General features: G+C 71.0%; 50 protein-coding genes and 1 pseudogene (1 of these 51 only partly in view). 15 read left to right on the top strand and 36 right to left on the bottom strand.

Annotated features, from left to right (window positions below; genetic code table 11):
• Window positions 1-164 precede the first annotated feature (164 nt).
• Window positions 165-1,526, bottom strand: a pseudogene (locus EAO75_RS13275) (protein kinase); the annotation flags it as partial.
• 187 nt (window positions 1,527-1,713) lie between these two features.
• Window positions 1,714-3,855 carry a serine/threonine-protein kinase gene (locus tag EAO75_RS13270; RefSeq protein WP_147995214.1) on the bottom strand — a complete coding sequence of 714 codons (2,142 nt, stop codon included), beginning with the start codon at window positions 3,853-3,855 and terminating at the stop codon, window positions 1,714-1,716.
• A 207-nt stretch (window positions 3,856-4,062) separates the two neighbouring features.
• On the opposite strand from EAO75_RS13270, the gene EAO75_RS13265 reads away from it, so the two are divergent.
• Window positions 4,063-5,148, top strand: a complete 1,086-nt coding sequence (locus tag EAO75_RS13265) for a serine hydrolase domain-containing protein (RefSeq protein ID WP_147995277.1) — start codon at window positions 4,063-4,065, stop codon at window positions 5,146-5,148.
• A 506-nt stretch (window positions 5,149-5,654) separates the two neighbouring features.
• Here EAO75_RS13265 and EAO75_RS13255 read toward each other — a convergent pair.
• Window positions 5,655-7,361: a glycerol-3-phosphate dehydrogenase/oxidase gene (locus EAO75_RS13255; protein WP_147995212.1), complete on the bottom strand. Its 1,707-nt coding sequence runs from the start codon at window positions 7,359-7,361 to the stop codon at window positions 5,655-5,657.
• 263 nt (window positions 7,362-7,624) lie between these two features.
• Here EAO75_RS13255 and EAO75_RS13250 point away from each other — a divergent pair, with 263 nt between their 5' ends.
• Window positions 7,625-8,833: a nucleotide sugar dehydrogenase gene (locus tag EAO75_RS13250; RefSeq protein ID WP_147995211.1), complete on the top strand. Its 1,209-nt coding sequence runs from the start codon at window positions 7,625-7,627 to the stop codon at window positions 8,831-8,833.
• A 578-nt stretch (window positions 8,834-9,411) separates the two neighbouring features.
• Here EAO75_RS13250 and EAO75_RS13245 read toward each other — a convergent pair.
• From EAO75_RS13245 to EAO75_RS13230, 4 genes are all read right to left on the bottom strand, one after another.
• Window positions 9,412-10,536: a GuaB3 family IMP dehydrogenase-related protein gene (locus EAO75_RS13245; protein ID WP_147995210.1), complete on the bottom strand. Its 1,125-nt coding sequence runs from the start codon at window positions 10,534-10,536 to the stop codon at window positions 9,412-9,414.
• A gap of 105 nt (window positions 10,537-10,641) precedes the next feature.
• Window positions 10,642-12,150 (bottom strand): IMP dehydrogenase, encoded by a 1,509-nt coding sequence (gene guaB / locus EAO75_RS13240; RefSeq protein ID WP_147995209.1) that lies wholly within the window; start codon window positions 12,148-12,150, stop codon window positions 10,642-10,644.
• Between the two features lie 165 nt (window positions 12,151-12,315).
• Window positions 12,316-12,903: a sigma-70 family RNA polymerase sigma factor gene (locus EAO75_RS13235; protein ID WP_030946246.1), complete on the bottom strand. Its 588-nt coding sequence runs from the start codon at window positions 12,901-12,903 to the stop codon at window positions 12,316-12,318.
• A 317-nt stretch (window positions 12,904-13,220) separates the two neighbouring features.
• On the bottom strand, window positions 13,221-13,832 hold the full coding sequence (locus EAO75_RS13230; protein WP_003948568.1) for a response regulator transcription factor: 612 nt from the start codon (window positions 13,830-13,832) through the stop codon (window positions 13,221-13,223).
• 381 nt (window positions 13,833-14,213) lie between these two features.
• Between EAO75_RS13230 and EAO75_RS13225 the strand changes: the two genes are divergently transcribed.
• The gene (locus tag EAO75_RS13225) at window positions 14,214-14,543 is read left to right on the top strand and encodes a WhiB family transcriptional regulator (protein WP_147995208.1); all 330 of its coding nucleotides are present in this window, start codon (window positions 14,214-14,216) and stop codon (window positions 14,541-14,543) included.
• A 57-nt stretch (window positions 14,544-14,600) separates the two neighbouring features.
• On the opposite strand, the gene EAO75_RS13220 is transcribed toward EAO75_RS13225, so the two are convergent.
• Window positions 14,601-15,497, bottom strand: a complete 897-nt coding sequence (locus EAO75_RS13220) for a LysR family transcriptional regulator (protein WP_147995207.1) — start codon at window positions 15,495-15,497, stop codon at window positions 14,601-14,603.
• An 81-nt stretch (window positions 15,498-15,578) separates the two neighbouring features.
• On the opposite strand from EAO75_RS13220, the gene EAO75_RS13215 reads away from it, so the two are divergent.
• The 3 genes from EAO75_RS13215 to EAO75_RS13205 all read left to right on the top strand — a co-directional run bounded on the left by EAO75_RS13215 (window position 15,579) and on the right by EAO75_RS13205 (window position 18,003).
• A complete protein-coding gene (locus tag EAO75_RS13215; RefSeq protein WP_147995206.1) occupies window positions 15,579-16,247 on the top strand; it encodes an MOSC domain-containing protein in 669 nt (222 codons plus the stop codon).
• Window positions 16,248-16,404: 157 nt separating this feature from the next.
• Window positions 16,405-17,178, top strand: coding sequence for an SDR family NAD(P)-dependent oxidoreductase (locus EAO75_RS13210; protein ID WP_147995205.1), 774 nt, complete (start codon window positions 16,405-16,407; stop codon window positions 17,176-17,178).
• A 132-nt stretch (window positions 17,179-17,310) separates the two neighbouring features.
• Window positions 17,311-18,003: an ester cyclase gene (locus tag EAO75_RS13205; RefSeq protein ID WP_147995204.1), complete on the top strand. Its 693-nt coding sequence runs from the start codon at window positions 17,311-17,313 to the stop codon at window positions 18,001-18,003.
• Between the two features lie 78 nt (window positions 18,004-18,081).
• Here the strand turns inward: EAO75_RS13205 and groL are convergent, their stop codons facing one another.
• From groL to EAO75_RS13185, 4 genes are all read right to left on the bottom strand, one after another.
• Window positions 18,082-19,704 (bottom strand): chaperonin GroEL, encoded by a 1,623-nt coding sequence (gene groL, locus EAO75_RS13200; RefSeq protein ID WP_147995203.1) that lies wholly within the window; start codon window positions 19,702-19,704, stop codon window positions 18,082-18,084.
• 115 nt (window positions 19,705-19,819) lie between these two features.
• Window positions 19,820-20,128 carry a co-chaperone GroES gene (groES, locus tag EAO75_RS13195; protein ID WP_003998759.1) on the bottom strand — a complete coding sequence of 103 codons (309 nt, stop codon included), beginning with the start codon at window positions 20,126-20,128 and terminating at the stop codon, window positions 19,820-19,822.
• Window positions 20,129-20,330: 202 nt separating this feature from the next.
• The gene (locus EAO75_RS13190; protein ID WP_147995202.1) at window positions 20,331-21,155 is read right to left on the bottom strand and encodes a polysaccharide deacetylase family protein; all 825 of its coding nucleotides are present in this window, start codon (window positions 21,153-21,155) and stop codon (window positions 20,331-20,333) included.
• Window positions 21,152-22,171: a polysaccharide deacetylase family protein gene (locus tag EAO75_RS13185; RefSeq protein WP_147995201.1), complete on the bottom strand. Its 1,020-nt coding sequence runs from the start codon at window positions 22,169-22,171 to the stop codon at window positions 21,152-21,154. The genes EAO75_RS13190 and EAO75_RS13185 overlap by 4 nt, the downstream gene beginning before the upstream one ends.
• Before the next feature lie 131 nt (window positions 22,172-22,302).
• Between EAO75_RS13185 and EAO75_RS13180 the strand changes: the two genes are divergently transcribed.
• A complete protein-coding gene (locus EAO75_RS13180; protein WP_147995200.1) occupies window positions 22,303-23,475 on the top strand; it encodes a class I SAM-dependent methyltransferase in 1,173 nt (390 codons plus the stop codon).
• On the opposite strand, the gene EAO75_RS13175 is transcribed toward EAO75_RS13180, so the two are convergent.
• The 4 genes from EAO75_RS13175 to EAO75_RS13160 all read right to left on the bottom strand — a co-directional run bounded on the left by EAO75_RS13175 (window position 23,476) and on the right by EAO75_RS13160 (window position 27,601).
• Window positions 23,476-24,765: an RNA polymerase sigma factor gene (locus tag EAO75_RS13175; protein ID WP_147995199.1), complete on the bottom strand. Its 1,290-nt coding sequence runs from the start codon at window positions 24,763-24,765 to the stop codon at window positions 23,476-23,478. It abuts the gene before it with no gap.
• A 46-nt stretch (window positions 24,766-24,811) separates the two neighbouring features.
• The gene (locus EAO75_RS13170) at window positions 24,812-25,168 is read right to left on the bottom strand and encodes a YciI family protein (protein ID WP_147995198.1); all 357 of its coding nucleotides are present in this window, start codon (window positions 25,166-25,168) and stop codon (window positions 24,812-24,814) included.
• A 143-nt stretch (window positions 25,169-25,311) separates the two neighbouring features.
• Window positions 25,312-26,298 carry an LCP family protein gene (locus EAO75_RS13165; protein ID WP_261989257.1) on the bottom strand — a complete coding sequence of 329 codons (987 nt, stop codon included), beginning with the start codon at window positions 26,296-26,298 and terminating at the stop codon, window positions 25,312-25,314.
• A gap of 217 nt (window positions 26,299-26,515) precedes the next feature.
• Window positions 26,516-27,601: a LacI family DNA-binding transcriptional regulator gene (locus EAO75_RS13160; protein ID WP_147995196.1), complete on the bottom strand. Its 1,086-nt coding sequence runs from the start codon at window positions 27,599-27,601 to the stop codon at window positions 26,516-26,518.
• Between the two features lie 155 nt (window positions 27,602-27,756).
• Between EAO75_RS13160 and EAO75_RS13155 the strand changes: the two genes are divergently transcribed.
• Window positions 27,757-30,186, top strand: coding sequence for a glycoside hydrolase family 3 N-terminal domain-containing protein (locus EAO75_RS13155; RefSeq protein ID WP_147995195.1), 2,430 nt, complete (start codon window positions 27,757-27,759; stop codon window positions 30,184-30,186).
• On the opposite strand, the gene EAO75_RS47245 is transcribed toward EAO75_RS13155, so the two are convergent.
• The 4 genes from EAO75_RS47245 to tsaB are packed head-to-tail and all read right to left on the bottom strand — an operon-like array spanning window position 30,087 to window position 32,623.
• A complete protein-coding gene (locus EAO75_RS47245; RefSeq protein ID WP_147995194.1) occupies window positions 30,087-30,347 on the bottom strand; it encodes a hypothetical protein in 261 nt (86 codons plus the stop codon). The genes EAO75_RS13155 and EAO75_RS47245 overlap by 100 nt on opposite strands.
• Window positions 30,344-31,450 carry a tRNA (adenosine(37)-N6)-threonylcarbamoyltransferase complex transferase subunit TsaD gene (gene tsaD, locus EAO75_RS13145; protein ID WP_147995193.1) on the bottom strand — a complete coding sequence of 369 codons (1,107 nt, stop codon included), beginning with the start codon at window positions 31,448-31,450 and terminating at the stop codon, window positions 30,344-30,346. Before tsaD ends, EAO75_RS47245 begins: the two co-directional genes overlap by 4 nt.
• A complete protein-coding gene (gene rimI, locus EAO75_RS13140) occupies window positions 31,443-31,916 on the bottom strand; it encodes a ribosomal protein S18-alanine N-acetyltransferase (protein ID WP_147995276.1) in 474 nt (157 codons plus the stop codon). The genes tsaD and rimI overlap by 8 nt, the downstream gene beginning before the upstream one ends.
• 50 nt (window positions 31,917-31,966) lie before the next feature.
• A complete protein-coding gene (gene tsaB, locus EAO75_RS13135) occupies window positions 31,967-32,623 on the bottom strand; it encodes a tRNA (adenosine(37)-N6)-threonylcarbamoyltransferase complex dimerization subunit type 1 TsaB (RefSeq protein ID WP_147995192.1) in 657 nt (218 codons plus the stop codon).
• A gap of 114 nt (window positions 32,624-32,737) precedes the next feature.
• Here tsaB and EAO75_RS13130 point away from each other — a divergent pair, with 114 nt between their 5' ends.
• Complete coding sequence (locus EAO75_RS13130; RefSeq protein WP_147995191.1) at window positions 32,738-33,292, top strand: hypothetical protein; 555 nt, start codon at window positions 32,738-32,740, stop codon at window positions 33,290-33,292.
• Between the two features lie 30 nt (window positions 33,293-33,322).
• Here the strand turns inward: EAO75_RS13130 and EAO75_RS45775 are convergent, their stop codons facing one another.
• The 5 genes from EAO75_RS45775 to EAO75_RS13110 form a co-directional block, all read right to left on the bottom strand.
• Window positions 33,323-33,499 (bottom strand): hypothetical protein, encoded by a 177-nt coding sequence (locus EAO75_RS45775; RefSeq protein ID WP_187284413.1) that lies wholly within the window; start codon window positions 33,497-33,499, stop codon window positions 33,323-33,325.
• A 165-nt stretch (window positions 33,500-33,664) separates the two neighbouring features.
• On the bottom strand, window positions 33,665-34,177 hold the full coding sequence (gene tsaE / locus EAO75_RS13125) for a tRNA (adenosine(37)-N6)-threonylcarbamoyltransferase complex ATPase subunit type 1 TsaE (RefSeq protein ID WP_147995190.1): 513 nt from the start codon (window positions 34,175-34,177) through the stop codon (window positions 33,665-33,667).
• Window positions 34,143-35,384, bottom strand: a complete 1,242-nt coding sequence (locus EAO75_RS13120) for an alpha/beta fold hydrolase (protein ID WP_147995189.1) — start codon at window positions 35,382-35,384, stop codon at window positions 34,143-34,145. The genes tsaE and EAO75_RS13120 overlap by 35 nt, the downstream gene beginning before the upstream one ends.
• A 164-nt stretch (window positions 35,385-35,548) precedes the next feature.
• Window positions 35,549-36,715, bottom strand: a complete 1,167-nt coding sequence (gene alr, locus EAO75_RS13115) for an alanine racemase (RefSeq protein ID WP_147995188.1) — start codon at window positions 36,713-36,715, stop codon at window positions 35,549-35,551.
• 70 nt (window positions 36,716-36,785) lie between these two features.
• A complete protein-coding gene (locus EAO75_RS13110; RefSeq protein ID WP_147995187.1) occupies window positions 36,786-37,688 on the bottom strand; it encodes a L,D-transpeptidase family protein in 903 nt (300 codons plus the stop codon).
• Between the two features lie 99 nt (window positions 37,689-37,787).
• Between EAO75_RS13110 and EAO75_RS13105 the strand changes: the two genes are divergently transcribed.
• The 3 genes from EAO75_RS13105 (at window position 37,788) to EAO75_RS13095 (ending at window position 41,509) form a co-directional block, all read left to right on the top strand.
• Window positions 37,788-38,159: a holo-ACP synthase gene (locus tag EAO75_RS13105; protein ID WP_147995186.1), complete on the top strand. Its 372-nt coding sequence runs from the start codon at window positions 37,788-37,790 to the stop codon at window positions 38,157-38,159.
• A gap of 66 nt (window positions 38,160-38,225) precedes the next feature.
• Entirely contained in the window at window positions 38,226-39,662 is a 1,437-nt protein-coding gene (locus tag EAO75_RS13100) for an NAD(P)H-hydrate dehydratase (RefSeq protein ID WP_147995185.1), read from the top strand.
• Between the two features lie 665 nt (window positions 39,663-40,327).
• Entirely contained in the window at window positions 40,328-41,509 is a 1,182-nt protein-coding gene (locus EAO75_RS13095; RefSeq protein WP_147995184.1) for an FAD-dependent monooxygenase, read from the top strand.
• A gap of 6 nt (window positions 41,510-41,515) precedes the next feature.
• Here the strand turns inward: EAO75_RS13095 and glmS are convergent, their stop codons facing one another.
• The 3 genes from glmS to EAO75_RS13080 all read right to left on the bottom strand — a co-directional run bounded on the left by glmS (window position 41,516) and on the right by EAO75_RS13080 (window position 45,279).
• The gene (gene glmS / locus EAO75_RS13090; protein ID WP_147995183.1) at window positions 41,516-43,363 is read right to left on the bottom strand and encodes a glutamine--fructose-6-phosphate transaminase (isomerizing); all 1,848 of its coding nucleotides are present in this window, start codon (window positions 43,361-43,363) and stop codon (window positions 41,516-41,518) included.
• Window positions 43,364-43,456: 93 nt separating this feature from the next.
• On the bottom strand, window positions 43,457-44,266 hold the full coding sequence (locus EAO75_RS13085) for an ABC transporter permease (protein ID WP_147995182.1): 810 nt from the start codon (window positions 44,264-44,266) through the stop codon (window positions 43,457-43,459).
• A complete protein-coding gene (locus EAO75_RS13080; protein ID WP_147995181.1) occupies window positions 44,263-45,279 on the bottom strand; it encodes an ATP-binding cassette domain-containing protein in 1,017 nt (338 codons plus the stop codon). The genes EAO75_RS13085 and EAO75_RS13080 overlap by 4 nt, the downstream gene beginning before the upstream one ends.
• A 168-nt stretch (window positions 45,280-45,447) precedes the next feature.
• Between EAO75_RS13080 and coaA the strand changes: the two genes are divergently transcribed.
• Together coaA and EAO75_RS13070 are read left to right on the top strand one after the other, a co-directional pair.
• Window positions 45,448-46,437 carry a type I pantothenate kinase gene (coaA, locus tag EAO75_RS13075; protein WP_147995180.1) on the top strand — a complete coding sequence of 330 codons (990 nt, stop codon included), beginning with the start codon at window positions 45,448-45,450 and terminating at the stop codon, window positions 46,435-46,437.
• Window positions 46,438-46,453: 16 nt separating this feature from the next.
• A complete protein-coding gene (locus tag EAO75_RS13070) occupies window positions 46,454-47,401 on the top strand; it encodes a DUF389 domain-containing protein (protein ID WP_147995179.1) in 948 nt (315 codons plus the stop codon).
• Here EAO75_RS13070 and EAO75_RS45770 read toward each other — a convergent pair.
• The 4 genes from EAO75_RS45770 to rplM form a co-directional block, all read right to left on the bottom strand.
• On the bottom strand, window positions 47,398-47,913 hold the full coding sequence (locus EAO75_RS45770) for a hypothetical protein (RefSeq protein WP_187284412.1): 516 nt from the start codon (window positions 47,911-47,913) through the stop codon (window positions 47,398-47,400). The genes EAO75_RS13070 and EAO75_RS45770 overlap by 4 nt on opposite strands.
• Window positions 47,914-48,049: 136 nt before the next feature.
• Window positions 48,050-49,408 (bottom strand): phosphoglucosamine mutase, encoded by a 1,359-nt coding sequence (gene glmM, locus EAO75_RS13060; RefSeq protein WP_147995178.1) that lies wholly within the window; start codon window positions 49,406-49,408, stop codon window positions 48,050-48,052.
• A 235-nt stretch (window positions 49,409-49,643) separates the two neighbouring features.
• Window positions 49,644-50,168, bottom strand: a complete 525-nt coding sequence (rpsI, locus tag EAO75_RS13055; protein WP_147995177.1) for a 30S ribosomal protein S9 — start codon at window positions 50,166-50,168, stop codon at window positions 49,644-49,646.
• Window positions 50,169-50,210: 42 nt separating this feature from the next.
• Window positions 50,211-50,654, bottom strand: a complete 444-nt coding sequence (rplM, locus tag EAO75_RS13050) for a 50S ribosomal protein L13 (protein ID WP_147995176.1) — start codon at window positions 50,652-50,654, stop codon at window positions 50,211-50,213.
• A gap of 655 nt (window positions 50,655-51,309) precedes the next feature.
• Between rplM and EAO75_RS13040 the strand changes: the two genes are divergently transcribed.
• On the top strand, window positions 51,310-52,194 hold the full coding sequence (locus EAO75_RS13040; protein WP_147995175.1) for a hypothetical protein: 885 nt from the start codon (window positions 51,310-51,312) through the stop codon (window positions 52,192-52,194).
• Between the two features lie 24 nt (window positions 52,195-52,218).
• Here the strand turns inward: EAO75_RS13040 and EAO75_RS13035 are convergent, their stop codons facing one another.
• From EAO75_RS13035 to EAO75_RS13020, 4 genes are all read right to left on the bottom strand, one after another.
• On the bottom strand, window positions 52,219-53,295 hold the full coding sequence (locus tag EAO75_RS13035) for a C40 family peptidase (protein WP_147995174.1): 1,077 nt from the start codon (window positions 53,293-53,295) through the stop codon (window positions 52,219-52,221).
• Window positions 53,296-53,312: 17 nt separating this feature from the next.
• Window positions 53,313-53,795, bottom strand: coding sequence for a poly-gamma-glutamate biosynthesis protein PgsC/CapC (locus EAO75_RS13030; RefSeq protein WP_147995173.1), 483 nt, complete (start codon window positions 53,793-53,795; stop codon window positions 53,313-53,315).
• 118 nt (window positions 53,796-53,913) lie between these two features.
• Window positions 53,914-55,584, bottom strand: a complete 1,671-nt coding sequence (pgsB, locus tag EAO75_RS13025; protein ID WP_147995172.1) for a poly-gamma-glutamate synthase PgsB — start codon at window positions 55,582-55,584, stop codon at window positions 53,914-53,916.
• Between the two features lie 6 nt (window positions 55,585-55,590).
• Window positions 55,591-56,423: the final stretch of a HAMP domain-containing protein gene (locus tag EAO75_RS13020; RefSeq protein ID WP_147995275.1), read on the bottom strand. 1,435 nt of this gene lie beyond the right edge of the window; only the last 833 of its 2,268 coding nucleotides appear in the window; the start codon falls outside the window, past its right edge; its stop codon occupies window positions 55,591-55,593.

Below are 56,423 nucleotides of genomic sequence, written 5' to 3'. Positions count from 1 at the left end.
GCCCTTGACGCCGTACCGGGCGGCCGAGGTCGCCTCCGATGTCCTCATGGCGCTGCGGGTGCTGCACGCGCATGGCTGGGTCCACCGGAACATCACCGCCCGCACGGTGCTCGTCTGCGACGACGGCCGGGTCATGCTGACCGGGCTCGCGGTCGGGGCCGCGGAGGAGGCGCTGTGCGGGTACGACCCGGTGCCGTGCCGTGGACGGGGGCGGTGCCGTATGCAGATGTGGCGGTGCCGGGCGATGGGCCGAGGCCGGGCTCGACGCCTTGGCCCGCCGGGGGCAGCGCCGCACGCTCGCGGCCCGCCTCCGTCGGTGTGCCGGCGGCCCCGCCACGAGGTGCGGCGCCAGGCCAGGGCGTGGTCTGCACGCCGTACGGGTCGGCGATCTGTCCCGAGGGAGTCGTGGCGCCGTCGCCGACGTACGGCTGTGGCGCCGCGCCGTTGGCGTGGGACGCGGGGCCGCCTTCGGGCGCCGGACGGGCACCCGGCAGCGCGACACGTCCGTTCTGCCCGCCTTCCTGCACCCGGGCCGCGGCACGGGCGCCCGCCCGATACGCGGCGATCGCCCCGGCCCGCGCGGCCCTGATGTCCCCGCCGGTCTCCAGAGCACCGCGCGGTGCCGCTCCCGGTGCCCCTGTGCCATGGCCGGCGTCGGCCGCGGGCACCGGCAGCCCACCTGCTGCTCGTGCCTCTATGGCGGCGCGCCGAGCAGCCTCGGGATCCGTACCACCGTCGCCGGGGCCACCGGCCGACCCAGGGCCACCCGCAAGCTGTCCGGGAGCTCCGAGGCCCCCCGTACCACCGGCACCGCCATCCGGAGTCGTCCCGCCACCGAAGCCGCCACTCGGAGTCGACGGCCCACCGCCGAACGTCGCCAGCCCACCGCCCCCGTCACCGTCCTCGGCCGGCACCGGGTCGTACCCGCACAGCGCCTCCTCCGCGGCCCCGACCGCGAGCCCGGTCAGCATGACCCGGCCGTCGTCGCAGACGAGCACCGTGCGGGCGGTGATGTTCCGGTGGACCCAGCCATGCGCGTGCAGCACCCGCAGCGCCATGAGGACATCGGAGGCGACCTCGGCCGCCCGGTACGGCGTCAAGGGCTGCTCGGCGAGCAGCGCGGCGAGCGGGCGCGCGGCCACGAACTCGCTCACTATCCACAACGAGCCGCCCTCGGCGAACACGTCGAAGACCTGGTCCAGCCGCGGATGGTCGGGGATCCGCGCCGCGGCCTGCGCCGCCTCGACCGCCCGTCGCACGGCGGGGTCACTGGGCCGGCGGGTACTCGAACGCGCCGACGCCCGGCGCCCCGCCCCGCGCTCGTCCCGCGCGGTGAAACCGTCGGGCAGCCCCTCGGCGTCGAGCACCTCCGCCTCGACGACCTCCGGCAACGGCACCTGCCGGACGAGGACTTCCTGCCCGCTGTAGGTGTCGAAGGCCCGGGTCTCGGTGAGTTCGTACTCGTCGGAGGGTGGCAGCGGCAGGCGGTAGCGGTCGGCGAGCACCCGACCCGCGTAGTCGTCCACGTTGCGCCTCCCCCAGCCGCCCGGTTGGTCAATTCCGCTCGCCTTGCGTTGCGTTCCGGACGCACGACTGGATGCGCACGGTCCGCAAGCTTTCACGATACGTGCCGGAGGCAACCCGCAAAGAGGGGTTGCCGTATCTCACGGCTCAAACCCGGTCTTCGCGAACCCTTGCCGAGAGCCGCTCACCTCATGACTTCGGCTGGAACGAACCGGTCAATGTCTTCCAGGTGTCCTTACGGAGATCACCGTCCCAATCGGCGGCCTTCGCGGTGTACATCAGCGCATAGCCGCGACGGTCGTCCAAGACGAACCCACGGTCGATCGTCCGGTACTTCGTCCCGCCCTCGGTATAGGTGAACTCCCAGTCGGCCGCGTTCCATCCGCGGTAGTCGACCTTCTCTATGCGGATCCGGTCGTACTGAGAGCGGCCCATGTACTGCTCCTGGTTCTCCCAGTCCGCCACCGGGTCGTCCTGCGGCGTCGAGGTCCAGGCGACGAGCAGCTTCTGCCCGTCGGGCCCGGCGAACCGGTCCCCCGCCGACCCCGTGGACTGGAACTTCCACCCCTTGGGCAGCCCGATCGAATACCCCTGGCTCCCCTTGTGAGTCGTGGCGGCCCCACTGCCGCTGCCGGACCCCGCCTCGGCGTCACTCCCACCGGTCGCGCTCGCCCCGGCACCCGGCGTCTCCCAGGTCTCCCCTGCGGAACCCGAACCCGACCCGTCCGTCCCGGACGACTTCTCACCGTCCGTACGAGTCCCCTTGTCCCCGTCCCGCTTGGTGTCGGCGCTCGCGCTCGCCTCGGCGGAGGCCTTGGCCCCGCCACCGCTCGCCGCGTCGTCCGAGTCACCGCCGCCGCGGAGCACCACCGCCAGCACCACGCCGAGCACGGCGAGCGCCACGACCACCGCGATGATCACCAACGTCCGCTTGGGCACCACATCGGTGAGCGGCGCCCTCGGCGCGGGCCGCGACGGCAGATCCGGCGGCGGCATGACCGGCCACCCCGAACTCCGGCCCCCGCTCTGCCCGTTCCCGCCCGCTGCCTCCCGCTCACCGGCACCGGCCTTGGCCTCCGCCTCGGCACCGGCACTCGCTCCGGACCCGGCAGCCACGCCACCGCCCGCCGAAGCGGAACCCCGACCCGAACTCCCGGCCTCCGACGAAGCCCCGGCTCCACTCACCACCGTGGCCGACCCACCGGCCGCCGCAGCGCCGGAACCGGAACCGGAATCGGCCTTCTCGCCGGCGGACTTGCCACGCGTGGCAGCCCCGGCCGCCCCCGCGCTCACGGCGGCCTTCCGCACGGAACGCAACGCCCCGCGCAACCGCTCCCCGGCCTCCTCGCCCCGCTTGCCCCCGGTCCTGGCACCCGAACGCCCCTTGCCCTCCGGCGCGTCGGGCTGCGGCGGCAGGGGCACGACCTTGGTCGCGTCGGCCGGCTCCGGGTCGTCCTTGGGCGCGGGCGCGTGGATGACGGCGTTGAGCAGCGCCCGCGCACCGGCGTCGTCGAGCCGCTTCTCGGGGTCCTTCGTGAGCAGGCCGTAGATGACGTCCTTCAGCGGCCCCGCGTTCTTCGGCTCCTCCATCGGCTCGGTCATCACCGCTGTGAGCGTGGCGATCGCGGAGCCCTTGTCGTACGGCGGCACACCCTCGACCGAGGCGTACAACAGCCCGCCCAGCGACCACAGGTCGGCCGCGGGGCCCGGCTTGTGGCCGCGGGCGCGCTCCGGGGAGATGTAGGAGGGCGCGCCGACGAGCATGCCGGTCGAGGTGATGGACGGGTCGCCCTCGACCTGGGCGATGCCGAAGTCGGTGAGCACGACCCGGTCGGTGTCGGACTCCAGCAGGACGTTCGACGGCTTCACGTCGCGGTGCAGGATGCCCTCGCGGTGCGCGGACCGCAGCACGTCGAGCACCGCGAGTCCCACCTCGGCCGCCCGCTTGGGCTCCAGCAGGCCGTCCTCCCGGATGACCTCGGCGAGCGACTTGCCCTCGACGAGCTCCATCACGATCCAGGGGCGGTCGTCCTCTTCGACCACGTCGAACACCGTCACCGCGCTGTTGTTGCGGATCCGCGCGATCGCCTTGGCCTCACGCAGGGTGCGCGTGATCAGGCGCCGCTTCTCCTCCTCGTCGATGTTCGACGGGAACCTCAGCTCCTTGACGGCGACGGTGCGCCCCAGCGTCTCGTCGACGGCACGCCACACCGTGCCCATGCCGCCCCGGCCGAGGACTCCGCCCAGCCGGTATCGCCCCGCGAGGAGACGCTCACGGTCGTCCTGACGAGTGTCCTGACGAGATGTCCCCGCCCGCTCCGCCTCCGACATGCGTCCCCTCATACAACCCGCCCTGAAAGAGCCTCCATTGTCTCTCACCCGACAAGTGCCCAACGCCCAGGGTGCCCGTCGCACCACCATCCGGCCGCGCGGCGCGGGCGTCCGGGTCCCTTCTCGGCCAAGGCCCCGTGAACCATGCGCTCTGCTGCCCGGCATGATGAGCCGCGGTGAGGAGGACCTCGTATGGCGCGACCGGCGATGCCACTGCTTCGGACACTACTGGCCTTCCCCGTGCTTGTGACCCTCCTCGGCCTCGTGTCCCCGGCGTTCCTCGGCCTGTATCCCGCCGGCCTGCCGGCTCTCACCGTCTCGTCGACATCCCGGGCACCGGCGACGGACGCCCTCCTCGCACGGCTGGTCACCCGGGGCAAGGCCCCCGCAGCGGCCCTGCTGGCCCGCGAGGAGACCGGCGTCCGTTACACCCTGGCCGGCCAGGGCATCTCCCGCACCGACCACTTCCGCGCCGGCAGCATGACGAAGAGCCTCATCGCGACGGTCGTCCTGCAACTGGCCGCCGAGCGACGGCTGTCCCTGTCCAACACGGTGGAGCGGCACCTGCCGGGTCTGGTGCGCGGAGCGGGCAACGACGGGCGCGCGCTGACCCTTCGTTCCCTGCTGACCCACACCAGCGGCCTGTACGACTTCACCGCCGCGACCGGGGGCGCCGTCCCCGTGACACCGCTTCAGGCCGTCCGCATCTCACTCACCCACCCCCCTGCCGCCCGCGGCGGCTTCGCCTACTCGAACACCAACTACGTGTTGCTCGGCCTGGTCGTCGAACAGGTCACCGGCCGCTCCTACGCCGCCGAGGCCGAGCGGCGCATCATCGCTCCGCTGGCTCTGACCGGCACCTCCTTCCCCGGATCCCGCACCTCGCTGCCCTCCCCGCACGGCCGTGCCTACGCCACCGACGGGACCGATGTCACCGAACTCGACCCACAGGTCGCAGGCGCCGCCGGTGAGCTGGTGACCACGCTCGCCGACCTCGACCGCTTCTACGCCGCGCTGCTCGGCGGCCGTCTGCTGCCCCCGCGCTGGCTGCGCGAGATGCTCGACACCCGTGCCGCACACGGCTCGTACGGCATGGGGCTCTTCCCCGTGAAACTGCGCTGCGGCACCGTCGTATGGGGGCACAGCGGGCGCATCTCCGGCAGCTACGTGCGCTCCGCGGCCACCATCGACGGGCGTCGTGTCATGACATTCCGGGTGAACACGACGGCGATGGCAGAACCCCGCCTCGAATCCCGGCTGCTCGCTGCCGAGTTCTGCCCTCGCACCAGTTAGAACGGCCGAGATTCGAGCAGAGATCCCGACTCCGATCGCCCATTCGAGTGACGTTCTCCCGGGTCGGCGCGGTCTGCGACCACGGCGACCACGGCGGCCGGCCGGGCGACAGCAGCGACGAGAGCAGCACCGTGCAGCGGCAGCCCGGCGCAGGCGCCGCCGCAGACCACCGCAGACTCTGTGTAGTCCCGACCCGGCAGACCACCGCAGACTCCGTGCAGCCCCGACCCGGCAGACCACCGCAGACTCCGCGCAGCCCCGACCCGGCAGACCACCGCAGACTCCGTGCGGCCCCAACCCGGCAGACCACCGCACACTCCGTGCAGCCCCCACCCGGCAGACCACCGCACACTCCGCGCAGCCGCAGCCGCAGCCGCAGCCGCAGCCGCAGCCGCAGCCCGGCATGCCCGCCGGCCCGGCATGCCCGCCGCAGACCGCACGCAAGCAGCGTCCGACCGACGTGCCGGCCCCGGCCCCCTCCACACACAAACCGTCGCCCGACAGACCTACAACGGCACGATGTCCGGCGCCCCCAACCGCGCCGCGTCCGCCGTCAGGTCGTCCGGCTGGCGCTGCGACTCCCGTTCGGCCTCCACCCGCTTCTGATAGTGCTCGATCTCGCGGTCGATGTGGTCCTTGTCCCAGCCCAGCACCGGCGCCATCAGCTCGGCCGCCTCACGCGCGCACCGCGTGCCCCGGTCGAACGTCTCGATGGAGATGCGGGTACGCCGCGTCAGCGCGTCGTCCAGGTGGCGTGCCGCCTCGTGCGAGGCGGCGTACACGATCTCGGCGCGCAGATAGTCGTCGGCGGACTGCAGGGGCTCGCCCAGTGTGGAGTCCGCGGCGATGAGTTCGAGGACCTCCTCCGCGAGCGACCCGTACCGGTTCAACAGGTGCTCCACGCGGACCACGTGAATCCCCGTGCGCGCCGCGATCCGCGCCCGCGCGTTCCACAGCGCCCGGTACCCCTCCGCGCCCAGCAGTGGAATGTCCTCCGTGACGCACTCGGCGACCCGCATCTCGAGCCCGTGCACCGCCGCGTCCACCGCGTCCTTGGCCATCACCCGGTACGTCGTGTACTTGCCGCCGGCCACCACGACGAGCCCGGGCACGGGGTGCGCCACGGTGTGCTCGCGCGAGAGCTTGCTTGTGGCATCGGACTCGCCGGCGAGCAGGGGCCTCAGCCCTGCGAACACGCCCTCCACGTCGTCCCTGGTCAGCGGCACGGCCAGTACCGAGTTCACGTGTTCCAGCAGGTAGTCGATGTCCGCGCTGGACGCCGCCGGGTGGGCCTTGTCGAGGTCCCAGTCGGTGTCGGTGGTGCCGACGATCCAGTGCCGGCCCCAGGGGATGACGAACAGCACGGACTTCTCGGTGCGCAGGATCAGCCCCGTCGAGGAGTGGATGCGGTCCTTGGGCACGACCAGGTGGATGCCCTTGGAGGCACGGACGTGGAACTGTCCGCGCTCGCCCACCATCGACTGGGTGTCGTCGGTCCAGACGCCGGTCGCGTTGACGACCTGCTTGGCGCGGACCTCGTACTCCCCGCCCCCCTCGACGTCCTGCACCCGGGCCCCGACGACGCGCTCGCCCTCGCGCAGGAACGAGGTCACCCGCGCGCGGTTGGCGACCTTGGCACCGTAGGCCGCCGCCGTGCGCACGAGGGTGGCGACATAGCGGGCGTCGTCCATCTGGGCGTCGTAGTACTGCAGGGCACCGACCAGTGCGTCCTTCCGCAGCGCGGGGGCGACACGAAGGGCGTGACGACGGCTCAGGTGGCGGTGCAGGGGCAGGCCGCGCCCGTGGCCACGGGCCATCGACATGGCGTCGTAGAGCGCGACGCCCGAGCCGGCGTACAGGCGCTCCCAGCCCTTGTGCTGGAGCGGATACAGGAACGGCACCGGCTTCACCAGATGCGGTGCGAGCCGCTCCAACAGCAGCCCGCGCTCCTTGAGAGCTTCCCTTACGAGCACGAAGTCGAGCATTTCCAGATAGCGCAATCCGCCATGGATCAGCTTGCTGGACCTGCTGGAGGTGCCCGACGCCCAGTCGCGGGCCTCGACCAGTCCGGTGGACAGTCCGCGGGTCACCGCGTCGAGCGCTGTGCCCGCGCCCACGACGCCACCGCCCACGACCAGTAGGTCCAGCTCGCGCTCGGCCATTGCCGCCAGTGACTCGGCGCGCTCGGCCGGCCCCAGTGTCGCTGTCCTCACCGCTGCCTCCCGCTCATCGGTCGCGTAGGCCGCACCCGTCGGGCGAAGCCCGCTTCGTACCCCCTATGCCCAAAATTCTGACCGGGTTGCCCGACTTCAGCCACCACTCGCCCCCAGCCTGTGGACAACACTCACGGAAACGCGATCATTCAATGCCGCATATCGGTCATATTTACTCCTAGTCTGACATTGCGCTCCCTCGTCCTGTCCACAGGGGTTGCGCACCTGCCCTGCTTCGGTTATCGGGAAGGACGGCCCACGCCATGCCCGCAGATCTCGCCGTCATCGGACTAGGCCCGTACGGCCTGCCCCTGGCCAAGGCCGCCGTCGCCGCCGGCATCGCCACGCTCGGTTACCGGACCGGGCCCGAGTCCGGCTCCCTCAGTCCCGCCGAGCTGCGTCGGATGCTCTCGGGCGGCTTCCGGCACGCCACCAACCCCGCCGAGCTCGGCCGCGTACGCACCGCCGTGATCTGCCCGCCCACCCCACGCGGCGCGGACGGCGGGCTCGACCTCAGCCAGCTGGAGGCGGCCGCCCGCACCCTGGCCGCAGAGCTGCGCCAGCACACCACCGTCATCCTGGAGTCGCCCGTCCCCCCGGGCACCACCGAGAACGTCCTGCGCCCCCTCCTCGAAGAGGGCTCCGGAATGCGCGCCGGCCGCGACTTCCACCTGGCCTACTCCCCGAGCCGCGTCGACCCCGGCAACCGCCACTTCACGCCCGCCAACACCCCCAAGGTGATCGGCGGCCTCACCCCCGCGTGCACCGAGTCGGCGGCCGCCTTCTACGGCCGTCTCACCGACAAGGTGGTACGCGCGCGTGGACTGCGCGAGGCGGAGACCGTGCAGGTCCTCGAGACCAACTTCCGGCACGTCAACATCGCCCTCGTCAACGAAATGGCCGTCCTCTGCCACGACTTGGGCGTCGACCTGTGGGACGTCATCCGCTGCGCGGAGACCAAGCCGTTCGGCTTCCAGGCCTTCCGCCCCGGCCCCGGCGTCGGCGGCCACGCCGTCCCCCAGGACCTCACCGGCCCCGCGGGGCGCACCCTGCGTATGGTCGAGCTCGCCCAGCAGGTCAACGGCCAGATGCCCCGATACGTCGTCCAGCGCGCCGCCGCCCTTCTCAACGAGCACGGCAAATCCGCGCGCGGCGCCCGCATCCTCCTGCTCGGCGTCACCTACAAGCCCGACCTCGCCGACCAGCAGTCCACCCCCGCCCATGAGGTCGCGATCCGCCTGCTGGAACTGGGCGCCTCCATCAGCTTCCACGACCCCTACGTCGCCTCCTGGAACGTCCTGGACCGCCCGGTACCGCGCGCGGACGCCCTGTACGAGGCGGTCGCGGAGGCCGACCTCACGATCCTGCTTCAGCAGCATCGGACGTACGACCTTCAGGGGCTGTCGGTGAAGGCGCAGCTGTTGCTGGACACGCGGGGGGCGGCGCCTACGGGGGCGGCGCATCGGTTGTGAAGGGGGGCGCGTGGGGTGCGTGAGCCTCAGGGGTTGGTGGCGTGGGGCAATCGGCGCCGGTACCGTATGGAGCAGGTGGAGCCCACCGCAGCGGTCACTGCAGCGGGCTCCTAGCTGATTTACGGGTGTCCGCCCCTATTGTCTGGAGGGGCGGCCGCTCACCAGCTGTTAAGCCACAAGACACACCTCCTCCGGAACTTCACCAGCCGAAGCCAAGTGCGATCCCAGCGGGTGGGCTTGCGGTGACGGCCCATGGGCGCGCCCCCTTCCACGATGCCGCCCATTGACCCGGTAGGCGGTCCGTCTGGAGCTCGGGCCGGGCCCCGAGGGCCGGGGTCCGGAACATCTCCTTGGAAGGGGGCGCCCCCAGACAACTGGGACGCCGATCACCGGCACTACCGCCCCCCTTCGCCCGTTCAGCCCACATTCGCCCCAAACGCAACCACGCGCCCCCTGCCCCACAACACGCCCCCGCTAAGCCCCACTTGGGCACGCAAAAGGGCCGATCACCCCACCCGGAGTGACCGGCCCTTCCCTGACGTGGACGCCGCATACGGAGCGGCGTAACCGCGTGACGGCTACCGCATGTGCTGCGAGTCCGCGACCGTCACCTCGACGCGCTGGAACTCCTTCAGCTCGCTGTACCCGGTCGTGGCCATCGCCCGCCGCAGCGCACCGAAGAAGTTCATCGAGCCGTCGGGAGTGTGCGACGGACCCGTCAGCACCTCCTCGATCGTGCCGACGGTGCCCAGGTCGACCTTCTTGCCGCGCGGCAGCTCCTCGTTCACGGCCTCCATGCCCCAGTGGTGGCCCTTGCCCGGCGCGTCCGTGGCGCGGGCGAGCGGGGAGCCCATCATCACGGCGTCCGCGCCGCAGGCGACCGCCTTGGGCAGGTCGCCGGACCAGCCGACGCCGCCGTCCGCGATCACGTGCACGTACCGGCCGCCGGACTCGTCCATGTAGTCCCGGCGGGCCGCCGCCACGTCCGCGACCGCCGTGGCCATGGGGACGCGGATGCCCAGCACGTTGCGCGTGGTGTGCGCCGCGCCGCCGCCGAAGCCGACCAGGACGCCCGCCGCGCCGGTGCGCATCAGGTGCAGGGCCGCGGTGTACGTGGCGCAGCCGCCGACGATCACCGGGACGTCGAGCTCGTAGATGAACTGCTTCAGGTTCAGCGGCTCGTGCGAGGACGAGACGTGCTCCGCCGAGACCGTCGTGCCGCGGATGACGAAGATGTCCACGCCCGCGTCGACGACCGCCTTGGAGAACTGGGCCGTGCGCTGCGGGGAGAGCGCGGCGGCCGTGACCACGCCCGAGTCGCGCACCTCCTTGATGCGCTGCCCGATCAGCTCCTCCTTGATGGGAGCGGCGTAGATCTCCTGGAGGCGGCGCGTGGCGGCCTCGGTGGGCAGCCCGGCGATCTCGTCGAGCAGCGGCTGCGGGTCCTCGTAGCGCGTCCACAGGCCCTCGAGGTTCAGCACGCCGAGGCCGCCGAGCTCGCCGATGCGGATCGCGGTGGCCGGGGAGACGACCGAGTCCATGGGGGCGGCCAGGAAGGGCAGCTCGAAGCGGTAGGCGTCGATCTGCCAGGCGATCGAGACCTCCTTCGGGTCCCGCGTACGGCGGCTGGGGACGACGGCGATGTCGTCGAAGGCGTACGCCCTGCGCCCGCGCTTGCCGCGCCCGATCTCGATCTCAGTCACGTCTGTGGCCTTTCCCTGATGCGTTCAGCGTCTTCCAGTATCGCCGACGGGTACGACAAGGGCGGCCCCGGTGCTTCCGGAGCCGCCCCTGTCGATGCCTGGTGACTACTTGTTACGGCTGTAGTTCGGTGCCTCGACCGTCATCTGGATGTCGTGCGGGTGGCTCTCCTTGAGGCCCGCCGAGGTGATCCGCACGAACTGGCCCTTGTCCTGCAGATCGGAGACCGTCCGGCCGCCGACGTAGAACATCGACTGGCGCAGACCGCCGACCAGCTGGTGGACGACGGAGGACAGCGGGCCGCGGTAGGGCACCTGACCCTCGATGCCCTCGGGGACCAGCTGCTCGTCGGAGGCGACGCCCTCCTGGAAGTAGCGGTCCTTGGAGAACGACTTGCGGTCGCCGCGGGTCTGCATGGCGCCGAGCGAGCCCATGCCGCGGTACGACTTGAACTGCTTGCCGTTGATGAACAGCAGCTCGCCCGGGGACTCCTCGCAGCCCGCGAGCAGCGAGCCCAGCATCACGGTGTCGGCGCCCGCGACCAGGGCCTTGGCGATGTCGCCGGAGTACTGCAGGCCACCGTCGCCGATGACCGGGATCCCGGCCTCCTTGGCGGCCAGCGCGGCCTCGTAGATCGCGGTGACCTGCGGGACGCCGATGCCGGCGACGACACGGGTCGTACAGATGGAGCCGGGGCCGACGCCGACCTTGATGCCGTCCACGCCGGAGTCGATGAGGGCCTGGGCGCCGTCCCTGGTGGCGATGTTGCCGCCGATGACGTCGACACCCGACGAGTTCGACTTGATCTTGGCGACCATGTCGCCGACCAGGCGGGAGTGGCCGTGCGCGGTGTCCACGACGATGAAGTCGACGCCTGCCTCGATGAGCGCCTGGGCGCGCTCGAAGGAGTCGCCGGCGACGCCCACCGCGGCGCCGACGAGCAGCCGGCCCGTGGCGTCCTTGGCGGCGTGCGGGTACTTCTCCGCCTTGACGAAGTCCTTGACCGTGATCAGGCCCTTGAGGACGCCCTGGTCGTCGACCAGCGGCAGCTTCTCGATCTTGTGGCGGCGCAGCAGCTCCATGGCGTCGGTCCCGGAGATGCCGACCTTGCCGGTGACCAGCGGCATCGGCGTCATGACCTCGCGCACCCGGCGGGCGCGGTCGCTCTCGAAGGCCATGTCGCGGTTGGTGACGATGCCGAGCAGCTTGCCGGCGGGGTCGGTGACCGGGATGCCGCTGATGCGGAACTTGCCGCACATGGCATCGGCCTCGGCGAGCGTGGCGTCCGGGTGGATGGTGATGGGGTTGGCCACCATGCCGGACTCGGAGCGCTTCACCAGGTCGACCTGGTTGGCCTGGTCCTCGATGGAGAGATTGCGGTGCAGTACGCCGACGCCGCCCTGGCGGGCCATCGCGATCGCCATGCGCGACTCGGTGACCTTGTCCATGGCGGCGGACAGGAGCGGGATGTTGACCCGTACGTTCTTGGAGACGTACGAGGCGGTGTCGATCTCGTCGGGTGCCATGTCGGACGCGCCAGGCAGCAGCAGCACGTCGTCGTAGGTCAGCCCGAGGGTTGCGAATTTGCCGGGCACTCCGTCGACGTTGGCAGTCATGACACCTTCCCCAAATGGCCTTGATCGGTGCGGATGTCCATGCTAACGGGAAGCATGGGCTGCAAATTCCACGGTTACGGCCGACCCCGGGCTTCGTATGTTCGTACGGAACCGGAGAGAAGCCTGTTCATTTGGGGGCGCACTCAAGGGAGCACTGACGGAGCACTACTGCTCGGCCAGCGCGCGCAGCCTGCTCAGCGCCCTGTGCTGGGCCACTCGGACGGCGCCGGGTGACATTCCCAACATCTGACCCGTCTCCTCCGCGGTCAACCCCACCGCGATCCTCAGCAGCAACAGCTCCCGCTGGTTCTCGGGCAGGTTGGCCAGCAGCTTCTTGGCCCACTCGGCGTCGCTGCTGAGCAGCGCGCGCTCCTCCGGGCCGAGGGAGTCGTCCGGGCGCTCGGGCATCTCGTCCGAGGGCACCGCGGTGGAACCCGGGTGCCGCATCGCCGCCCGCTGGAGGTCCGCGACCTTGTGCGCGGCGATGGCGAAGACGAACGCCTCGAAGGGGCGGCCGGTGTCCTTGTAGCGCGGCAGCGCGAGGAGGACGGCGACGCAGACCTCCTGGGCGAGGTCCTCGACGAAGTGCCGGGCGTCGCCCGGCAGGCGGGACAGCCTGGTGCGGCAGTAGCGCAGCGCCAGGGGGTGGACATGCGCGAGCAGATCGTGCGTGGCCTGCTCGTCCCCGTCCACGGCGCGATGGACGAGTGCACCGATCGCCCCTGCGGCTTTGGCCGCCTCGTCGTCGCGCATCGGTCCATGGTGCCTTGCGGCCGAAGTGTCCGTTGCATCGCGTCCGATGTTGTGCACCGAAGCGTTATGAGCAGGTGCGCCGGCACTCATCTCCTGCGCCCTTCCCTTCCGCTCGACCGACTCGTCCCCGAGAGACTCCACATCTCAAGGATGCGGCATCCGCCGCGAAACGAGCAGCGGGCACCGAAAGGACCGGTTGACCGACCCCGCAGCCGCGCCCCCGAAGGGGCGCGGGACTGCACCGCCGCGCGGGCGCGACCAGCCACGACGAACCCGCGGCCGCCGGACGACACAACGCGGCACCCACGGTGGGGCGCCTAACGAACCAGGCCCCACCGGAAGCCGAGCGCCACCGCGTGCGCGCGGTCCGAGGCGCCGAGCTTCTTGAACAGCCGCCGAGCATGTGTCTTGACGGTGTCCTCCGAGAGAAACAGCTCACGACCGATCTCGGCGTTGGAGCGGCCGTGACTCATGCCTTCCAGCACCTGGATCTCACGTGCGGTGAGAGTCGGCGCCGCACCCATCTCGGCGGAGCGCAGTCGACGCGGGGCAAGACGCCAGGTCGGGTCTGCCAGCGCCTGCGTCACCGTGGCGCGCAACTCGGCGCGCGAGGCGTCCTTGTGCAGATAGCCGCGCGCACCGGCGGCGACCGCGAGGGCCACGCCGTCCAGGTCCTCGGCGACGGTGAGCATGATGATGCGCGCTCCGGGGTCGGCGGACAGCAGCCGCCGAACGGTCTCTACGCCGCCCAGACCGGGCATGCGTACGTCCATCAGAATCAGGTCCGAGCGGTCGGCGCCCCAGCGGCGGAGGACTTCCTCGCCGTTGGCCGCCGTCGTCACGCGCTCGACGCCGGGCACGGTCGCGACCGCGCGGCGGAGCGCCTCTCGGGCAAGCGGGGAGTCGTCGCAGACGAGGACGGATGTCATGGCCGCCCTCCGCAGCTGATGCACGTCACCTTGAGCCTCCAGGCTGGTACGAAATCGTCACCTGTGCGGTCGACCGTCTCGGACGCTTGCCCGAGCGCTTGTTCCTTCAACCGCCTCCGCCCTCTCAACGACGGTCACTCGAAAGAGTTACGGGGGCATGTGCCGTCTTCGGCACTCTACGTGAGGGGACGGACACGGGGCAGACATGCACGACGGACCCTCAATCTTTCATCACAACCCATGCCCCATTCAGCCCTTTTTCTTCCCGTTTCTTGGCGTTTGGGGCTAGATTCGCAATGAGTCATATTTTCATCTCCTTAGATCGTAGATGTACGGTCGTAGACACCGTATCCGCCCAGAACGGCTACAAGGGGTCACGCAATGGCAGATTTCTCCCGCCTTCCCGGACCGAACGCGGACCTGTGGGACTGGCAGCTGCTGGCTGCATGTCGCGGGGTGGACAGCTCGCTCTTCTTTCATCCGGAGGGCGAACGCGGTGCGGCTCGGAGCGCTCGAGAGAACTCGGCCAAAGAGGTCTGCATGAGGTGCCCGGTACGCGCGCAGTGCGCGGCGCACGCGCTGGCGGTGCGCGAGCCGTACGGCGTCTGGGGCGGCTTGACCGAGGACGAGCGCGAAGAGCTCATGGGGCGGGCGCGCAACCGGCTGGTGTCGGCATCGACGACCAGTGGTGAGACCGGTCCGAACACCTGAAGGAACGTTTCTGCAACCGGGGCACGCGCAGGCGTGCCCTTCCTTCTGTTCGCTTCGCTAACGGGCGGCGGCCCAGGTCAGCTGCTCCAGCGTCGCGGCCACGGCCGGCACCTGCGCGAGGTCGCTCAGCGTGAGCGCGACGATCTCCCGGCGGACGGCCGGTTCCAGCGTCAGCATGCGCGCACCTCGTGGCCGTACCGACTCCACGGCCAGCTGAGGCAGGACGGCCACTCCGAGGCCTGCGCCCACCAGGCCGACGACCGCCGGGTAGTCGTCGGTGGCGAAGTCGATGCGGGGCGTGAACCCGGCGCTCTCGCACACCTCGATCAACTGCCCTCGGCAGCGCGGGCACCCGGCGATCCAGGGCTCGGCCGCGAGTTCGCCGATGCCGACGGAGCCCGAGCGCGCCAGCCGGTGCCGTTCCGGTACGAGGCCGACGAGACGGTCCGTCAGCAGGGGACGTACGACGAGGTCGTCCCACTCCCCTTCCTGGGGCGCGCCCTCGTAGCGGAACGCGAGGGCCACGTCGCAGTCGCCCTCGCGCAGCAACTCGACGGACTTCGGCGGCTCGGCCTCCTCCAGGGAGACGCGGGTGCCGGGGTGCGCGGCGCGCAGGGCGGCGAGGGCGGTGGGGACGAGGGTGGAGCTGCCGCTGGGGAAGGAGACGAGGCGTACGCGCCCGGCGCGCAGTCCGGCGATCGCCGCGACCTCCTCCTCGGCCGCGGTGAGGCCCGCGAGGATCCCCGCGGCGTGCCGGACGAGGGCCTCCCCCGCCTGGGTCAGGCGCATCTCGCGTCCGCTGCGGACCAGCAGGGGCGTGCCCACGGACGACTCCAGCGCCTTCATCTGCTGGCTGACGGCGGGCTGGGTGCAGCCCAGTTCACGCCCCGCCGCGGAGAAGGAACCGGTGGCGGCGACGGCGCGCAGCACACGGAGATGACGAGCCTCGATCACAGGTATGAGCATAAGCGAACCTTGGATACCGTGCCGAATAGTGCGTGGACGCTTTGACTGCCGGTCGCTTAATGTGCCGTTATGAAGCTTCTGTCTGTGAACCTGGGCCGCCGGCAGTACGTGTCGTACACGGATCACCCGGAGGGTGTGACCGGGATCGACAAGCAGCCGGTGGAGGGGCCGGTGCGGGTGGCGGCGCCCGGGCCCAAGGGGGTCGCGGGCAGCGGCGTGGCCGGGGACGAGGTGTGCAGCCTGCGCTACCACGGCGGCGACGAACAGGCCGTGTACGCGGTGGCGCGTGAGGACCTCGACGACTGGGAGCGCGAACTGGGGCGCCCGCTGGCGAACGGCGGCTTCGGCGAGAACCTCACGACGTCGGGCCTGGACGTGTCCGGCGCGCTGATCGGCGAGCGCTGGCGGATCGGGTCCGAGGTGGTGGTGGAGGTGACGTCCGGCCGGATTCCGTGCCGGACCTTCCAGAGCCATGTGGGTGAGAAGCAGTGGGTGAAGCGGTTCACGGCGAAGGGTGCGCCGGGCGCGTATCTGAGGGTGATCGAGCCGGGCGAGATCCGGGCGGGCGACACGATGGAGATCATTCACCGGCCGGACCATGACGTGACGGTGGCGCTTCAGTTCCGCGCGGTGACCACGGACCGGACGCTGCTGCCGCGACTGCTCGCCGCGGGCGAGGCGCTGCACTCGGAGTCGCTGGAGGCCGCGCGTAAGTACGTGGAGCGGCAAGGGTCCTGACGAGCTGTCATGGCCGGCGTCGCGACACCGGTCGGCGAACGCGCGCAGGGCGAGTGCCGGCGGGCTCTCACGGCCGCGGTCTTCGCCCGGGCTTCACCGATCGGGAGGGCCTGTGCAGTAAACGGATGCACCCGGTCCGGGTCACTAATCTTGGGCCATGACAACGGCATTGATTACGGGATCGACCGCGGGTATCGGCGCCGCGTTCGCACGGCGGCTGGCCGCTGACGGGCACGACCTCGTCCTGGTGGCCCGGGACACCAAGCGGCTGCGGGAGCAGGCGACCGAGCTGCACGACCGGCACGGCATCGAGGCGGAGGTGCTGACCGCCGACCTCGCCGAGGCCACCGGCATCGAGGCGGTCGCCGCCCGCCTCGGCGACCGCAGGAACCCGGTCGACCTGCTGATCAACAACGCCGGCTTCGGCAACAAGGGCCGCTACCTCGACGTCTCCATGGCCGACGAGCTGACGATGCTCAAGGTGCACTGCGAGGCCGTACTGCGGCTGACGTCGGCGGCTGCGGAGGCGATGCGGGAGCGGGGGCGCGGCGGCGTCGTCAACGTCGCGTCGGTCGCGGCCTTCGTGCCGCGGGGGACGTACGGCGCGTCCAAGGCGTGGGTCGTGCAGTTCACGCAGGGGGCGGCGCGGGATCTGGCCGGGAGCGGGGTGCGGCTGATGGCGCTGTGCCCGGGGTTCGTGCGGACCGAGTTCCATGAGCGGGCCGGAATGGGGACGGACAACATCCCGGGGTGGATGTGGCTGGACGCGGACAAGCTGGTGGCGGCGGCGCTCAACGATCTGGCACGGGGGAAGTCGCTGTCGATTCCGGACCCTCGGTACAAGGCGATGATGGGGGCGGTGAAGCTGCTGCCTCGGGGGATGCTCGGGGCGGTCAGTTCGAGGACGGGGCGGAAGTACGGGCCGCAGTAGGCAGATGCCGCAGGGCCGCTACGAGGACCGGCATGGCGGCGGTGTTCCGCGACTCGACAGGCACACCGCTCCTGCGGCGAGGACAATGGTGGTGTTCGGCCGCACCCAGCGCCACCGGGAGGCGACGGCGCCATGACCTTCGTGCAGCTCATCGATTGCAGGACCAGCCGCTTCGACGAGATGAACCGGCTGATGGACAGGTGGGTCGAGCAGACCGAGGGGAAACGGACGGCGACCCACGACATCATCGGCAAGGACCGGTCCGACTCGGGGCACTTCATCGAGATCGTGGAGTTCGCGTCGTACGAGGACGCGATGCGCAACTCCAACCTTCCCGAGACCGATCGGATCTTCCGGGAGATGGTCGCGCTCTGCGACGAGACGCCGACGTTCACCGATCTGGACGTCGTCCGGGACGAGCAGCTGAACGTCCTGGCCGCGCGGGCCTTCTTCGAGAACATGGGGAAGATGGCGCCGGAAGACATCGGCGAGCACCTCACCGACGACTACGTGGATCACGATCCGTCGTATCCGCAGCCCGTGCAGGGTGTCGACGGCATACGTGAGCAGTACGCGGGGTGGCGGGCCGCGTTCGACTTCACCTTCCGGATCGACGACCAGATGGCACAGGACGACCAGGTGTGCACTCGGTGGATGTGGACGGCGCGGCACAAGGGTGACTTCCTGGGGATCCCGCCGACCGGGCAGGACGTGACCATGCGGGGCGTGACCTGGCAACGGTTCCGGGACGGCAGGATCTGCGAGAGCCACTGGCTGTACGACCGGGCCGGGCTGCTGGAGCAGCTGGGGGTACTCGGTCGGTGAAGCCCGCGAAGGGGAAGGCCCCGGTCCCGCACGTGAGTGCGGGACCGGGGCCTTTTACGAGCGTTCGAGCGACTGGGCTCAGTGCGCGTGGCCGTGGCCACCGGCGGCAGCCGGCTCTTCCTCTTCCTTCTTCTCGACGACCAGGGTCTCGGTCGTCAGGAGGAGGGAGGCGATGGAGGCGGCGTTCTCCAGGGCGGAGCGGGTGACCTTGACCGGGTCGATGACGCCGGCCTTGACCAGGTCGCCGTACTCGCCGGTCGCGGCGTTGAAGCCCTGGCCCTTGTCGAGCTCGGCGACCTTGGAGGTGATGACGTAGCCCTCCAGGCCGGCGTTCTCGGCGATCCAGCGCAGCGGCTCGACGACCGCGCGGCGGACGACGGCGACACCGGTGGCCTCGTCGCCGGTCTTGCCCAGACCGCCTTCGAGCACCTTCGCGGCGTGGACCAGCGCGGAGCCACCACCGGAGACGATGCCCTCCTCGACCGCGGCGCGGGTCGCGGAGATGGCGTCCTCCAGACGGTGCTTCTTCTCCTTCAGCTCCACCTCGGTGGCGGCGCCGACCTTGATCACGCACACGCCGCCGGCCAGCTTCGCGAGGCGCTCCTGGAGCTTCTCGCGGTCCCAGTCGGAGTCGGTGTTCTCGATCTCGGCCTTGATCTGGGCGACGCGGCCCGTGACGTCCGCGGAGTCGCCGGCGCCGTCGACGACCGTGGTGTCGTCCTTGGTGACGGTGACGCGGCGGGCGCTGCCCAGCACGTCCAGGTCGGCCTGGTCGAGCTTGAGGCCGACCTCCTCGGAGATGACCGTGGCGCCGGTGAGGACCGCGAGGTCCTGCAGCATCGCCTTGCGGCGGTCACCGAAGCCGGGGGCCTTGACCGCGACCGCGTTGAAGGTGCCGCGGATCTTGTTGACGACCAGGGTCGACAGGGCCTCGCCGTCGACGTCCTCGGCGATGATCAGCAGCGGCTTGGAGGCACCCGACTGGATGACCTTCTCGAGCAGCGGCAGCAGGTCCTGGATGGAGGAGATCTTGCCCTGGTTGATGAGGATGTAGGGGTCCTCCAGGACGGCCTCCATGCGCTCCTGGTCCGTCACGAAGTACGGCGACAGGTAGCCCTTGTCGAAGGCCATGCCCTCGGTGAAGTCCAGCTCCAGACCGAAGGTGTTGGACTCCTCGACGGTGATGACACCGTCCTTGCCGACCTTGTCCATCGCCTCGGCGATGAGCTCGCCGACCTGGCTGTCCTGGGCGGACAGACCGGCGACGGCCGCGATGTCGGACTTCTCGTCGATCGGGCGCGCGGTCGCGAGGAGCTCGTCGGAGATGGCCTTGACCGCGGCGTCGATGCCCTTCTTCAGGGCAGCCGGGGAAGCACCCGCGGCGACGTTGCGCAGGCCCTCGCGCACGAGCGCCTGGGCCAGCACGGTGGCGGTGGTGGTGCCGTCACCAGCGATGTCGTTGGTCTTGGTCGCCACCTCCTTCACCAGCTGGGCGCCGAGGTTCTCGTACGGGTCCTCGATCTCGACCTCACGGGCGATCGTGACACCGTCGTTGGTGATGGTGGGCGCGCCGAACTTCTTGTCGATGACGACGTTGCGGCCCTTGGGGCCGATCGTCACCTTGACCGTGTCGGCCAGCTTGTTGACGCCGCGCTCGAGGGCGCGACGGGCGTCCTCGTCGAACTTCAGGATCTTCGCCATGGGAGCGGTTCAGCCCTCTCGGAAAACGTGGGTGAAACGAACCGCGCCCCTGACGCCCGGCTTCATAAGGTCGCGGGGGCCAGGGGCGCAGCTCAAAGCAGATGCTTCGGGTGAACTACTTCTCGATGATCGCGAGCACGTCGCGAGCCGAGAGGACGAGGTACTCCTCGCCGTTGTACTTCACCTCGGTGCCGCCGTACTTGCTGTACAGCACGATGTCGCCGGTCTTGACGTCGAGCGGGAGACGCTCGCCGTTCTCGAAGCGGCCCGGGCCCACGGCCAGGACGACGCCCTCCTGGGGCTTCTCCTTGGCGGTGTCCGGGATGACCAGGCCAGAGGCGGTGGTCTGCTCGGCGTCGAGCGGCTGGACCACAATGCGGTCCTCAAGCGGCTTGATGGCAACCTTGGAGCTGGTGGTCGTCACGATCCGACCTCCCCCTTCGGAGATCTCACGGGGTTAACTGTCTGAGGTGGCGACCAGGTGGATCCGTCGTCGCGGGTGCCGGACCTGCCCGTCGCGTTGTTGGCACTCTCCAGTGGGGAGTGCCAGACCTGAGACTATGACCGCGATTAGCACTCGGTCAAGCGGAGTGCCAATCACGTCGGCGGGACCCGGGCTGTATGGCCTACAGGTAGTCCTCCAGGCGGCCCACCGTCAGCCCCCGCTGCCGGACCTCCCGCAGCAGCCTCGTCGTGCGCTCCCGCAGGGACAGGCCGGCCGGCTCACCCGAAGGGACCGACACGATGTCGCCGGCCCGCAGCCGTTCGGGGCCGTGCGCGTACGTCAGTTCGCCGTCACCCTCCAGCGCCGCACGCCACAGCACGACCGCCGTCACTCCGCAGTCGGCCGCCGCGCGCAGTGTGGTGGTGTCGTACGTGCCGTAGGGCGGGCGGAAGAGGCGGGGGCGGATGCCGAAGCGGGCGCGGAGCTTGTTCTGCTGGCCGCAGATCTCGGCACGCTGGCCGGCGTACGGCAGACCGCGCAGGGCGGCGTGGTCGAGGGTGTGGTTCTGGATCGACGCGCCGACCGAGCGCAGGCGGGCGAAGTGGCCGTAGCCCGGGCCGACCACGCTGTCGGTGAGGAACATGCTGACGGGCAGCCGCAGTTCGCGGACCATGTCGACGAAGCGGGGGTCCTTCTCGGCACCGTCGTCGTAGGTGAGGAAGACGACCTTGTCGCGGGTGCGGACGCGGTGCACGACGGGCAGCGCGTCGCCGGCCGGGTGCGGGAGCCGCCGGGCGGGCGGGGGCGGCGGCGCGGGCAGCGGGGCGCTCAGGCCCCAGCGGCGGTACGGCTGGGCCGTGTGCGCCGGGTTCTTCGCCGACCGTGCCGCCCGCTCGCCGGGTTCTCCGCGCGGGTCGGCAGGACCGGCCGACCCGGCGCAGCCGGCGAGCAGGGCGGACGTCAGGACCAGGGCGGCGAGGGCCCGCGCCCCGGAGACCGACCTCACAGGTAGTCCTCCAGCCGGGCCACCGCGTATCCCTCGGCCGTCACCTTGTTCAGGAACCGGCGGATCATGTCGGGCATTGTGCCCTTCCAGTCCTCCCGGCCCCGGAAATGACTGAGCACGATGTCACCCGGACGGATCTTCCGGTCCCACTCGCGGTACTCCCAGTGGTCGACGAACACCTCCTCGTTCCACAGGGGGACGTACCTGACGCCGCAGGACTTCGCCGCGCGCAGCGTGTTGCGGTTGTAGTTGCCGAAGGGCGGTCGGAAGAGCAGCGGGCGCTTGCCGTAGCGCTCCTCGATGACGTCCTGCATGCTGCAGATCTCGTGCTGCTGACGGCGATAGGAAAGGGACGGCAGGTAGAGGTGGTGGAGGGTGTGGTTGTTCAGGACCACGCCCCTGCGCTGCATTTTCCTGAAGTAGCCGTAGTCGTCCTCGATCAGGTAGTCGCTGAGGAAGGCGGTGTACGGCACCTTCAGATCGCTCATCATCCGCAGGAAAACCGGGTCCTTCTCGGCGCCGTCGTCGATGGTGAGGAAGACGACCCGCTCTGTGGTCGGGACGGTCGTGAAGACCGGCGGGAGGCCGAGCTCCTCGTGCCCGTCGACCTCGAAGCCGTCACGGGTGGTGATCTCCGGCTTCTTGGCCGGGGGCGCCGGGGGCGTGAGCGGGACTCGTTCCAGGCGCCAGCGTCTGGCGGCGGCGACACGGGCGGCGTGCGCGGACCGGGCGGACCGGAACTTCTTGGGGTGCGGGGTCGATGTCGCGGCCGGGGGCGGCGCCTTGTGCGGTTGCCCCCGGCCGGCGGTGGCGTCCGGGGCCTCGATCCCGCTGCCACGTCCACCGCCCACGCCGCCGCCCTGCGCGCAGCCGGACGCGATGGCGGCGACGGCGAGCACGGCGACGACTCCCCGGACACGTGCACGCCGGGCCGCCTTCGCCGCCCTGGCCCCACGACGACGACCTGCGGCGATCCCTTTTCGGAGCCTTTTGTCATTTTGTACTACTAGTCGCATGGAGCCGGATCCTGGCAGGCGCCCGCCCCGAAGCCGGGCCGACACCGCCGCAGGCGGCGGACCATCCACCGACTGGCCCACAGCGAACCGGCGATGCGCGGGCGGTACGCCGCCTGGCCGACAATGACCCGGTGAACGACCACCTCGCCTCCTTCGACTCCCTCCTCACCCCCGAGGGCCGCGCCCTCCTCGACACCGTCCGCGACACCGACCCCGCCGACGAACTCGCCGTCGCCACCAGGCTGCGCCGCGAGCACCCCGCCGAGCTTGTGTCGGCGGCGCTCGGGCAGGCGCGGCTGCGGCAGCGGGCGGTGGCGAAGTTCGGGGCGGCGGACGCGGGCCGGATGTTCTTCACGCCGAACGGGGTCGAGCAGTCGACGCGCGCGAGCGTGGCGGCGTACCGGGCCGGACGGATGAAGGAGCTGGGCATCGGCTCGGTCGCCGACCTGTGCTGCGGGATCGGGGGCGACGCCATCGCGTGGGCGCGGGCCGGGATCCGGGTGCTGGCGGTGGACCGGGATCCGGTGACGGCGGCGGCGGCACGGGCGAACATGGCGGCGCTGGGGCTCGGGGACCTGGTCGAGGTGCGCGAGGCGGACGTCACCGAGGTGGACACCACCGGCTTTGACGCCGTGTTCGTCGATCCGGCGCGGCGCGGGGGCCGCGGGAGGATCTTCGACCCCGAGGCGTACTCGCCGCCCCTGTCCTGGGCCGTCGAGGCGGCACGCAGGGCGCCGCGCGCCGCACTGAAGATCGCGCCCGGCATCCCCCACGAGGCGATCCCCGACGACGCCGAGGCCGAGTGGATCTCGGACGGCGGAGATGTGAAGGAGGCGGTGCTGTGGTTCGGCACCGACCCCGGGGCGGTGCGCGCCACCCTGCTGCCGGGCCCGCGCTCGCTGCTCGCCCGCGGCCTCCCCGACCCCGAAGTCCGGCCCGTCGGACGGTACTTGTACGAGCCCGACGGCGCCGTCATCCGCGCCCATCTGGTCGCCGACGTCGCCGACGAGCTGGACGGCGGACTGGTCGACGCGACCATCGCGTACATCACGGCGGACGAACTGCGGCCGACGCCGTATGCGACGGCGTACGAGATCACCGACCAACTTCCCTTCAACGTAAAGAAGTTGAAGGCGCTGCTGCGGGATCGAGGGGTGGGCGTCCTCACCGTCAAGAAGCGCGGCTCCGCGGTCGAGCCGGAGGAACTGCGCAAGAAGGTCAAACCGCAGGGGCCGAACTCGGCGACTGTGTTCCTGACCCGGGTGGCGGGGGCGCCGACGATGCTGGTCGGACGGCCGGCGTAGTCACGACTCGTCGCCGGCGGCCCGCTTCAGCAGCATCTCCCGCTCCCGCTCGTTGCGCGTGAGCGCCGCCGCGCGCTCGAACTCCGCCCGTGCCTGAGCCGTACGGCCGAGCCGCCGCAGCAGGTCGCCGCGCACGCTCGGCAGCAAGTGGTACTCCCGCAGGGCCGGTTCGGCGGCGATGGCGTCGACGATCTCCAGAGCAGGCTCCGGGCCGTCGGCCATCGACACGGCGACCGCACGGTTCAACTCGACCACCGGGGAGGGGGATCGGGCGGCCAGGAGGCCGTAGAGGGTGGCGATGGTCCGCCAGTCGGTCTCCTCGTACGAGTACGCGTGCGCGTGGCATGCCGCGATGGCCGCCTGGAGGGCGTACGGGCCGGGAGCGCCGGTGGCCGTGGCGTCCGCGCGGGACAGGGCCGTGATGCCGCGGGCGACGAGCATGCGGTTCCAGCGGCGGCGGTTCTGGTCCTTGAGGAGGATCGGCTCGCCGGACGGGCCGGTGCGGGCCGCCGCCCGCGACGCCTGGAACTCCAGCAGCGACGTCAGGGCGTGCACCTCCGGCTCCTTCGGCATCAGCCCCGACAGCACACGGGCCAGCCGCAGCGCGTCCTCGCACAGCGCCGGGCGCAGCCAGTCGTCGCCGGCCGTGGCGGCGTACCCCTCGTTGAAGATCAGGTAGATGACGTCGAGGACCGAGCCGAGGCGGGCCTCGCGGTCGGGGCCGTACGGGACCTCGAAGCCGACGTTCTTGGTGGCGAGCGTGCGCTTGGCGCGGACGATGCGCTGGGCGACCGTGGGTTCCGGGACCAGGAAGGCTCTGGCGATCTCCGGGGTGGTCAGGCCGCCGAGGAGGCGCAGGGTGAGGGCGATGCGGGCCTCCGGCGACAGGACCGGGTGGCAGGTGGTGAAGACGAGGCGGAGCAGGTCGTCGTCGATGTCGTCGGGGTCGGAGGGCTCCTCGGGAGGTGCCGTCGTCTCCAGGGTGCGGCCGATCTCGGCGAGCTTGCGGGCGTAGTTCTCGCGGCGGCGGATCAGGTCCACGGCGCGGTGCTTGGCGGCGGCCGTCAGCCAGGCGCCGGGGTTGTCCGGCACGCCGTCGCGCGGCCACTGCTCCAGCGCGGCGACCAGCGCGTCCTGCGCGAGTTCCTCGGCGATGCCGACGTCGCGGACTATGCGGGTGACGGCGGCGATGACGCGCGGGGACTCGATGCGGAAGACGGTCTCGACGGTCGCGGCCGGGTCGGCGGGGGCACGGCCGGTGGCTGCGGTGGGCTGGGGCTGTGATTCCACAGCCCACCATCAGACACCCGTACGGCTACGGAGCCAAGGAACCGGCTCAGCCCTCGGCGATCTCCCGCACCTCGCAGGTCACCGTCCACTCCTCGCCGTGCACCTTGACGAACCGCTTGGTCCACTCCAGGGCCTCGGCCATGTCCTTGCACTGCATGAGCGCGTAACCGCCGATGACCTCCTTGGACTCGGTGAAGGGCCCGTCGGTGACGGAGATGCTGCCGCCCTCCCAGTGCACGCGGCTGCCCTGCGCGGACGGCGTCAGTCCGGCCGTGTCGAGCATGACGCCGGCCTTGGTGATCTCTTCCAGCAGCTCGCCCATCCGCTGCATCATCTCGGGGCTCGGGCCCTCGGCGGGGGCGGTGGACTCGTCGACCTTCACGAGCGACAGGTAGCGGGGCATGGTGGCTCCTCGGTGCGGGGCCGGGTCCTTCCCGGCCTCTCACCCCTGCGTCGAACGGCGGACCGCCCGATCGACACGCTCCCCGGATTTCTTCGAGGATTCTTTTTTCTTCGAGGATTCCTTCTCACCGCCCCCGCCTCCCCTCACCGCAGCGACTCCCACAGCTCCCCCGCCTCCGGCTCCCGGGCCACCACCCGGTTGCGGTCCGACGGCGCCGGGACGACCGGCATCGTCACCGTCCGCACCGCGTCCGAGGACAGGCCGCTCAGGCTGCGGCCGAGGCTCGTCAGCTCGGTCAGGGAGTCCAGGCCGGTGTCGGTGGTCAGGCCGGCCGTCATCGCGTCGGCGACCCGGTAGAGCCGGGCCGGGTCGGTGAGGAGGGAGGTGGCGGAGATCTGGTCCACAAGGGCCTTCACCAGCTTCTGCTGGAGGCCGATGCGGCCGAGGTCGCTGCCGTCGCCTATGCCGTGCCGGGTGCGGGCCAGAGCCAACGCCTGTTCGCCGTCCAGGTGATGCGTGCCCGCCGCCAGGGTCAGGTGGCTGTCCTCGTCGTCGATGTCCTCGTCCGTCGTGACCGTGACGCCGCCCAGCGCGTCCACCAGCTTCGCGAAGCCCGAGAAGTCGATCTCGATGTAGTGGTCCATGCGGATGTTCGTGATCGACTCGACGGTCTTGACGGCGCAGACGGGGCCGCCGACCGCGTACGCGCTGTTGAACATGGAGTTGTACGCCACCTCGGTCGAACCGCCCGACGGCAGCGGGCAGGACGGCCGGGTGACCAGGGTGTCGCGCGGGATGCTGACGACCGTCGCCGCGGTGCGTCCGGCGTCGATGTGGACCACCATCGCCGTGTCCGAGCGGGCGCCGGCACTGCTGCCGCCGCCGAGCTCCTGATTCTCCTCGCCGCTGCGCGAATCCGAGCCCAGGACAAGGATGTTGAGGGATCCCGTGGGCACGGCCGAGGCCGACGGCGCCGGAGTCGTCATGCCGCTCATCGGCCGGTTGTCGCCGAGCGCGCTGTCGATGTCGACGCTCTTGATGTTGTCGTTGAGGTGCCAGTAGACCCAGCCCGCGGCCGCGGCGGCCAGGGCCAGGGTGCCCGCCAGGAGAAGGCCGGCGGCCTTGAGCACGGTCGACCGCCGGCCCCGTCCTCTACCGTCGTCCCCGTTCGTTTCCCGCCCGTTCGCGCCAAGTCCCGTCACAGGCAGGAACGTACGTCCGAATTATTACGGGCAGGGACGGCAGACCGGCTTTTCTTCGGAAATTCTCAGACTTCCCGGCGGACGGTGAAGGCCCGAAAGTTTCGCTTGGACGACCGATTGGCTTCGCAGCGCCCCGCCTTCGCCGCTAATCCGCCGTGGGCGCCCCCGTACTGCTGCGCACCACCAGGCTGGTGGCCAGCTCCACCCGCGTCGCCACCGGCGTCCCCTCCTCCCGCGCGAGGTCGAGGACCAGCTTCGCCGCCGCCTCCGCCATCTCCGTCAGCGGCTGCCGTACGGTCGTCAGCGGCGGCCCCACCCAGCGCGCGATGGGCAGATCGTCGAAGCCGACGACGCTGAGGTCCTCCGGGATGCGCAGCCCCAACTCGCGCGCGGCCTCGTACAGTCCGAGCGCCTGGAGGTCGTTGCCGGCGAAGACGGCGGTCGGCCGGTCCGGGCGGCGCAGCAGCTCAAGGCCCTGGCGGTAACCGGTCTCGTGGTGGAAGTCGCCGGGCCGGATGAGGTCCTGGTCGACGGGGAGCCCGGCCGTCTCCAGGGCGGCGCGGTAGCCGTCGACGCGGGCGCGGCTGCACATCATGCGGGACGGCCCGGTGATCGCGCCGATCCTGCGGTGCCCGAGCTCGACCAGATGCCGGGTGGCGGCGAGGCCGCCCTGCCAGTTGGTGGCCCCGATGGACGGCACGTCGGCGCCCGGGTCGCCGGCCGGGTCCATCACCACGAACGGGATCGACCGGCTGGTGAGCAGGGCGCGCTGGGACTCGTCGAGGCCGGAGAGGACGAGGATCACGCCGTGCGGGCGGCGGGCGGCGACCTGGTCGGCCCAGGTGCGGCCCGGGGTGAGCCGCCCCGCGCTCTCGCTCAGCACGACACTCAGCCCGGCGTCGCGGGCGACGTTCTCCACGCCCCGGATGACCTCCATCGCCCAGGCGCTCTCCAACTCGTGGAAGACCAGGTCGATCAGGGGCGAACGGCTCGCCTCGGCCCGCCGTCGGCGATAGCCGTGGGCGCGCAGGAGTTCCTCGACGCGGGCGCGGGTGGCCGGGGCGACGTCGGCGCGTCCGTTGAGGACCTTCGAAACAGTCGGCGCGGACACGCCGGCCTCGCGGGCGATCTCGGCGAGCGTCGCGGTCTGGGTGGACCGGCCGGTCGACGGTGGTGTCGTCCGGGTTTCACGCGTTGTGGTCCGGCTTTCGGCGGGCTCCGAGGGTGTCATGGCGGCGATCGTATCCCTGCGCGACCTCTTGACGAACCCTTCTCACCGCGCCTAGGTTCCCGGAACATTCGAGGTGAATAACGAAACATTCGCGAGAGGCTCATCCCGCGGCCGCCCCGACAGGGGTTTCCAGCCATCGCCCGGACAGGAGTTTCATGACCACCGCCCCCTGGCGCGACCCCGCCCTGCCCGCCGCCGCTCGCGTCGACGACCTCCTCTCCCGGATGACCCTGCAGGAGAAGACCGCCCAGCTGTACGGCGTGTGGGTGGGCGCCGCCACGGACGGCGAGGCACGGGCCGAGGGAGTTGCCCCGCACCAGCACGACATGACCGCCGACTACGACTGGGCCGAACTGATCACCCAGGGCCTCGGCCAGCTCACCCGCTCCTTCGGCACGGCCCCCGTCGACCCGGCGCTGGGCGCGCAGGCCCTGGCCCGCGCCCAGCGCCGCATCGCAGCCGCCGGCCGCTTCGGCATCCCCGCGGTCGCGCACGAGGAGTGCCTGGCGGGCTTCACGGCCTGGCGGGCCACGGCATACCCGGTACCGCTGGCGTGGGGAGCCACCTTCGACCCCCCGCTCATCGAGGAGATGGCCCGGCGCATCGGCGAGGACCTGCGCTCGGCCGGTGTCCACCAGGGTCTGGCGCCGGTCCTGGACGTCGTACGCGATCCGCGCTGGGGCCGGGTCGAGGAGACGATCGGCGAGGACCCGTACCTGACCGGCACGATCGGCACGGCGTACGTCCGGGGCCTGGAGTCGGCCGGCGTCATCGCGACGCTCAAGCACTTCGCCGGGTACGCGTCGTCGGCGGGCGCACGGAACCTGGCACCGGTACGGGCAGGCGTCCGGGAGTTCGCGGACATCACCCTCCCACCCTTCGAGATGGCGCTGCGCGAGGGTGGGGCGCGGTCGGTGATGGCGGCGTACAACGAGACGGACGGGGTGCCCGCGTCGGCGGACCGGGCGCTGCTGACCGAACTCCTGCGCGAGCAATGGGACTTCACGGGCACAGTGGTCGCCGACTACTTCGGCATCGGCTTCCTTCAGACCCTGCACCGGGTGGCGGGCACCCCGGCGCAGGCGGCACACGTGGCGCTGGCGGCGGGGATCGACGTGGAGCTGCCCACGCTGAAGTGCTACGGGAAGCCGCTGGTGGAGGCGGTGCGGGCGGGCGAGGTGCCGGAGGAACTGGTGGACCGCGCCGCTCGCCGCGTCCTGCTCCAGAAGTGCGAGTTGGGCCTCCTGGACGAGGACTGGACCCCGGAGCCGCGCGCGTCACACCTCGACCTGGACTCCCCCGCGAACCGGGCGCTGGCCCGCCGGGTGGCCGAGGAGTCGGTGGTCCTGCTGGACAACCCGGACGGGGTGTTGCCGCTCCCCCCGGACGCCCGGGTCGCGGTGGTGGGCCCGCGCGCCGCGGACGCCCTGGCGATGCTGGGCTGCTACTCCTTCCCCTCCCACGTCCTCACGCACCACCCCGAGGTACCGATGGGCATCGAGATCCCGACGGTCCTGGAGTCTCTCCGCGCCGAACTCCCGGACGCCAAGGTGACGTTCGCCGAAGGCTGCGGCGTGTCCGATCCGGATCCGACCGGCTTCGAGGAGGCGGTGGCCCGGGCGTCGGAGGCGGACGTGTGCCTGGCGGTGCTGGGCGATCGGGCGGGGCTGTTCGGACGGGGGACGTCGGGCGAGGGCTGCGATGCGACGGACCTGCGGCTGCCCGGGGTACAGGCCGAGCTGCTGGACGCTCTGGTGGCGACGGGCGTCCCGGTGGTGCTGGTCCTGCTGACGGGCCGTCCGTATGCGCTGGGCCGCTGGGAGGGCCGGCTGGGGGCGGTCGTCCAGGCCTTCTTCCCGGGGGAGGAGGGCGGCCCGGCGGTGGCCGGCGTGCTGTCCGGACGGGTGAATCCGTCGGGCCGGTTGCCGGTGAGTGTGCCCCGGGAGCCGGGTGGCCAGCCGTGGACGTATCTCCAGCCGCCGTTGGGGCTGGCGGGAGAGGTCAGCAATCTGGATCCGACGCCGTTGTACGCGTTCGGGCACGGGCGGTCGTACACGTCGTTCGCGTGGGAGGACTTCCAGGGCACGGCCTCGGAGATCCCGACGGACGGCACGTACGACCTCTCGCTCACCGTCCGCAACACGGGGGACCGGGCCGGCACGGAGGTCGTCCAGCTGTACCTGCACGATCCGGTGGCGTCGGTCACGCGGCCGGATGTGCGGTTGATCGGGTATCGGCGGGTGGAGCTGGAGGCGGGGGAGGCCGGCCGGATGACCTTCCGCTTCCACACCGATCTGTCGTCCTTCACGGACCGCTCGGGGCGCAGAGTGGTCGAGCCGGGGGTGCTGGAGCTACGGCTGGGGGCGTCCAGTGCGGACGTGCGGCATACGGCGCGGGTGACGCTCAACGGTGCGATACGGGAGGTGGGGTCCGACCGGAAGGTGCTGTGCGAGGTGGGAGTGTCGGCGCCGGCCCCACCAGTGGATCAGGATTCGAGCCCCACGGACTCGAACCGCCACCGATGCACAGCCCGGGCCACCAACTCCGCATCCGGCTCGGGCAGTTCGGGAAGCTCGGCATCGTAGGGCGCGTCCCACCAGGTAACAACCAACACCCGATCCCCCGCCGCCCGAAACGTCTCCCGCCGCACCGGCCGTACGGCGGGCTCCTGGGCCCGGGCCCACGCGAGCAGCTCCTCCCCCCGCCCCGAAGCCGCCCGCGCCTCCCACATCAACGCAACCGTCACGAGTACAGGTTCTCCTTGCTGACCTCGTGCACATGGTCGTGCGAGTGGGCGGTGCCCGGTACATGAGGTTCCGTCACCGGGAGTGAGGAGTCCGCCGACAGGTCCCAGCTGGACGTGGGCCGGTTGCGTGCCACCATCTCCGCGCCCAGCGCCGCCACCATCGCGCCGTTGTCCGTGCACAACTTCGGCCGTGGCACCCGGAGTTGAATGCCGGCCGCCTCGCACCGCTGCTGCGCCAGTGCCCGCAGCCGGGAGTTGGCGGCCACGCCGCCGCCGATCATCAGGTGGTCGACGCCCTCGTCCTTGCAGGCCCGTACGGCCTTGCGGGTCAGCACGTCGACGACCGCCTCCTGGAAGGAGGCCGACACGTCACGCACCGGCACCTCCTCCCCCGCCGCCCGCTTGGCCTCGATCCAGCGGGCGACCGACGTCTTGAGGCCGGAGAAGGAGAAGTCGTACGCCGCATCGCGCGGGCCGGTCAGGCCGCGCGGGAAGGCGATGGCGTTCGGGTCGCCCTCGCGGGCGTAGCGGTCGATGACCGGCCCGCCGGGGAAGCCGAGGTTGAGCACCCGGGCGATCTTGTCGAAGGCCTCGCCGGCCGCGTCGTCGATGGTCGCGCCGAGCGGCCGTACGTCCGAGGTGATGTCGGTCGACAGCAGGAGCGACGAGTGGCCGCCGGACACCAGCAGCGCCATCGTCGGCTCCGGCAGCGCGCCGTGCTCCAGCTGGTCCACGCAGATGTGGGAGGCGAGGTGGTTGACGCCGTAGAGCGGCTTGCCCAGCGCGTAGGCGTACGCCTTCGCCGCCGACACACCGACCAGCAGCGCGCCCGCCAGTCCCGGACCGGCCGTCACCGCGATGCCGTCCAGGTCACGGGCGCTCACGCCCGCCTCCTTCAGCGCACGGTCGATGGTCGGGACCATCGCCTCCAGGTGCGCCCGGGAGGCGACCTCCGGCACCACGCCGCCGAAGCGGGCGTGCTCGTCGACACTGGAGGCGACGGCGTCGGCGAGCAGAGTGGTGCCGCGGACGATGCCGACGCCGGTCTCGTCACAGGAGGTCTCGATACCGAGGACGAGGGGAACGTCACGCGAGTCAGCCATTGATCTCGGTTCCTTGTACGGAGTTTTCAGGGGCGGTCAGTCGCATCACCAGGGCGTCCACGTTCCCCGGCTGGTAGTAGCCGCGCCGAAAGCCGATGGCCTCGAAGCCGAAGCGCTCGTACAGCTTCTGCGCGCGGACGTTGTCGACACGGCACTCCAGCATCACTTCGGCGCACTCGAAGTCGGACGCGGCGCGCAGCAGTTCGGTGAGCAGACGCCCGCCGAGCCCGGTGCCCCAGTGGTCCCGGGCGACGGCGATGGTCTGGATGTCGGCGAGGTCCCCGGCGGAGGCGAGGCCGGCGTAGCCCACGACCCGGTCGGGTCCCTCGGCGACGACATAGCGCCGCGTGGCCTCGGGTCCGCGCGCATGGGCCAGCTCGGACCAGAACATGCCCCGGGACCAGGCGTCCTCGGGGAAGAGGGCCTTCTCCAGCTCCAGCACGGAGTCGATGTCCCACCAGCGCATCTCGCGCAGCGGGGGACCGCCGGGAGCGGCGGAAGGAGTCACGGGTTCGGTCACTTGGGGGTGACCACCTTGTAGTTCTTGGGGACCTGGGCGTCGGGCCGGCGCAGATACAGCGGCCGCGGCGCGGGGAGTTCCTCGCCCGCGGCCAGCTTCTCGGCGGCCAGCGCCGCGAGCGCCGCCGCCGACACGTGCTCGGGCTCGTGGGCGCTGGGGAAGGTGTCGGGGTACAGCAGCGCGCCCGCGCCTACGGCCGGCAGCCCGGCGACCTGGTCGGCGATGTCGGCGGGCCGGTCGACGGCCGGGTCGGTCAGGCGCGTACGCGAGTCGGCGTACCGCGCCCAGTAGACCTCCTTGCGCCGGGCGTCGGTCGCGACGACGAACGGGCCCTTGTCGATGTCGGCGGCGTAGGCGAGGCCGTCCAACGTGCACAGGCCGTGCACGGGGACGCCGAGGGCGAGCCCGAAGGTGTCGGCGGTCATCAGGCCGACGCGCAGCCCGGTGTACGGGCCGGGTCCGATGCCTACGACGATGCCGGTGACGGCGTCGAGTCTTTCGCCGGCCTCGGCGAGGACCCGGTCGACGGCCGGCAGCAGCAGCTCGCCGTGCCGGCGCGCGTCCACCTGGCTCGACGAGGCGATGACGTCCGTGCCGTCGTGCAGCGCGACGGTGACGGCGGGGGTGGCGGTATCCAGAGCGAGCAAGAGCACGCAAACAGCCTACGGCGCCCGCGCCCCGGGAAGCGCCGCCCCGGTCGGGCGCTTGACGGCTGCTACGGTCGGCCTGGATCACGAGGTACGACGCGAACGCTGAGGTGGGCGACGGTGGCAGGCAGCAGCTCCGGATTTGTTGCGGGGCTCACCGCGGCTGCCCTGGCGACCGTGGGCTTCCTCGCCTTCCAGGCCTCGGCGACCGTCCCGGCCGGCCTGGCCAAGCCTCGGACGGGTGACGCGCCCGGGGTGAGCACGTCCAAGGCGCCGCGCGACCGCAAGGAACCCGACGCGCTGCCCGACGGATCCGGCACCGGGCAGCGGGTCGTGTACTCGGTGGACGACGACCGGGTGTGGCTGGTCGGCGAGAGCAGCAAGGTCAAGCGCACGTTCCGCGTCACCCCCGGATCGGTCGACCCTCTCCCGGGCGTGTACACGGTCACCTCCCGCTCCAACGCGACCACCGGCACCGACGGCTCAGCCATCGAGCACGTGGTCCGCTTCGCCACCGTGGACAGCGTCACCATCGGCTTCAGCACGGTCGTCCGGGCCGCTTCGGCACCACCCGACCCGGCCCTGAAGACGGGCGGTATCCGCGAGTCGAGGGCGGAAGGCGACGCGATGTGGGACTTCGCGACGATCGGCCGACCGGTCGTCGTGATCCCTTAGGCGGCTGCTGGACGGCTGCTGGACAGCTTCTTACGCGGCTTCGCGATGCCCGTGACCGGCCGCGGCTGCCCGGGTCGTCTCCGGGTCGGGGACCCGCGGCGGGGTGGAGATCACGTTCGCGGCGGCGCCGGCCGCCAGAAGATCACGCATGGAGACGCCTGCCATCACCTGGGGCCGCGGCTGGACCTTGTTCTCCGAAGCCGGCATGGACGCCTCCTGAGGCCGGGGGCGGACGTAGTTAGGTACACCTAACTACGGACTGGATACCATGTGACCACGCACAAGACCGCGAACGCAATATCTTGCCGACGTCTTGTCGGAATGTTCATGAGCCTCAGCGGACCCACCGCCGACCCGCGACCGCTCAGGCGGTCAGGCGGACAGCACGCTCAGATCCGTCGACGCCCAGCGCTCCCCGAGCCCGGTCACCGTCACATGCCGCACCTCGTCCGTCGTGTCACCGACGGCACGGTGGATGACGACCTGGAGCCGCTCCTCGGTCAGCTCCTCGACCTTGCCCTCGCCCCACTCCACGACGATCACCGACTCGGGCAGCGAGACGTCGAGGTCGAGGTCCTCCATCTCGTCCAGGCCGCCGGACAGCCGGTAGGCGTCGACGTGGACGAGCGGCGGCCCGTCGCCGAGGGACGGGTGGACGCGGGCGATCACGAAGGTCGGGGACGTGACGGCTCCCCTGACCCCGAGCCCCTCGCCGAGCCCGCGTGTCAGCGTCGTCTTGCCCGCGCCGAGCTCCCCGCTGAGCATCACGAGGTCGCCGGCGCGCAGCAGCTTGGCGAGGCGGCGGCCCAGCTCCCGCATCTGGTCGGGAGCGGTCACGGTCAGCTCTAGGTCACCCGCGTTGTGCGGTGCTGCTGGTGCTTCCATAGCCACTAACCGTAGCCCCTGCCGGCACGGCACCCGCCCGGGTGAGCAGGTCGGCCAGACGGTCGGTGACCACTTCCGGGTGCTCCAGCATCACCAGGTGCCCGGCGTCCGGCACGAGCACCAGCTCGGCCTCCGGCAGATGGTCGGCGATGGCCTCGCTGTGCTCACTGGGCGTGACGAGATCGCCCACGCCGGCCAGGACGAGCACCGGCATGTCCGTGAAGAGGGCGAGCGACTCGGTCTTGTCGTGGTCGGCGAAGGCCGGGTAGAACTCCGCGACCACGTCGATCGGCGTGCCCTCGATCATCCGCTCGGCGAACCGGGCGACGGCCGGGTCGACGTCCCGGGACGAGAACGAGTACCGCTTGATGATCCCGGCGAACAGGTCGGCGGTGGCCCGCCGTCCCCGCTCCACCAGCTCGGCCCGCTGGCCCAGCGCCTTGAGCACGCCCGGCAGCACCCGACGCACCGCGTTCACTCCCGCGACGGGCAGCCCGAAGTTGACCTCGCCGAGCTTCCCGGACGACGTACCGACGAATGCGGTGGCGACGACGCGGTCCTGGATCAGCTCCGGATACCGGTCGGCCAGCGCCATGATCGTCATCCCGCCCATGGAGTGCCCGACCAGCACGAGCGGCCCCTGCGGCGCGGCCGCGTCGATGACGGCCTTCAGGTCGCGCCCGAGCTGCTCGATGTCGACGTGCTTGCCCTCCTGCGTCTGGGCGACGCCGCGCCCCGAGCGGCCGTGGCTGCGCTGGTCCCAGTGCACGGTGCGCACCACGCCCCTGAGCGCGGCGCGCTGGAAGTGCCAGGAGTCCTGGCTCAGGCAGTAGCCGTGGCTGAAGACGACGGTGACGGGGGCGGGTGCCTTGCGCCCGAAGAGCCGTCGGCGGCGCGGGGTGAGGGCGGGGGCTGCCTCGGGGTCGATGTCGTCGACCTCGTAGTACAGCTCGGTGCCGTCGTCGGCCTGTGCCTTGCCGGGTGTGCCGCGCAGCGAGCCGTAGGGTCCCGCCGAGTCGAGGGCGAGTCTGGCCTTCTGTCGCATGCCGCGGCCCACGGTCATCCGCTCTATGGCGACGCCGGCGGCCGCGCCGGCCGCGATCACGCCTATCGCCGCACCGGCGATGCCGGTCGCCCTGCGCCAGTTCGCGGCCGCCCCCGTGGCGGAGGCGACGGCCGCGACGGCCTCCGCACTGCTCTCGCTCACGTACCGCTCCTCTTCGCTGGGTCTGGTGGTGCCGTTGTGACGTGGGTGGTGGATGGTGCCGATGTTTCGGTCGTGCGTCCCGCTACGGGGTTACCCGTCTCGTTCCACATTCACTTAGCCGCATGCAGATGGACGCATCACATAGCCCGCATCACAGCGCCGCATCACGTGGACGCATTCCTATAGACGCGTGGAACGCGCGTTCCGATCCGGGTGACGATTTCGTATGCGATGGTGCCCGCCGCCTGGGCCCAGTCCTCGGCGGTGGGCTCACCGCGGTCGCCGGGCCCGAACAGCACGGCCTGCGCACCCGGATCGGGCTCGTCCCCGCCCAGGTCGACGACGAACTGGTCCATCGCGATCCGCCCCGCGACCGTGCGCCACTTACCGGCGACCAGCACCGGCCCGGCGCCGGAGGCGTGCCGCGGGATGCCGTCGGCGTAGCCCAGGGGGACGAGGCCGAGGGTGGTCTCGCCCGGGGTGACGTAGCGATGGCCGTAGCTGACGCCATGGCCGCCCGGCACGTGCTTGACCAGCGCGAGGGACGCCGACAGCGTCATCACGGGCCGCAGCCCGAAGTCGGCGGGGCTGCCCAGCTCGGGGCTGGGCGAGATGCCGTAGGTCGCGATGCCCGTGCGCACCAGGTCGAAGTGGCTCTCGGGGAGGGTGAGCGTGGCCGGCGAGTTCGCGATGTGCCGCACCTCGGGCCGGGCGCCCCGCTCCTCGGCGTACGCCACCATCTCCCGGAAGCGGGAGAGCTGGGCGGCGATGGAGGGATGCCCGGGCTCGTCGGCGCAGGCGAAGTGCGACCACAGCCCGGTGATGCGCAGCAGCCCGTCGGCCTCGGCCTTCAGGGCCTCGCGGACCAGCTCGGCCCAGTCGTCACCCGGTTGGCAGCCGCCCCGCCCGAGCCCGGTGTCGGCCTTGAGCTGCACCCGCGCGGGGGCGCCGACCTGCCGGGCGGCCTCGGTGACCTCCTTCAGGGCCCACATCCCGCTGACCGAGACGTCGACGTCGGCCTCGATGGCTTCCTGCCAGGGCCCGCCCGGCGTCCACAGCCAGCACATCATCCGCATGCCGCGCAGCCCGGCGGCCCGCAGCACGAGGGCCTCCTCGGGTGTCGCCGTACCCAGCCAGGTGGCGCCCGCCTCGACGGCCGCGCGGGCACACTGCTGCGCCCCGTGGCCGTACGCGTCCGACTTCACGACGGCCATCAGGGCCGCGCCCGGCGCGAGGGCGCGCAAAGTCCGCACGTTGGCCCGCAGCGCGGCCAGATCGATCTCGGCGCGGGCTCGCAGGGGCGCGGTCCGCAGGGCTGTTGTCTCTGTCATCGCGCCCCCAGTGTCTCAGAGGGGTCCGACATCGCCGCCGAGCCGGGACCCCGTCGGCCGCCGACAGGCCCTAGCCCTCGGGCCGGTGCCCCCACACGTACACCCGGTCGCCCTTCTTCAGCAGGCCCCACAGCTTGCGGGCCTCGTCGATGCGGAGGTTGACGCAGCCCATGGAGCCGACGGCGCTGAAGATGTTGCCGTAGACGCCGTGCAGGGCCTGGCCCCCGCTGAAGAACTGGGAGTAGGGCATGGGGCTGTTGTACAGCGTCGACACGTGGTTCTTGTGCCGCCAGTAGATCCGGTGCATGCCGCCCCGCGTGCCGTATCCCTCCCGCCCGCTGCGCACGTGCACGGGCCCGTACACGACCTTCTTGCCGTTCTGTACCCAGGCCAGCTGCCGGTCGAGATCGACGCAGGCCACGAGGTACGACCGCTCCGGGCACTTCTTGGCGGCGTTGGGGTTCTTCTTGGCGGAGGTGAGCTGCATGGTGGCCCATGTCACAGGACCGGCGTACCCGATGGCGGGCTTGATCCGGTGCTTCTTCTGGAAGGCGCGGATGGCCCGGCAGTCCGCCTCCGACTGCTCCCCGTCCACCTTCACCTTCAGCCATCCCTCGACCTGCCGCTGGCGGGGCCCCTCCCACTCACTGCACTCCACGTCGCCGAGGGCGTCCATGGGATGGACCTCCTCCACGAGGTCGTACATCCCGACGGCCGCTTCCCGCGGCTCGACGGCCTCTTCCTCGGGACTGGGTGTGTACACCTTCGGGGGCATGGCCTGGTCGGGTGTGTCGATCGGCTGCTGCCAGAGCGAGAGCGCGTTCAAAGGGATGCCGGGCACGAGTTCCGTCTGCGACCCGGAGGCCGGGGGCACGGGGTCCTCGGGGTCGGCCGAGGCACTGCCGATGGGCAACAGGGCGGCCCCTGCGAGCAGCACGGCGATGCTCCGGCCTGCGATACGTCCGCTGATCATGGGCACAGGGAAGCGTGGGGGCCCGCCCCTTCGGGAGGCGCCGCGCTGCGGGGTCACTCTTTCGAGGGCCCATTTTCGAGGACCCATAAGGTGCTCGGCATGAGCATCATCGGGGTCGGTATCGACGTGGCCGAGATCGACAGGTTCGAAGCGGCACTGGAGCGCACACCCGGGCTGGCCGAACGGCTGTTCCTGGAGAGCGAGTTGCTGCTGCCCAGCGGGGACCGCCGGGGCGTCGCCTCGCTCGCGGCCCGCTTCGCCGCCAAGGAGGCCCTCGCCAAGGCGCTGGGCGCACCGGCGGGCCTGCTCTGGACGGACGCCGAGGTCTACGTCGAGGACAGCGGCCGGCCCCGCCTGCGGGTGACGGGGACGGTGGCGGCCCGCGCGGCCGAACTCGGCGTGCGGTCCTGGCATGTGTCGCTGAGCCATGACGCCGGGGTGGCGTCGGCGGTGGTCGTGGCGGAGGCCTGAGCCGAAAGCCACGGCAAAGCATCAATGGATGCGACGTGCCTCGCCCCGTGCGCGAGACTCGATCGCATGCGGACTGCGTACGGCGTGGAGACGGTAAGGGCGGCCGAACGGGAGCTGATGGCACGGCTCCCGGACGGGACGCTGATGCAGCGGGCGGCGGCCGGACTCGCCGCGGCCTGCGCGGATCTGCTGGGCCGGGTGTACGGCAGCCGGGTCGTGCTGCTGATCGGCAGCGGCGACAACGGCGGCGACGCCCTGTACGCCGGCGCCCGGCTGGCGAGGCGCGGAGCGGGAGTGTCGGCGGTGCTGCTGTCGCCGGACCGGGCGCATGCCGAGGGCCTGGCGGCGCTGCGGCGGGCAGGCGGCCGCCCGGTCGGCATCGACGCGGCCGAGGAACTGCTCGACCGCGCGGACCTGATCCTGGACGGCATCGTCGGCATCGGCGGCAAGGGCGGCCTGCGACCGGAGGCGGTACCACTGGCGGACGCGGCAGCGCGGTCGAGGGCCGCGGTCGTCGCCGTGGATCTGCCGAGCGGCGTGGACGTCGACACGGGCGAGGTACGCGGCGCGGCGATGCGGGCCGACCTCACCGTCACCTTCGGCACGCACAAGCCGGGCCTGCTGATCGATCCGGCGCGGGAGTACGCCGGTGTGGTGCGGTTGGTGGACATCGGACTGGCGCTGCCGGCGGACGCGGTGGAGCTGGAGGCACTCCAACACGCGGACGTGGCAAGGCTGTTGCCGCTCCCCGCGGCGGAGTCGGACAAGTACCGGCGAGGCGTCGTCGGCATCGCGGCCGGCTCGCCGCGCTACCCGGGCGCGGCCGTACTGGCCGTGGCGGGCGCGCTGCGGGGCGGGGCGGGGGCCGTACGGTACGTCGGCCCGGCCGGGGACGCGGTGATCTCCCGGTTCCCCGAGACGCTGGTGTCGGACCGGGGACCGAAGAAGGCGGGGCGTGTGCAGGCCTGGGTCGTCGGCCCGGGCGCCGGGGACGACGCGGCGACCGTGGCGGAGGTGCTGGCGACGGACGTACCGGTGCTGCTCGACGCGGACGGGCTGCGGCTGGCGGACGCGGAGGCGGTACGGGGCCGTTCGGCACCGACCCTGATGACCCCGCACGCCGGGGAGGCGGCGGCGCTGCTCGGTGTCTCCCGGGAGGAGGTCGAGGGGGCCCGGCTGGCTTCGGTACGGGAGTTGGCGGCGCGGTATGCGGCGACCGTGCTGTTGAAGGGTTCGACGACGCTGGTGGCGGACGCGGGCGGCACCGGAGCCGTCCGGGTGAACCCGACGGGAACGTCATGGCTGGCGACGGCCGGCAGCGGCGATGTGCTGTCGGGATTGGCGGGATCACTGCTGGCGACGGGGCTCCCGGCATTCGATGCTGCGAGCGTGGCGGCGTACCTCCACGGCCTGTCGGCGAGATTCACGTCGGACGGGGCGCCGTTGGGGGCGCACGACGTGGCTGAGGGGATTCCGGATGCCTGGCGGGATGTACGAGGTTGAGGGGAACGCGTCAGCACACCGGGGAGGGACGTTTCCACGCCGGGTTCCTGGCGGGACGTACGGGGTTGAGCCGAGCGCGTCGGAACGCCGGGGACCGGCGAAACTGACGTACGGGATTGAGGCCGGCGCGTCGGGACGCCGGGGACCGGCGCTTCTCTGCCGGATGCCCGGTGAGACGTACGGGATCGACGCCAGCGCATCGGGACGCCAGGGACCGGCGAATCTGCACCGGATGCCCGGTGGGACCTACAGGGCTGAGACCAGCGCGTCAGGACGCCAGGGACCGGCGAATCTCTGCCGGATGCCCGGCCGGACGTACGGGATTGAGGCCGGCGCATCGGGACGCCAGGGACCGGCGAATCTCTGCCGGATGCCCGGCCGGACGTACGGGATTGAGGCCGGCGCATCGGGACGCCGGGGACCGGCGAATCTGCACCGATTGCCCGGCGAGACCTACAGGGCTGAGACCAGCGCGTCAGGACGCCAGGGACCGGCGGTTCTCTGCCGGATGCCGGCGGGACGTACGAGATCGAGGCGAGCGCGTTAGGACGCCGGGGACCGGCGAATCCGGACCGGATGCCCGGCGAGACCTACAGGGCTGAGGCCGGTGCGTCGGGGCGCCGGCGGCCGGTGATTGTGTGCCGGGCACCCGGCCGGGCCGTCGTATGAGGGCGGTCGTCGTGGGGGCGGGTATCGGTGGACTGGCCGCGACGCTGAGTCTGCGCCGGGCGGGTTGGGAGGTCGTGCTCGTCGAGCAGACACCCCGCTTCGCCGAGGTCGGCGCCGGCATCCAGCTCGCGCCGAACGCCACGCGGGTGCTGCGCCGGCTGGACGTGCTCGACGCGGTCGCCGCGCAGGCCTCCCACCCCTCCCACGTCAGCTTCCGCACCTGGTCCGACGGGTCGGAGATCTGCCGCTACACGACGGGCCGCGAGGCCGAGGAGGAGTTCGGGGGACCGTACCTGCTGCTCCACCGCGCCGATCTGCACCAGGCCCTGGCCGCCGCGGTACCGCCCGAGTCCGTGCGCCTGGACACGACGGTCGTCGACATCACCCAGGACGACGACTGCGCGCACGTCACGACGGCGACCGATGAACGCCTGCGCGCGGACCTGGTGGTGGCCGCGGACGGCATCCGCTCCGCCGCCCGCCAGTGGCTCTTCGGCAAGGACGAGGCGGTCTTCTCGGGAACCGCCGCGTACCGGGCCCTGCTCCCGTCCGCCGAGGTGGCCGACCTGGGTCTCCCCCCGCTCGGCGTCTGGCTCGGCCCGGACCGCCACTTCGTCCACTACTGGGTACGCCGCGGCGAACTGCTCAACATCGTGGGCGTGTTCGCCACGAAGGCGGCGGCACAGGAGTCCTGGACCGCTCGGGCGGAACCCGGAGAGCAGCTGCGCGAGTTCGCGGGCTGGGACTCCCGGGTCCTGAGCGTCCTCGAACGCGCAGGCCAGGTGCTCCGCTACGGCATCTACACCCGGGCCCCGCTGGCCCGTTGGAACGTGGGCCGGGTGACCCTCCTCGGCGACAGCGCCCATGCGATGACCCCGTTCCAGGCCCAGGGCGCGGCCCAGGCGATCCTGGACGCGGCGGCCCTGGGAGACGCCGTCACGGGCACGACGTCGGCCGAAGTCCCCTGCGCCCTCGACCGCTACGTCGGCCGCCGGCTCCCGACCGCCACGAGCACGCAGGCCGGCTCGACCCAGGCGGGCAGGGACTTCCACCTGCCGGACGGCCCGGAGGCCGAGGCGAGAAACGCGCGCATGGTGGCGCACGCGGCGGAGAACAGGTTCATGCCGCAGGCGGCGGCGTGGAGGAGGGACGGACCGGACGACGGGCCGAGGCGCTGAGTCCGCTCACTCCACCGTCACGGACTTCGCGAGGTTCCGAGGCTGATCCACCTCGTTGCCCCGGGCGGTGGCCAGCTCGCATGCGAAGACCTGCAACGGCACCGTCGCCACCATCGGCTGAAGCAACGTCGGTGTGGCCGGAATCCGGATCAGGTGATCCGCGTACGGCACCACCGCCTCGTCCCGCTCCTCCGCGATGACGATCGTCCGCGCACCCCGGGCCCGAATCTCCTGGATGTTGGACACGATCTTGTCGTGCAGAACCGACCGTCCCCGAGGCGAAGGCACCACGACAACCACCGGCAGATCGTCCTCGATCAGAGCGATCGGCCCATGCTTCAACTCCCCCGCCGCAAACCCCTCGGCATGCATATAGGCGAGCTCCTTCAGCTTCAGCGCCCCCTCCAGCGCCACCGGATATCCCACATGCCGCCCGAGGAACAGCACCGTCTTCTTCGCGGCCAGCGACCGCGCCAGCTCCCGCACCGGCTCCATGGTCTCCAGCACCCGCTCCACCTCACCGGAGATGTGCGACAGATCCCGGATGACGGCCCCGATCTCGTCACCCCACTTGGTGCCCCGCACCTGCCCCAGATACAGCGCGACGAGATAACAGGCCACCAACTGCGTCAGAAAGGCCTTCGTCGAGGCAACGGCGACCTCGGGCCCGGCATGCGTGTACAGCACCGCATCCGACTCACGCGGAATCGTCGACCCGTTGGTGTTGCAGATCGCCAGCACCCTGGCGCCCTGCTCGCGGGCGTGCCGTAGCGCCATGAGGGTGTCCATGGTTTCGCCGGACTGGGAGATGGCGATGACGAGGGTCTGCTGATCGAGGATCGGATCCCGGTACCGGAACTCACTGGCCAGCTCCACCTCGCACGGAACCCGGGTCCAGTGCTCGATGGCGTACTTGGCGATCAACCCGGCGTGAAAGGCCGTACCGCAGGCGACGATGACGACCTTGTCGACTTCCCGCAGCTCGGAGGCGCTGATCCGCACCTCGTCCAGCGTCAGCGAACCGGACGCGTCGATGCGCCCCAGCAACGTATCGGCGACCGCCTTGGGCTGCTCGGCGATCTCCTTGAGCATGAAGTAGTCATAGCCCCCCTTTTCCGCGGCGGCGGCGTCCCAGTCGATGCGATACGACCGCACCTGCGCCGGACGCCCGTCGAACCCGGTGACGGTCACCCCGTCCCGCCGCAGCTCCACGACCTGGTCCTGCCCCAGCTCGATCGCCGACCGCGTGTGGTCGATGAACGCGGCGACGTCCGAGGCGAGAAAGGCCTCACCCTCCCCAACGCCCACCACGAGCGGCGAGTTCCGTCGCGCCCCGACGACCACATCCGGGTCATCGGCGTGCACCGCGACGAGCGTGAACGCACCGTCCAGCCGCCGGCACACCAGCCGCATGGCCTCGGCGAGATCGGCACAGACGGAGAACTCCTCGGCCAGCAGATGCGCGACGACCTCGGTGTCGGTCTCGGAGGCCAGCTCGTGCCCCCGCTCCTCCAACTCGGCGCGCAGAGAGGCGAAGTTCTCGATGATCCCGTTGTGCACGACGGCCACCCGTCCGGCATTGTCGAGATGCGGATGCGCATTCGCGTCGGTCGGCCCCCCGTGCGTGGCCCACCGTGTATGCCCGATCCCCGTGGTCCCGGTCGCCAACGGCCGCTGCGTCAACTCCTTCTCCAGATTGACCAGCTTGCCCGCCTTCTTCGCGGCAGCCAGCCCCCCGTCCGCGAGCACGGCAACCCCCGCCGAGTCGTACCCCCGGTACTCCAGCCGCCTCAGCCCGGCCGTCACAACCTCAAGCGCCGACTGCGACCCCACGTATCCCACGATTCCGCACATGCGCGGCAGCCTACGACCAAATCAGCGCCCGAAAGGGCAACAGCGTGCCCGAAATCGGAAATCCACACCGCAGTACGAACGCCCCGACAGCCCTTACGTCTTGGCCCGATAGGCCCGCATGGCCAACGGATAGAACACCACCGCGATCCCGGCCGCCCAGACCAACGACCACAAAACCGGCTCAGCCACAGGCCCGCCCAGCAACAACCCCCGGAACGCGTCCGAAAGATGCGTCACCGGATTCACGTCGCTCCACGCCTGCAACCATCCCGGCATGGTGTCCACCATCACGAACGCGCTGCTCGTGAACGTGATCGGGAAGATGATCGTGAAGGCGAAGGCCTGCACCTTCTCCGCGTCCCCGGCGAGCATCCCGATCAGCACCGCGCCCCAGGACACCGCCGCGGCGAACACGATCACCAGCAGGGTCCCGAGCAGGAACCCGTCCAGTCCCCCGGTGATCCGGAAACCGAGCAGCAGGCCGAGGCCGATCATCAGCAGCAGGGCCCAGAGGTGCTTGGCGAGGTCCGCGGTGATACGGCCGATGAGCGGGGCGGAGCGGGCGATCGGGAGGCTGCGCAGACGGTCGAAGACGCCCTTGGTGAGGTCGGTGTTCAAGGCCATCGCCGTGTACATCGTCATGAACAACGTGTTCTGGACGATGATCCCCGGCAGCGCGTACTTCAGATACGCCTCGGGCGACCCGGCCATCTGCCCGCCCAGCACGTAGGTGAAGAGGAACACGAACATGATGGGCGTGATGCTGTAGTCGACCAGCTCCAGCGGGTTGTGCTTGACCGCGACCAGACTCCGCCAGGCCATCGTGAAGGTCTGCCGCAGCCCGTCCGTCGGCCGCACGCGCCCCGACTTGGTCAGGGGCGCCGTGACGGTCGTGGCGGTCATGACCGGCTCACCGCCTTCTCCAGCTCACTCTCCTCGTCGTCCCGAACGGCCGCCCCGCCGTGTCCCTCCGCCTCGCCCGGCTCGGCCCGGTGCCCGGTCAGCGCCAGGAACACCTCGTCCAGCGACGAGCGCCGCAGCGCCAGCTCCCCCACCGCGATGCCCTCCCGGTCCAGCGTGCGCACGACGGCCGGCATCAGCTCGGGGTCCTTCACCGGCGCGGTGATCATCTCGCCCTCGATCCGGGCCTGCGGACCGGCCGCCCCGGCCACCAGCACATGCGCCCGCGCGAGGTCCTGCCCCAGCACCGGCCTCAGCTCCAGCACCTGCCCGCCGACCTGCGACTTCAGCTCGTCGGGCGTGCCCTTGGCGATCACCCGCCCCTTGTCGATCACCACGATGTCGTCGGCGAGCACATCGGCCTCGTTCAGATACTGCGTGGTCAGCAGGGCCGTCGCACCGTCCGCGACCAGTCCACGCAGCAGGTCCCACAGCTCACCGCGACTGTGCGGGTCCAGGCCGGTCGTCGGCTCGTCGAGGAAGAGGATGCTGGGCCGGCCCACCAGGCTGGCCGCGAGGTCCAGGCGCCTGCGCATCCCGCCCGAGTACGTCTTCGCGGCCCGCCCAGCCGCGTCCGACAGCTGGAAACGCTCCAGCAGCTCGGCCGCCCGAGCCCGCGCCTCCCGGCGCGCCATCCCCAGCAGACGCCCGATGAGCAGCAGGTTCTCCGTGCCGGTCAGGTTCTCGTCCACCGCCGCGTACTGCCCGGTCAGCCCCACCATGGCCCGGACGACGCCGGCCTCCCGGACCACGTCGTGACCGGCCACGTGTGCCCTGCCCCCGTCGGGCCGAAGGAGCGTCGCGAAGATCCGCACCGCGGTCGTCTTCCCCGCGCCGTTGGGCCCCAGCAGCCCGAGCACCGAGCCCCTGCGGGCCGCCAGGTCGACCCCGGCCAGCGCTTCGGTCTCCTTGAACCGCTTGACCAGGCCTTCCGCCTCTATCGCATACGTCGCCATGGGTCACCCCTCGGGGTTCGTGGACCCGTGGACCCCGGCCCGGGCCCACCTCTCCCACAACTGTGACGCACGCCACTGACATTCCGCGCCTTGTCCGGATTTCCCCCAAAAGCCACTGCGTGACGGATCCCACCCCGCCGTCCGTTCGTACTCCCGTAACAATGGACTGTGATCTCTCCGGTCTCCTCGATACCCCGGAGCGCCCACCGGCAGCGGCCGGAGGCGACTCCCTACGTCGACCTCACCCGCTCGGAGTGGAGCGCGCTGCGGGACAAGACCCCGCTGCCGCTCACCGCGGAGGAGGTCGAGAAGCTGCGCGGCCTCGGCGATGTCATCGACCTCGACGAGGTGCGGGACATCTACCTCCCGCTCTCCCGCCTGCTCAACCTCTATGTCGGCGCCACCGACGGCCTCAGAGGCGCGCTGAACACCTTCCTCGGCGAACAGGGCTCCCAGTCCGGCACCCCGTTCGTCATCGGGGTCGCCGGCTCGGTCGCCGTGGGCAAGTCCACGGTCGCCCGCCTCCTACAGGCCCTGCTCTCCCGATGGCCCGAGCACCCGCGCGTGGAGCTGGTCACCACCGACGGCTTCCTGCTGCCCACGAAGGAGCTCCAGGCTCGCGGCCTGATGTCGCGGAAGGGTTTCCCGGAGTCCTTCGACCGCCGCGCCCTCACCCGCTTCGTCGCCGACATCAAGGCGGGCAAGGACGAGGTCACGGCCCCCGTCTACTCCCACCTGATCTACGACATCGTCCCGGACCAGCGCCTCACCGTCCGCCGCCCCGACATCCTGATCGTCGAGGGCCTGAACGTCCTGCAGCCCGCCCTCCCCGGCAAGGACGGCCGCACCCGGGTCGGCCTCGCCGACTACTTCGACTTCAGCGTGTACGTCGACGCCCGCACCGAGGACATCGAGCACTGGTACCTCAACCGCTTCAAACGACTGCGCGAGACCGCCTTCCAGAAGCCCTCCTCGTACTTCCGCAAGTACACCCAGGTGTCCGAGGAGGAGGCCCTCGACTACGCCCGCACGATGTGGCGCACGATCAACAAACCCAACCTGGTCGAGAACATCGCCCCCACCCGCGGCCGAGCCACCCTGGTCGTCCGCAAGGGCCCCGACCACAAGGTGCAGCGGCTGAGCCTGCGCAAGCTGTGACGGCTAACCTGCCCCCATGCTGCACCTGCGCCTGATCACACCGGCCGACAAGACCGACGCGGTGGTCCGCCTGATCGAGGGGACGGTGGGGACGACCCACCTCGCCGTCCTGCCGGGCACCGCCCGCAACCCCGCGGGGGACATGGTCCTGTGTGACGTGGCGCGCGAGGCGGGCGACGAACTCCTCACCAGCCTCCAGCAGTTGGGCGTCGACACAGACGGGTCCATCGCCGTCGAGAACATCGACCTGTCGCTGTCCAAGCGGGCCGACAAGGCCGAGGCGGAGGCCCCCGGCGAGGGCGCGGACGCGGTCCTGTGGGAGCACCTCGCGGACGCGACGCACGAGGAGTCGACGCTGTCGATCACCTACGTCGCCTTCATCACGCTCGCCACGATGATCGCGGCCTGCGGTGTCGTGCTCGACAACGCGGTCCTGATCGTGGGCGCTATGGCGGTCGGCCCGGAGTTCGGCCCCCTGGCCGGCCTCAGCACGGCCATCGTCCAGCGCCATCCGCGCCTCGCCCTGCGCTCGCTGATCGCGCTCGTCGCCGGTTTCGCCGTCGCCATGGCGGTGACGGTCGGCTTCAGCTGGTTCATGGACGCGCTGGACCTGTTCTCGAAGGAACAGCTGGCCGGCGAGCGCCCCAACACCGCCTTCGTCTACGCCCCCGACGCCTTCTCGTTCATCGTGGCGGTCCTGGCGGGCATCGCGGGCACGCTCTCCCTCACCTCGGCCAAGTCCGGCGCCCTGGTCGGCGTGGCCATCTCGGTCACGACGGTCCCGGCCGCCGCCAACGCGGCCGTGGCCCTCAGCTACGGCGACACGAAGCAGACCTGGGGCTCCACGGAGCAGCTCCTGCTGAACCTGCTCGGCATCGTCCTGGCCGGCACGCTCACACTGCTGGCCCAGAAATGGCTGTGGACCAGGCAGCGCGAGCGTACGGCGAAGGCGGGCGGCGTCTAGAAGAGACGCTCGCAGTCCGCGGCGATGCTGTCACCGGCGTCGCGGAACACCACGTCGGAGCCGCCGTTGCAGCTCACCGTGTCACCGGGCATGCCGTCGTTCACGCCGATCGTGTCGCCGCCGCTGCCGGTCGCCACGGTGTCGACGCCCGGGCCCGCATCGACGGTGGTCCGGATCGTGACCATCCCCTGGAAGCTGTCGTTCCCGTCGCCCAGTCCGATCGCGAGCCGCCCGACGGTGGCGGCGCTGCCGCAGTCGGCGCTCGTGGCCGACAGCCGGGTGCACCCCGGTCCCAGCGCGACGCCCGTGGTGTCCATGAGGACCAGACGACCGCTGACGACACTGGCCGTCATGTGGTTGGCCACTCCGGCCCGCGCATTGAGGAAGGCAGTGCCGAATACCCGGAACGCGGTGGAGCCGGGGGTCTGGGCCGCCGCCGGGGTGGCGAGCGCGGTCACGACGAGACCGGCGGCCAGGGCCGGACCGACCCCTCGCTTCAGGGTGCTGCTCACGATCTTCATGCTGTGTGTTCCTCTTTCGTCCGGGCAGCCCCCTCAACGAAAGTGAAACAATCAGTCACCGGTTGCGCACTCTTTGTTGCGCCGCCGGGGCAGCAGAGCCGATCCGCCCCGGACGGCGTCCCTGGAACTAGCCCAGAGCCGACTTCACGGCATCGGCCAGCCGCCCCGCCACCGACCGGGCCTGATCGATGTCCGCGGCCTCGACCATCACGCGCACCAACGGCTCGGTGCCCGACGACCGGAGCAACACCCGCCCGGTGGACCCGAGTTCCCGCTCGGCCTCCGTGACCGCCGACGCGAGCTCCGCCGACGTCTTCACCCGCGACTTGTCCACGTCGGGCACATTGATCAGCACCTGCGGCAGCCGCTCCATGACGGCCGCGAGGTCCTTGAGCGTACGGCCGGTCTGCGCGACCCGCGCCGCCAGCAGAAGCCCGGTCAGCGTGCCGTCGCCGGTGGTGGCGTGATCGAGGATGATGACGTGCCCGGACTGCTCGCCGCCCAGGGCGAACCCGTGCTCCTTCATCTCCTCCAGCACATACCGGTCGCCGACCGCGGTCTGCACCAGGGCGATGCCCTCACGCTCCATGGCGAGCTTGAACCCGAGGTTGGACATCACGGTCGCCACGACGGTCCCGGCCCGCAGTTCGGACCGCTCCCGCATCGCGAGCGCGAGCACGGCGAGGATCTGGTCGCCGTCCACTTCCTCACCGGTGTGGTCGACGGCGAGGCAACGGTCGGCGTCACCGTCGTGCGCGATGCCGAGGTCGGCACCGTGCTCCGCCACCGCGGCCTTCAGCTTGTCCAGATGCGTGGAACCGCAGCCGTCGTTGATGTTGAGCCCGTCCGGCTCGGCCCCGATGGTGACGATCTCGGCCCCGGCCCGCGTGAACGCCTCGGGAGAGACCCCCGCGGCCGCGCCGTGCGCCTCGTCGAGGACGACCTTCAGCCCGTCCAGCGGGTTGGGCAGCACGCCCAGGAGGTGGGCGACGTACTCTTCGAACCCCTGGTCATAGGACCGCACACGCCCGACGGCCGCACCCGTGGGCCGCTCCCACGGCTCACCGTGCCGATGCTCGTCGTAGACGGTCTCGATGCGGTCCTCCAGCTCGTCGGCGAGCTTGTGGCCGCCGCGGGCGAAGAACTTGATGCCGTTGTCGGGCATGGCGTTGTGGCTGGCGGAGAGCATGACGCCGAGGTCGGCGCCGAGCGAGCCGGTGAGATGCGCCACCGCCGGCGTGGGCAGCACACCGACGAGCAGGACGTCCACGCCGGCACTCGCGAGGCCCGCGACCACGGCGGCCTCCAGGAACTCCCCGGACGCGCGCGGGTCTCTTCCGACCACCGCAGTCGGCCGGTGGCCCTCGAAGGTGCCCGCCTCGGCCAGTACGTGCGCCGCCGCCACGGACAGACCGAGCGCCATCTCGGCCGTCAGATCCGCGTTGGCGACACCACGCACGCCGTCCGTGCCGAAGAGTCGTCCCACTTGTCCTCCTGAGGAAACATCAGTTCCGGATGCGGAGCCGGCGCACGCTGTAGCGCACATCGCCGAGGGCTGCCGCTTCCAGGCATTCCATGCCTGGGCATCGGATCACACAAGCCTTTGAACGCCTTGTGCCGTTATACGCCCGAGCCCGGGGATAAGACGAACGCCCCGGCGGCACTGTGGCGTGCCGCCGGGGCGTTCGGAGTACCGGAGTACGAGCAGAGGCAGCTTGCGCTTAGCGCTTGCTGTACTGCGGGGCCTTGCGGGCCTTCTTCAGACCGGCCTTCTTGCGCTCGACCGCACGGTCGTCGCGGCGGAGGAAGCCGGCCTTCTTGAGCGCGCCGCGGTTGTTGTCCACGTCGGCCTCGTTCAGGGCACGGGCCACGCCGAGGCGCAGGGCGCCGGCCTGACCGGAGACACCGCCACCCGCGATGCGGGCGATGACGTCGTAGCGACCCTCGAGCTCGAGCACCTTGAAGGGCTCGTTGACTTCCTGCTGGTGCACCTTGTTGGGGAAGTAGTCCTCAAGGGTGCGACCGTTGATCTTCCACTTGCCGGTGCCCGGAACGATCCGGACACGAGCAATGGCGTTCTTACGACGGCCCAGGCCCGCGGCGGGCTGGGGCTCACCGAAGCGCGAGGCGAGGGACTCGGAGGTGTACTCACCCTCCACCGGAACCTCGGACTCGGTGGTGTAGCTGTCGATGTCGATGTTCTCGACGTTCTCGTCGAGCGGCTGCTCGGCAGTGGTCTCGGCCACGATTCTCCTCAGATTCTGTTCAGTCTTAGGGGGTGGCCGGACTTACTGCGCGACCTGGGTGATCTCGTACGGCTGCGGCTGCTGCGCGCCGTGCGGGTGCTGGTCACCCTTGTAGACCTTCAGCTTCGAGAGCATCTGACGGCCCAGCGTGTTCTTGGGGAGCATGCCCTTGACGGCCTTCTCGATGGCCTTCTCGGGGTTCTTGTCGAGCAGCTCGTCGTAACGGACGGAGCGCAGACCACCCGGGTAGCCGGAGTGGCGGTACGCCATCTTCTGGGTGCGCTTGTTGCCGGAGAGGTGCACCTTGTCGGCGTTGATGATGACGACGAAGTCACCGGTGTCGACGTGAGGGGCGTAGATCGGCTTGTGCTTGCCCCGCAGAAGGGACGCGGCGGTGGTGGCGAGACGACCCAGGACAACGTCCTGGGCGTCGATGACGTGCCACTGGCGCGTCACATCGCCGGGCTTGGGGCTGTACGTACGCACGGTTCGTAGCCTTCGCTTCGATTGAATGGACCTGAACAGGTCACCGAAACGATCACGACAGCCTGAGCCACTGCGGCGACGCATACCGCGTACGTGGGATTGCTGGTCATCGGCCCGGTGGACCGGTGTAAGGGCCCGTCCCGTGAGAATGAGCAAGCCAATACACAACGAACATGCAGGATACCTGCGGCGCCGCGGCCGGGTCAAAACGGGTTGCCCACGGACACCCCTGCCTGTCTACCCCCAGCGTAACCGCCCGGCCCCCCGAAACACCCGTCCAGCAATGAACGGCCACCGTCACCGCCGCACCACACAACGTCACCGCATCCAGAAAAGGCCTGCGCTGCACCGCGCAGCACGCTCAGCACACCCCGCGGAGGAAGTGGGGGTCGTCATACGGAGAACCACCGGCCGGCCACACCCGCGCCGCCGCACGACGATCGCGTGATCCATCCCTTCGTCCGAGGTCACCCGCACCGTGCGCGCCACGAGAGCCCCCAGCGCGGCCCCGAGCGCCACCCACAGATGCCACGAGGCGCGTCGTACCAACCACCCGGAGATGTCGCTTTTGTGGTCGCTCGTCGACTGAACGATAGGGGCCTGTGCGCCTCTTGGGGCGGACCGGCACACCCCAGCTCCGTCTAAGATGCGCCCCATGAGCTATGGGCAGCAGGGGGGACCCCAGTCCCAGTGGGACCCCTGGACACCGCAATCCCAGCAGCCGTGGAACAGCGGCGCCGATCAGACCCCGGACTGGGCCGCGCTCGCCGAGGCCTCCGAGACCCGCAACAAGCGTCGCCGGCTGCTGTTCGTCGGCGGCGGCGCGCTGGCCACCGTCGCCATCGGTGCCGCCGTCGCCGTGGCCGTGGTGTCCGCGAACGACGGCAACTCCGCCTCGAACAAACCGTCTTCGCAGCTGCCCCGGACCGCGGACCTGCCGAGCGAGTCGGGCGCCGCCCCGTCGTTCGCGTCGACGAGCGCTCCGCCGCCGCTGGACCCGAAGGACTTCATCTCCAGCAAGAGCAAGGACACCGCTCCGCTCGGCGTTCAGATCCTCTTCCCGGGCACCCAGCTGACGGTGGGCGGCGCGGTGTACAAGAAGGGCGCGACGGACGACACCAAGAGCTGCTCCGCGGTCACCAAGGGCGGGCTCCCGAAGATCGTCACCAACAGCGACTGCACCCGCTTCATGCGCGTGTCGTACGTGAAGGACGGCATCGCGGTGACGGTCGGCGTGGCCGTCTTCGACACCGCGGCGCAGGCCACCAAGGTCAAGGGCCAGGTGAACACCAAGAAGGACATCATCAGGTCGCTGTCCGGCAAGGGCATCAAGGACTTCTGCACCTCGTCCGTCTGCCTGTCGACGTCCAACTCCTACGGCCGCTACGCCTACTTCACCATCACGGGCTTCACCAGCGGCAAGGACATGACGGACAAGGACACCGCGGCCTTCCAGGTGAGCGACGAGCTGGAGGAGTTCACCTTCCGCCAGATCCTCAGGCGGGGTCAGGCACAGGCGTCGGCGGCGGCCAACGAGTAGGCGGCCGCCGCCCCACGGGCCCGCCTACAGGCGCTTCGCGCTGCGCAGCGTCTTCGCGTAGTAGCCGTTGCCGTCGAGCCGGGACACACCGCCGACGTCGCCGATGGTGGGCCCGTTGACCTCCTCGCGGCTCGACACGAAGATCAGGTGCCCTTCGGTGTCATGGCCGAGGACCATGCCGACGTGGTCGAGTCGCTGGGCGGTGCGAGTGTCGAGCTTGAAGAAGACGAGGTCGCCCGGCTGGAGCTGGTCGATGGCGGAAGGCCGGTCCCCCGCCGAGAGACCGGCGAGCGGCAGGATGTCGACGCCCACCTTGGAGCGGGCCATGCCGTTGGCGGTGCGGGGCAGGCCGTCGCCGGAGGTGTCCGAGGACATCAGGGGGAAGCGGGCCCGGTAGCCGAGCACCATGCGCATGAAGCCCGAGCAGTCGATGGAGCGGGCCCGCACGCTCTCCGGCTGCCCGACGACGCCGTCCCGGAACGGGTACGGCACACCGAGGTAGTCGTAGAAGTCGGACTGCTCCAGACGCAGGTCGCCGCCCTCGGCCCCGGTCGTGTTCAGCGGGCCGAAGTTCGCGTCACCGGCGTAGGCGGTGCCCTCCGCGTCCTTCTTCACCGGTGCGCCCGCCACGTACTGGAAGGCGAAGGCGAAGATGTCGTCCTTCTTGCTGTCCTTGAACTCGGCGTACCAGTCCTTGAACCACTTCTTCTGCTCCGCGCCCTTGGCCCAGGGCTCCGGCATCAGCCGCACCCAGTCCGTGGTGCTGACCTTGGACGCGGTCGAGGTCGGCTCCTGGAAGGTGCGGGCCGGCCCCGTCAGCGTCGCGGTGCGCGCGCCGTCCGTGAAGACGGCCTTGATCTGGCCGTCGCCCCCGCGCAGCACGGACCGCGCCGGGTTCTCCAGCCGCGACCAGGTCTCCTTGCCGGTGTCGGAGGTGGCGCCGGTGCTGCGGCCGCCCTCCAGCACGCCGACGTTGCGCACCTCGGTGACGCCCTGTTCGTCCTGCTTGCGCAGCTCCACCGTGAGGTAGCCGGAGGTGCCGACGAGCGCCAGCAGCACCAGGCCCGTGACGACGGGCCGCGATTTCTTCTTCCCTGCCATCGTTAGCTCCTGGATTCTCAGACGGTCGGCATGACGCCGAGCAGCAGGCCGGCGGCGACGACGATGTAGGCCATGAGGGAGACGGTGCCGGTGGCCAGCAGCGTGGCCCCCTTGGGCTGGCGCACCATCTGGTAGGCGATCAGGCCCGGCACGATGAAGCCGAGCGTCTGGTTGCCGTACAGCAGCGGGAACTCGAGCGAGAGCACGATCATCACCGTGGCCTGCAACAGCACGCCCAGCAGCACCACGGCGGCGAACAGCCGCTTGCCGTAAAGGATCACCAGCCGCTGCATGATCTTGGTGCCGCCGTAGGTCAGGGCGGTGACGCCCACCACCATGGCCGCGCGCTGCAGGTCCTCGATGAGGGTGAGCGCGATCCAGCCGGGTGTGATCATGCCGCCGGGCGACAGGTTGGTCGTGAGATAGCAGAGCAGCGAGAAGAACAGGCCTATGGCGATGCCGAGGGCAGCCATCTCTGGGGTCAGGGCGGCGGTGGTCAACGGGGTCTCCGGACGAAGGGGTGCGGGTTCAGGGGCGGAGCGGGCGGCGGCCTGCGGACAAGGGCCGCCCACCCCGCGGATGCCGGGCACGCAACGGGCGCCGGGCGCGGGACGGGTGTCATGCGCGCGACGGGTCGCCACCTCCGTCGTCCGTCGGCCGCCGGGGTGGCCGGCCGAAGGAATCGTCGCCGTAGGGCTGCTCCTGACCGGGCCCGTGCGACGGCTGACGCGCGGTGCGGAACCACGCCGAGAGCTCCGCGTTCCCGCCCTCGTACGGCTCCTGCCCCGAGCCCTGCGGCCCACCGGACGCGTACGACGGCCCTGAGTCGTGCGGCCGGCCCTGGCCGTACTGCCCGCTCTCCCCGTGGTACTGGCCCTGGCCGTACGGCTGCGCCCTGTGCTCCCCGCCCGGCGCGGCCGCGGCATACGCGCCCGGCGCCTCGGCATACCGTCCCGACGGCTGCGGGATGGTGATCACCGGGATCTCCTGGGTCTGCGAGGCCTGGTACCGCTCCTCGTAGGCCGTGGGGTACGAGGCGTACGGGTCCAGGCGCTGCGGCTGGTGCGGTGCGGCGGCGGCCGGCTGCCCGGGCTCGTCCGCGTCGCTCTCGTCCGCCGGGAGCTCGGCCAGGTACTCCAGGAGTTCCTCGCCCTGCCCGTGGATGTTGCCGATGGCGACCAGGGAGGAGCCGTCGGACATCCGGCCGAGCAGCGTCGGCATGAACTCGTCCGCCGCGCGACGCTCGCCGCCCAGGTCGACCGCGCGGTCGCGCCACTCGGCGGGGATGGCGTCGATGGCGCTCTTGGAGGGGTGCCCGATGACGAAGACGTTGTCCGGCTCCAGGTCGGGGATGATCTCGCCCATCTGCCCGTTGCGCTCCACCCGGTCCGGGCGGCAGTTGATCACGACGTTCAGGGGGCGGCGGATCGCGCCGAGGTCGAGCAGCTGGTTGATGTTCATCAGCGTCGACTCGGGGTCGTTCGCCGCGAACACGTTGGCGAAGGCGAGCCGCTTGCCGTCGGGAGCGACGTACTTCTCCACCGACAGCACACCCGGGTCCGGCGGAGCGTCGTACATGCCCTGCAGCGCGACGCTGCGCTCGATGCCGAGCAGGTCCGCCACGACCAGCGCGATGGCGACGTTCTCCTTGAAGGTGAACCAGCTGAAGCCGCGCAGCTCCTCGTCGGTGACCGTCTCCGGATCGGCGTAGATCAACTTGCAGTTACGGGCGTCCGCCTCCTCCTGGAGGATGTGGAACCGCTCCTTCTCGGCGGTGACGCAGATGCCGTCCTCCGGCATGGAGCGGCACAGCGAGCGCGCCACGTCGTCCAAGGTCGGGCCCATCTCGGCGAGGTGGTCCTCACGGACGTTGCACAGCACGCCGATCGTCGAGCGGATCAGCTTGCTCTGGTTGACCTCCTGCAGGGCCGGCATGACCGCCATGCACTCGATGACGAGGGCGTCCGGACGGTAGGTGGCGGCCCGGCGGACGATGCCGATCTGCTCCACCACGTTGGCGATGCCGAACTTGCGGTAGACCGGCTCCTCGGTGGCGTCCGGGTGGATGAAGCGCGCGGCGGTGCCCGTCGTCTTGGCCACGGTGACCAGGTCACCGCCGCGCAGGGCACCCGCGCACAGCCGGGTGATGGAGGACTTGCCGCGGATGCCGTTGACGAGCACCCGGGACGGGATGGTGTGCAGGGCGGCGTAATGCCTGCGCTGCTCGATGATGCCCGCGATCAGCAGGAACACGCCGCCGATCAGCAGCACGAAGTAGAGGTAGAGCACGGCCGGTCACCTTCCTCCGGCGCCGAGCCGGGGCTCGGCACTGCGGCGCGCCTGGTTCTGCCTGCGGGCCTGCAACTGCTGACGGACCAGTTCGAGGCTGCGGACAACGGCCCCCACCTCGTCGTGATAGCGGGGGTACAGCACGGTCTTGAGGTCGCCGTCGGCCAGCTTCTCGGCGCCGCTCGCGAGGGCGCGAAGCGGCCGGACCACGACCAGGTGGATCCAGCCCAGGCAGACCACGATCAGGGCGAGCCCGAGCATCCCGGCGAGCACGCTGCGGTCCTCGCGCTCGTACGGGGCGATCTCGAAGTGCTTGGCGTTCTGCCAGCTGACCACGGTCCAGCCGACGTCGGCCGCGACACCACCGCCGGAGAAGGGCGCGGCGGCGGCGACGGTGACGGAGCGACCCTCGCGGATCAGCAGCCCGTTCTCCACGGGGCCCGCGCCGACCTTGACGCCGCCGGCCCGCACGAGGTCGGTGAGCGACTGGCGCGGCAGGTCCTCGAAGGCGAGGAAGCCGTCGCTGGCGGCGATGGTCCTGGTCTTGGCGTCGACCACGCGGACCTCGCCGAGACCGGGCCGGGCCAGCAGCGAGTTCAGGAACTCGACCCGGATCTCGCCGACCAGGGTCAGGCCCTTCTCGTCCGGTACGGCGGCCGCGGCCTGGATCACCGGCTTCTTGCCGCCCTCGCCCGCCACCCGGATGAGCGAGGCGTCCTTGGCTCCCTCGTCCTCAGCCCACTCGGCGCTCGGCTCCTCCCCGGCGCGGGCGACGACGTCGCCGCCCTTGTCGACGACGTACAGGGAGCCGTAGCGCGTGTGCTTGCGCAGGGCGTCGT

The organism is Streptomyces sp. UW30, from assembly GCF_008042075.1.
Taxonomy (GTDB): domain Bacteria; phylum Actinomycetota; class Actinomycetes; order Streptomycetales; family Streptomycetaceae; genus Streptomyces.
This window is presented reverse-complemented; position numbering and strand designations above follow the sequence as displayed.

What these genes read in the sequence shown, in the direction of transcription:
- EAO75_RS13070 (WP_147995179.1), top strand. Translation starts at nt 46,454, where the DNA reads ATGCTGCACCTGCGCCTGATCACACCGGCCGACAAGACCGACGCGGTG.
- EAO75_RS13085 (WP_147995182.1), bottom strand. Translation starts at nt 44,266, where the DNA reads ATGACCGCCACGACCGTCACGGCGCCCCTGACCAAGTCGGGGCGCGTG.
- guaB (WP_147995209.1), bottom strand. Translation starts at nt 12,150, where the DNA reads ATGACTGCCAACGTCGACGGAGTGCCCGGCAAATTCGCAACCCTCGGG.
- tsaD (WP_147995193.1), bottom strand. Translation starts at nt 31,450, where the DNA reads ATGGCTGACTCGCGTGACGTTCCCCTCGTCCTCGGTATCGAGACCTCC.
- EAO75_RS13160 (WP_147995196.1), bottom strand. Translation starts at nt 27,601, where the DNA reads ATGACACCCTCGGAGCCCGCCGAAAGCCGGACCACAACGCGTGAAACC.
- groL (WP_147995203.1), bottom strand. Translation starts at nt 19,704, where the DNA reads ATGGCGAAGATCCTGAAGTTCGACGAGGACGCCCGTCGCGCCCTCGAG.
- EAO75_RS13185 (WP_147995201.1), bottom strand. Translation starts at nt 22,171, where the DNA reads ATGCGACTAGTAGTACAAAATGACAAAAGGCTCCGAAAAGGGATCGCC.
- EAO75_RS13225 (WP_147995208.1), top strand. Translation starts at nt 14,214, where the DNA reads ATGGCAGATTTCTCCCGCCTTCCCGGACCGAACGCGGACCTGTGGGAC.
- EAO75_RS13265 (WP_147995277.1), top strand. Translation starts at nt 4,063, where the DNA reads ATGCCACTGCTTCGGACACTACTGGCCTTCCCCGTGCTTGTGACCCTC.
- EAO75_RS13080 (WP_147995181.1), bottom strand. Translation starts at nt 45,279, where the DNA reads ATGGCGACGTATGCGATAGAGGCGGAAGGCCTGGTCAAGCGGTTCAAG.
- EAO75_RS13250 (WP_147995211.1), top strand. Translation starts at nt 7,625, where the DNA reads ATGCCCGCAGATCTCGCCGTCATCGGACTAGGCCCGTACGGCCTGCCC.
- rimI (WP_147995276.1), bottom strand. Translation starts at nt 31,916, where the DNA reads ATGCGCTGGTGGGACATCGACTCCGTGCTGGAGCTGGAGAAGGCCCTC.
- EAO75_RS13230 (WP_003948568.1), bottom strand. Translation starts at nt 13,832, where the DNA reads ATGACATCCGTCCTCGTCTGCGACGACTCCCCGCTTGCCCGAGAGGCG.
- EAO75_RS45775 (WP_187284413.1), bottom strand. Translation starts at nt 33,499, where the DNA reads ATGCCGGCTTCGGAGAACAAGGTCCAGCCGCGGCCCCAGGTGATGGCA.
- EAO75_RS13155 (WP_147995195.1), top strand. Translation starts at nt 27,757, where the DNA reads ATGACCACCGCCCCCTGGCGCGACCCCGCCCTGCCCGCCGCCGCTCGC.
- EAO75_RS13110 (WP_147995187.1), bottom strand. Translation starts at nt 37,688, where the DNA reads ATGATCAGCGGACGTATCGCAGGCCGGAGCATCGCCGTGCTGCTCGCA.
- EAO75_RS13040 (WP_147995175.1), top strand. Translation starts at nt 51,310, where the DNA reads ATGAGCTATGGGCAGCAGGGGGGACCCCAGTCCCAGTGGGACCCCTGG.
- EAO75_RS13105 (WP_147995186.1), top strand. Translation starts at nt 37,788, where the DNA reads ATGAGCATCATCGGGGTCGGTATCGACGTGGCCGAGATCGACAGGTTC.
- EAO75_RS13035 (WP_147995174.1), bottom strand. Translation starts at nt 53,295, where the DNA reads ATGGCAGGGAAGAAGAAATCGCGGCCCGTCGTCACGGGCCTGGTGCTG.
- glmS (WP_147995183.1), bottom strand. Translation starts at nt 43,363, where the DNA reads ATGTGCGGAATCGTGGGATACGTGGGGTCGCAGTCGGCGCTTGAGGTT.
- EAO75_RS13205 (WP_147995204.1), top strand. Translation starts at nt 17,311, where the DNA reads ATGACCTTCGTGCAGCTCATCGATTGCAGGACCAGCCGCTTCGACGAG.
- alr (WP_147995188.1), bottom strand. Translation starts at nt 36,715, where the DNA reads ATGACAGAGACAACAGCCCTGCGGACCGCGCCCCTGCGAGCCCGCGCC.
- EAO75_RS13095 (WP_147995184.1), top strand. Translation starts at nt 40,328, where the DNA reads ATGAGGGCGGTCGTCGTGGGGGCGGGTATCGGTGGACTGGCCGCGACG.
- EAO75_RS13235 (WP_030946246.1), bottom strand. Translation starts at nt 12,903, where the DNA reads ATGCGCGACGACGAGGCGGCCAAAGCCGCAGGGGCGATCGGTGCACTC.
- EAO75_RS13170 (WP_147995198.1), bottom strand. Translation starts at nt 25,168, where the DNA reads ATGCCCCGCTACCTGTCGCTCGTGAAGGTCGACGAGTCCACCGCCCCC.
- tsaE (WP_147995190.1), bottom strand. Translation starts at nt 34,177, where the DNA reads ATGGAAGCACCAGCAGCACCGCACAACGCGGGTGACCTAGAGCTGACC.
- EAO75_RS13100 (WP_147995185.1), top strand. Translation starts at nt 38,226, where the DNA reads ATGCGGACTGCGTACGGCGTGGAGACGGTAAGGGCGGCCGAACGGGAG.
- EAO75_RS13270 (WP_147995214.1), bottom strand. Translation starts at nt 3,855, where the DNA reads ATGTCGGAGGCGGAGCGGGCGGGGACATCTCGTCAGGACACTCGTCAG.
- EAO75_RS13210 (WP_147995205.1), top strand. Translation starts at nt 16,405, where the DNA reads ATGACAACGGCATTGATTACGGGATCGACCGCGGGTATCGGCGCCGCG.
- EAO75_RS13215 (WP_147995206.1), top strand. Translation starts at nt 15,579, where the DNA reads ATGAAGCTTCTGTCTGTGAACCTGGGCCGCCGGCAGTACGTGTCGTAC.